Origin of the sequence: Paraburkholderia sp. GAS448 (genome assembly GCF_050435685.1) — a bacterium.
GTDB lineage: Bacteria > Pseudomonadota > Gammaproteobacteria > Burkholderiales > Burkholderiaceae > Paraburkholderia.
The window spans coordinates 1-56,694 of sequence record NZ_JBNDKT010000031.1 but is presented as its reverse complement, the minus strand read 5'-3'; the positions used below and the strand labels follow the sequence as shown (position 1 = coordinate 56,694).

The window sequence follows — 56,694 nt, the reverse complement described above, 5'->3', positions numbered from 1 at the left end:
TTCGATTCGTCGTTGTTCCGTTTCTTCCGCTTCGAGTCGCTGGACGGCAAGCCGGTCCGGCCGACGGCGAAGGTGCTCAGACGCGAGCTCGTCAAACCGAACGAGACGATTCGCTCGAAGTTGCAGATGAAGGCCAGCGAGAAGGCGATTCACCTGTCCCGAGTCCGGCTGATCGACGGTGAACCGGTTTTGTCGGAAGAAATATGGCTGCCTCGCGGCCGCTTTGACGCGCTGGCGACCTTACCGCTAGGTGACTTCGAACACTTGTTGTATCCGCTTTACGAGCGCCTGTGCCGGCAAATCGTGGCGTCGGCCACTGAGATTCTGAATGTCGAACAGGCGACTGAGAAGGATGCGGCGCTGTTGCGCATCGATATCGGTAGCCCGGTAATCCTTGTGCAGCGCGTGGCCGTCGATTTCGCGGGAATGCCCATCGAATGGCGCAGCACGCGAGGTTCCGCCACCGCGTTCCAGTATCAGGTCGAAATTCGCTGACGGCGCCCCGTCCGGTGCCGTCGCCGACACCGGCTACCCGATCGGCATCCGGCGCGCGACCTGCGCGCGGTTGCCCTGTGAACCGCCTTGCGCGCCAACCATCTGCACTCTCCCGATCTGAACCGCCTCGCGTTCGGTACGTCTTTCACCCAACGCATGCCCGCATTTTGGGTCCGGGTTATACCCCATGGCATTTCACCTCTAAACATATAATCATATATATGAATACATCAATTTAATTGCCTGCCCGCGCTCACTGGCGTTTTAACGAAACGACGGGTCGAACGGCAGCCGGCAGCGACTCTGGAGCAAAGATGTCTACGTCCGTCACACCTGAGCAGCAGGTCATGAAGAAAGTGGCATGGCGGCTGATGCCCCTGTTGATCGTCATGTTCCTCATCTCTTTCATCGACCGCCAGAATGTCGGCTTCGCGAAACTGGAGATGGTGCATGCGCTCGGTATGACCGAGGCGGCGTATGGCCTTGGAGCATCGCTTTTCTTCATTGGCTACCTGCTGTTCGAAGTGCCCAGCACGCTTGCGCTGCATCGTTTCGGCGCCCGCACGTGGCTCGCCCGCATCATGATTACGTGGGGCATCGTGACGGTGCTGATGGCGTTCACAAGGTCGCTGCCGGTTTTCTATTCTTTCCGCTTTGCACTTGGTGTGGCCGAAGCGGGGTTTTATCCCGGCGTTATCTACTACCTGACACAGTGGTTTCCGCAAAGCTATCGGACGCGCGTGCTCGGCTTCTTTACGCTGGGCAGTTCGCTCGCGAACATGCTTGGCTCGCTGGTAGGCGGGCTCCTGCTTTCGCTGGGCGGGACACTGGGGCTGGCGGGGTGGCAATGGGTCTTCATTGCCACTGGCATTCCGGCAATTCTGATCGCGTTCGTCGCACTCAAGTATCTGCCAGACTCGGTCAGGGCGGCGGCGTTCCTCTCGCCGGACGAAAAACATCTCGTGCTGGCAGCGCTCGGGCGCGAGGCTTCCGTTCAGGCGAAAGCGTCCCGGCCGTGGGCTGCGCTGGTCGATCCGAAAGTACTTCTGTTTGCAGCGACCTACATGCTGATGTCGACGTCGCTATACGGTGTCACCTACTGGATGCCTACGCTGGTCAAGAGTTACGGTGTTTCGTCGAGCGTCAACGGCTTGCTCAACATGATTCCGTGGGCACTTGCGACGCTGCTTCTGCTCTGGCTTCCCGGCAAGCTCAAGCGCGAGCGGGTGGTGTTGAGGGCGATGACTGTGGTCGCAGGCATTGGCGTCGTGTGCTTTGCCTCGAGCCTCGTGCTGCCGACGATTTCGCTGCGCTTCATCGCGCTATGTCTGGGCGGGGCCTGTATCCCGCTACTGTATCCGTGCTTCTGGTCGCTTCCGCCGCGCTTTTTCTCCGGCGCCCGAGCCGCGGCGAGTGTCGCCGCCATCAACTCGATCGGCAACCTCGGCGGGTTCTTTGGGCAGAACCTGATGCCCTATGTCGGTAAAGCGGCCAACAGCCATGTCGCGCCGATGCTTGTGCCGACCGCATGCCTGTTAGTTCTTGCAATCGGGACCGCGGTTGCGTGGTCGGTCGGGGCACGTCGCCGGGCGACGCTTGCGTCTGCAACGCTGTCGCCTTGAGATGGCAGGGCAACGACGCCTGAACTTGCATGTCTTCGCGCGTGGGCTTTTCATGCACATCGCGTTCGGCCAGTTCGCATGTCAGCTCCGTCAGTTTCCAATTCGCACACCCCGCGCATAGGGCCCGCTCGCGGTAGCGCATCCGGCGCGCGTTGCGCTTAGAATCAGGCAACGGTCAACACACCCTGCCGGGGTATCCACATGCGAATTCTGGTAATCGAAGACGAGCCGAAGACAGCGGCTTACCTGAAAAAGGGGCTGGAGGAATCCGGTTATCTCGTCGACGTGGCGAATGACGGCGCCGAAGGGCTCATCCTCGCGCAGGAAGAGAACTACGACGTCATCGTCCTCGACGTGATGCTGCCGACGATGGACGGCTGGGCCGTGGTGAAGAAGTTGCGTGCCACCCGCACGACGCCCGTGCTGTTCCTGACCGCGCGCGACGACGTCAGCGACCGGGTGCACGGTCTCGAACTGGGCGGCGACGACTACCTTGTGAAGCCTTTCGCGTTCGTCGAGTTGCTGGCGCGGGTGCGCACGCTCGCGCGTCGCGGGCCGCCGCGCGAAAGCGAACTGCTCAAGGCCGGTGACCTCGAAATCGACGTCAACCGGCGACGTGTGCGCCGTGGCGCCACGCGCATCGACCTCACGCCGCGCGAATTCGCTTTGTTGCAACTGCTCGTGCGCCGTCAGGGCGAAGTGCTGAGCCGGACGCAAATCGCGTCCTATGTGTGGGACATGAATTTCGACAGCGATACGAACGTGGTCGAGGTGGCGATCCGCCGGTTGCGGGCAAAAATCGACGACGACTATCCGGTCAAGCTGATCCAGACGGTACGCGGTGTCGGCTATGTGATCGAGGCGGCCGCCGACAAAGAGGCGGACTGATGGCCGGCCGCTCACTGACCGCCACACTCGCACTTGCTTTCGCCGGAACCACGCTGGCTGTTTTCGCAGTCGTTGGCAGCGTCGTGTATTTTGCGCTGGATCGCCAGGTCAAAAAGCAGGACGACCTCGACATCGTCCTGATCGCGCGCCATACGCGGCGTCTCGCCGAAGAGCTCGATACGCTGGCCGACCTGCGCAGCCACGTCGACCGCCTCACGAGCCAGGTGCTGGGTAATGGGGCGCTTGCGATGGAGGTGCGCGACCCGGCGCAGAACGTTCTCGTCCAGCACAACACGGAGAGCGTGGTCGACCCGGGCACTCCGGCACCGGCACTTTTGCGAAGACTCGGCGCATCGCAACGGATTACCGAAGACGCGATTTCCGAGTGGCACACGGCTCGCGGTGTTCCGGTACGCGGTCTCGCGGCCGATGCCGTCCTGCGCGACGGTACGATGGTCACGATGATCATCGAACGCAACATGACAGACCGCTGGCTGCTGCTCGATCGCTACCGCGAGCGCCTGTACGTCGTGGGTATCTGCGGCATGCTGCTCGCCTTTCTGATGAGCTGGATGCTGGTGCGGGAGTCGCTGCGGCCGCTGCGGGAAATCGCGCGAAGTGCCGCGACGGTCACCGTCGACCGGCTGAGCACCCATATCGAAGTCGACAACGTCCCCAGCGAACTGGCAGCGCTCGTCGCATCGCTCAACGCGATGCTGGACCGGCTGCATGGCGGATTTCAGCGCCTCTCGCAGTACACGGCCGATCTCGCGCATGACATGCGTACCCCGCTCGGCAATCTGCGGGGCTCGACGGAAGTGGCGCTCGCGCGGCCGCGTTCGAATGAAGAATACCAGGCCCTGCTCGAGTCGAACCTCGAGGAATGCGAGCGGATCTCGCGCATGATCGAGAGCGTGCTCTTTCTCGCGCGCGCGGAACATCCGCAGTTCGTCACCACGCTGCGCGATCTGGATGCGGCTCACGAACTCGCGCGGATTGCCGAATACTTCGAAGGCGTTGCCGAAGAAGCCGGTGTCCGTTTGCACGTAACCGGCGGCGGACGTCTGCGGGCCGACGCGGAACTGTTCCGGCGCGCCATCGGCAACCTGCTCGCCAATGCACTGCGCTATACGCCGCGCGGCGGCGACATCACGCTGGAAGCCGCGGAAACGCCGGACAAGGTACGTGTCACCGTTTCCAATCAGGGCAAGCCGATCGATCCTTCCCTGCTCGAACGCATTTTCGACCGCTTTTACCGCATCGATCCCTCACGCAGGAGCGACCCGAAATCGGCGGGTTCGACCGGACTCGGACTCGCGATCGTGCGCACCATCATGGATCTGCATGGCGGCACGGCGCATGCCGAAAGCGACGCGACCAGCACGCGCTTCATCCTGACGTTCGCGCGCGCGTAAGCTGCGCGGTCCCGGCAGCGCATGCCAGCCCCTTTGCAATCGGGCGCCAGGATATTTCCCGCCCTTCATCCTGAAGCCTGCGCCGAATCGAGCGACGCGCTGTTCCAGCCGCCGCCCAACGCCTTCAGCAACAACACGCTCGCATCGACGCGACGGGCCTGGATCTGGTCGGCGGTACGCTCGTTGGTGAGTGCGATCGTCTGGGCGGTCACCACGTCGAGGTAGTTGACCGCGCCGGCCTGGTAGCGGTTCGTCGTCAGCTTCAGCGAAAGCTCCGCCGCCGATGTCGCGCGTTGTTGGCTGTCGGCTTCGCCAGCGAGCGTATGCAGCGCGGACAGGTTGTCTTCCACCTGCTGGAAGGCGACCAGCACAGTCTGACGATAGTCGGCGACGGCGCCGTCATACTGGGCCGTCGCGCCCTTGAGTGTCGCGTCGCGGCGGCCGCCATCGAAGAGCGTTCCCGCGAGCTGGGCGCCGATGGACCAGAAGAGGCTCGGTGCAGTCAGCCAGGGCGCGAAGAAGGTGCTTTCGAGCCCGGCGGTTGCAGACAGGGTGAGATCCGGATAGAACGCTGCACGCGCTTCGCCGATCTGCGCATTGGCCGCGGCGACGCGTCGTTCGGCCGCGGCGATGTCGGGACGTCGTTCGAGCAGTTGCGAAGGCAGGCCAGCCGGAATCGACGGCACGCCGACCGGGTCCAGCTTCGCGGGCAAGGTGAACGACGAGGCCGGCACGCCGACGAGCGTCGCTATCGCATGCTGCAGTTGAGCGCGTTGCACGTCGATGTCGGTGTCCTGCGTACGCGTGCTCTCCAGCTGCGTTTCAGCCTGCGCGACGGCGGAGGCGTCGATTGCGCCGTCCTTCATCTGCTGCTTCAGGATGTCGAGCGCCGCGGTGTAGGCGGTGACCGTGTCGTCGAGCAGTTTTTTCTGGATGTCGAGCGAGCGTAGGTCGAAGTAGTCGATCGCGAGATCGCTCGCCATCGACAGACGTACCGATTGCAGATCCGCTTCGCTCGCCTGCGCGTTGTCGCGTGCGTTCAACGTGGCATTGCTGACGCGGCCGAACAGGTCCGGTTCCCAGCTTGCAGCAATGCCCGCAGAGTAGTCGGGCACGGTCTGACCGGCCAGCGAATGTCCCAGCACATTCTGCGACAGGCGCGTGCGCGATTGCGCCGCGCCGGCGGTCACCGTCGGGAAGAAGCCCGCGCGCTGGTAGTTGACCATCGCGCGTGCTTCCTGCAATTGCGCAACCGCTTTCTTCACGGTCTGGTTCGATACGTCGATGCGGGCTTCGAGGCCGTTCAGGTCCGGATCGTTGAACAGGGTCCACCACGGCCCGCGCGACAATCCATCGGCGGGCGCCGCGACCGCCCATCCGGGCGCGGCCTGCGGCGCGCCGGCAAAGTGGTCGGGGACGGCGACATCGGGCTTCGTGTAGGGCGGAAGCGTCGAGCAGGCGGTCAGCACGCAGGCGACGGCGATCGCGGCAGTCTTGCGGATAAAGGGAATGGGCAGCGTAAGCATGGTCGGCCTCTGTTGATCCGGCTTTAGCCGTGGGCGGCCGAAGGGGCGGACGTGGCCGCCGGCGCGGCGATTCGCACGGGCTCGCCGGCGCTGATCGAATCGCCCGGGTTGTTGATGACGCGGTCGGTCGCGGCGATGCCCGTGGCGATTTCGACATAGGTGCCGAAATCGCGGCCGATGGTCACGTTCTTCAACTGGACCTTGTTGTCGTTGCTGACCAACGCGACCGTTACGCCGTCCGGGCGAAACAGCAGCGCGCTGACAGGCAGATCGAGCGCGGGCCGCGACGTGAGCAGTGCGAGATGCACCTGGGCATACGCGCCGGGCATCAATGCCCCGTCGTGGTTGTCGACGTCGATCTCGACGCGCAGCGTGCGGCTCACAGGATCGATCGCGTCGGCGCTGCGCGTGACCTTTGCCGGGAATTGCCGGCCAGGATACTGCTGCGTCGTCAGATAGACCTGGGTGCCGGGCGTCACGTAGCTCGCGTCGTCCTGCGGCACATTCACGAAGATGCGCAAGGTGGCCGTCTGCTCGACGTGAAAGAGTTCGCCTGGCATCGCCGCGAGACCGGGCGAGCCGCCCGCCGTCACCAGTGCGCCGACATCGACGTTGCGGCTCGTAATCACGCCATCGAACGGGGCAGTCACTTTCTCGTACGACACCATCTCCGAGAGGCGCGCAACATTGGCTTGCGCCGATTCGAGCATTGCGCGTTTCGCCTGCATGTCGCTGGTTTTCGTATCGGCGTCCTGCTGCGACACCGATTGGGTCTGCAACATCTGCTGCCAGCGCTGTGCGGTGCTGTTCGCGTAGTTGTAGTTCGCCTGGGCACTCGCTTCGTCTGCGCGGGCCTGTTTGAGTTGCGCATCGAGTTCCGGCGTTTCGATGACGGCCAGCGTCTGGCCGGCTGTTACCTTTGCGCCGATGTCGGTGTACCAGTGCTGGATATAGCCGCTCGTGCGGGCGTAGATGGACGCGTCGGCGTAGGGCATCACCGATCCCGGCAGAAGCAGTTCCTGCGAAGCGGGCGCATGGCTTGGCGTAACGACTGCCACGTTCAGCGCGCTTTGAGCCGCGACCTGTTCGGTGAGCGCGGTGCTTGCGTAGAGCCGCGGCACGATGCCGACGACGAGCAGGGCAGCGGCCACTGCCACGAGGGCGACGGGCACGACGTACCGGCGCGGGCGGGTTTTCGTGCCGCCGCGAGCTTCATCGCGGTTCTCCCGAATCACATGAACAGGTTCGGTATGCGGCGCGGCGTCACGACCGGATGGAACATTGGGCGCATTCATGACGGTTCCTTTTCTATCGGTTTATTGAGCGTATCTGGGGGACGAGGCATCGGCGGCGCGTTGCGCGCGGCGGTTCGCGAGCCACGTGTGCACCATTCCGAACACCACCGGGACGAATAACAGCGTGGAGACCGTACCGATTCCGAGGCCGCCGATCACGGCGCGCCCGAGCGGGGCATTCTGTTCGCCGCCATCGCCGAGGCCGAGCGCCATCGGCAGCATGCCGATCAGCATCGCGAGCGCCGTCATCAGCACCGGACGGAAGCGGCTGAAGCCTGCGTCGAGCGCGGCGACGAGCGGTTCAGCCCCGTTCTGCAACATTTCGCGGGCGGTGTTGATGACGAGAATGCTGTTGGCCGTGGCGATGCCGATACAGAGGATGGTGCCGGTGAGCGCCGGCACGCTCAGCGTGGTGTGCGTGGAGAACAGCATCCAGGCAATGCCGGCGAGCGAGCCAGGCAGGCCGCTGACGATGATGAGCGGATCGAGCCATGACTGGAAGTTCACGACCATCAGCAGATAGACGAGCGCAATGGCGAACACGAGGCCCGTGCCCAGTCCCACGAAAGACTGGTTCATCGACTGCACCTGACCGCGAATCACGATCGACGAGCCGGGCGGCAACTGCGCGCGGGCCGCATCGACGAGGCGCGCCACGTCCGAGGCGACGCCGCCCAGGTCGCGACCCTGGGTCGAGGCGAAGATGTCGAGCACCGGCTGCACGTTGTAGTGCGATACGACGGCCTGCTGCGTGCCGCGCGATGTCGTGCCGAGCGTGCCTAACTGGTTTTGCGGATTGACCGTGCCCTGGTCCGTCGTCACAGGAATGTTCGCGAGCGTTTGCAGCGAATGAATATCGTATTGCGGCACTTCGGCCATCAGCGGATAGCTCACGCCGTTCTTCGGATCGAGCCAGAAATTCGGCGTGGTTTGCGAACTGCCCGACAACGCGATCAGCAGGTTCTGCGCGACGTCGCGCTGCGTGAGGCCAGCCTGGATCGCTTTCGTCCGGTCGACGTCGACGTTGATTGCCGGTGCGTCGCCCGGCTGCTGGATGCGCGCATCGACCAGTCCGCGAACGCCTCGCAGTTGGGCAAGCAGGCGATCGGCGACCACGCGGTTCTCCGCGAGCCTGTTGCCGACGATCTGCACATCGATCGGCGCCGGCAGGCCAAAATTCAGAATCTGGCTGACGATGTCGGCGGGCAGGAACGCGAACGTGACGCCGGGAAAGGCTGCGTTCAGCGTATTGCGCAGTTGCGCGACGTACTCTGCCGTCGGACGATGGCCGGGTTTCAGCGTGATCATGATGTCAGCGTCTTCCGGGCCGATCGGGTCGGACGAGTCGTACGTGAGATTGATGCCGCTCACCGGCACGCCGATGTTATCGAGCACCGCGGCCTGCGCGGACTGGGGGATCACAGTGCGGATCTTTGCTTCGACTTCATCCGTGAGGCGCGCCGTCTGCTCGATCCGGGTGCCGGTGGGCGCGCGCAGATGCAGGCGGATCTCGCCGGTGTCGACGGCAGGAAAGAAGTCGCGGCCGGCAAACGGGAGCAGCGCGAGCGATCCGAGACACAGCAGCAGGAACACGACGACGAAGCGGCGACGATTTTCGATCGCCCGTCCCAGCACGGCCCGATAGCGATTTCTCAGACCCTCGAAGCGGCGCTCGAATCCCGCCTGAAAGCGCACGATCGCGCCGAAGCGTCCCTGCGCCGCCGCGCCGTCCTTTGACGGTGCGCGCATCAGATACATCGCGAGGGTCGGGACCAGCGTGCGTGAGAAGAAATACGACGCGCACATGGCGAACACCACGGCTTCGGCCATCGGCACGAACAGATAGCGCGCAACGCCCGACAGCAGGAACATCGGCACGAACACGATACAGATCGACAGCGTCGAGACGAAGGTCGGCACCGCGATTTCGCCCGAGCCGTTCAGAATCGCGTCGTGCAACGCCTCGCCGTTCTCAAGGTGGTGCGAGATGTTTTCGATGGCGACGGTTGCGTCGTCGACGAGAATGCCGACTGCCAACGCCAAACCGCCGAGCGTCATGATGTTGATCGTTTGCCCGAGCGCGGATAACGCGATCAGCGAGCTCAGCACGGCAAGCGGAATCGACACGGCGATGATCAGCGTCGCGCGCCAGCTGCCGAGGAACAGCAGGATCATCGCGGCCGTCAGGCACGCGGCGATGAGCGCTTCCCGTACGACACCCGAGATCGCCGACTTCACGAACACCGACTGATCGGAAAGCGGGATGATGTGGAGCGCCTTCGGCAGGCCGGCGGCGATCTTCGGCAGCATGTCCTTGACCTGCTGGATGATCGTCAGCGTCGACGCGCTGCCGGTCTTTTCCACCTGCAGGAGGGCTGCGCGCTTGCCGTCGCTGCGTACGATGTTGGTTTGCGGCGCATAGCCGTCGATCACGTGGGCGACGTCGCGCACGTAGACGACGCCACCCTTGACGGTCTTGATCGGCAGGTTATTGAGCGCCGCGACGGTCTGCGTGCTGCCGTTCATCTCGACGTTGTACTCGCGCGAGCCGATCTTCGCGGTGCCACCTGGCAGGATCAGGTTCTGTGCGTTGACCGCATTGACCACGTCGATCGGCGCGAGGCCCTTGGCCTGCAACGCCCTGGGATCGAGCTCGACCATGATCTGGCGGATCTTGCCGCCATACGGCAGCGGAACCGCTGCGCCCTGGACCGTCGCGAGCTGTGTGCGGATAAAGCTGTTGCCCAGATCGTAGAGCGTCTGTTCAGGCAGCGTGTCGCTCGACAGGCCGAGTTGCAGAACCGGCACGGTCGACGCGTTGTACGTGATGATGTTCGGCGGCAGCGTGCCAGGCGGCAGGATACGCAAGATCGACGCGGAGTTCGAAGCCGCTTCGGCGATCGCGCGGTTGATGTCGGCGCCGGGGTGAAAGAAGATCTTCACCACTGACACGCCGTTCAGCGACTGCGATTCGATGTGCTCGATGTCGTCGACGTCGCTCGTCAACGCACGCTCGTAGTTCGACGTGATACGTTTGGCCATGTCTTCGGCCGAGAAGCCGTTGTACGACCATACGATGCTGACCACCGGAATATCGATGTTGGGAAAGATATCCGTGGGGGTACGCATGATCGCTAGCGGCCCAAGAATGAACAGAAGAACGGCCAGTACGATGAAGGTGTACGGACGGCGCAGGGCCAGTTTGACGATCCACATGGCGGTTTCCTCGGGCGTTTGGCTGTGGGCTGTCGGAGCAGGCTGGCTGCGGGATCTTGCGGGCAGGCTCCGTGATGGCGAAGTGTGCCGGCAGCCCACTTACCCGCCAGTGACTGGAAAATTACAAGTCCGTTATCTGGCGGCGGGCGCGAGCACGTTCGCTGCACGTGCCTAATGTGGCCTTGCATGAAGAAGCCTTCGCTTCGGTGTAACGCGCCGTGCGAGCAGGGGCTGCGGCTGGTGTGCGAGGGCGCCCTGAGCGCGACCGGACGGGAACTGTCGTGCCCGATGCGCGAGCGGCGCAGAAGATGACGGTCTTGTAATGCCCGTGACAGCGTGAGGTCATCCTTCATTGCGCAGAATGAAGTCGACTCTTCATCGAAGCAGGTGGGGAGCCTGAGGGCCCCGTTCATCGTGAATGAGGCCGCTACTCCTTCAAAGGTGAACCATCATGAAAGCAATTTTTCGGACCGTACTGATCTCATGTGCCCTGGCTGCGCCTGCATTGGCATTTGCTCAAAGCAACAATGAACCTGTGACCCGTGCCGAGGTGCGCGCCGATCTCGTTCGTGTCGAACAGGCGGGTTATAACCCGAGCGGCCACGATCCCCACTACCCCGCAGCCATTCAGGCAGCCGAGGCGAAAATCGCCGCGGACCAGCCGTCGCCCGCAACGACTTCCGTTGGCGGCGTGGCGCTGACCGGTACCTCCCAGTCGGGCTCGCCGGCCACGCTGACCGACACCCGGTCGATCTACTTTGGGCACTGAATTGACCAGTGAATTGACCAGTGAATTGACCACTACGGGCTGCGCCGTGCGCGCAGCCGCGATCCGCGACCTGATGCCCGGAGACGGTTCTTCACGGAACTTCATTCCACGACCGTCTTCCGGCAGTTCGTCGTCGAGGCGCAGGGCGCGTCAGGAAGGCTGCAGCAACAGACGCTCACGTCCAGTACTTCGAATCGTCGATCGATCGCTCGTAGCCCGGCGCGCGAAGCATCGAATCAGGCGCCCGAGTCCCGGCGCGCCCATCTTCTCTCCACGTTCGTGCGCTTGCCTTCGATGGTTGAGCGACTGGCGCCTGCTGCGTCGGCGTCCGCGACACCACGGTGACGTCCGTCGTATCGCCGCTGTCGATCGCTATGCGTTCGAGCGGCAACTGCGCATCGTTTCCAACCTCGGAGACGACGTCGAGGAAACCCCGCGCGTTCAGCGCGCACGAAGCGCCAATGGCCAGGCAGACGGCAGTCAGCAGACAGCCGGTTCGGAACCGTTTGAATCTGCTTGCGTTCATGATGTGTTCTCCGAGGGCACTCCCTCGAGGGAGCGCATCTAAAGGCGATCGGGCATTGAGTCAGTATCGTTGGGTTAGCGGGTACGTTCTGGCGCACCTGTCTGATGGTGTGGCAGCGCCATACCAAAGTGTGATGCGGGGAGGCCGCTCAATGGGCGCAGGATGGACCGGCCGTGGAAGCATCCCGGGGCAGCGAGTCATCCTCACCGCCCCCGCGGTTGTTGATCAAACGCTCGAAGAGCCGGCGCCCGCATCGGTCATTGGCCGGAATCAACAGCGTTCCCCGTCATCCCGGACCGAGGCGTACCAGCCTGCGACGTGCCATTCGTCGACGCGCCGCCAACCGCTTCATTGGTCGTGTGGTCGCCGTTTTGCGCCGCAATTTTCGCTTCGGCTGCCTGAATGTCGGACGGGTAGTTGGCATCGTCGCTTTCGCCAGGGTTGTAACCGGCTTGTTCGACGCGGACGAGATCCTCGTAGACCTGCGCGCGGGTTAGAGGGGCGGCGGACTGTGCAAATGAAAGGGCGGGGATGGCGAGCGCGCTGACAGCCAGCGTAAGGCGGATAAGCGTTTTCACGGTCAATCTCCTTCGTTCATTGAGGGTCGGCACCTGACAGATAGATGGAGCCGGAAACGACTTCCCATCAATCGACAAGACGTATGAAGATGATAGATAGCGATGACTGACGAGAACCGGTCGTGAACATGACATTGTTGTCATCTCCGGGCGACCGTCGGTTCCGGCATTGGGGGCCGTATTGGTAAGCGCCCGCAGACGCCACCGAAGCTGCGCCTCCTACCGCTGCGACCCATGCCCGGTCATGCTGGAGAGAACACCATCACGCCGGATAAGACCATGGAACAAGGCGGCCGCGATATGCATCAACACAATGACGAAGAGCGAGGCCGCCAGCCATGTATGCAAGGCACGCAGCAGCGCATAGAGCCGTTCGTCGTGCGGCATGACAGGCGGCAGGTGTACCGGACCGTAAAGTGTGACAGGATAGCCGGCAGCAGACAACATTGCCCACCCGATTAAAGGCATCGCAGCCATCAGCACATAGAGCATCAGGTGCGACAGCCTGGCGACGAGACGCTGCGCAGGCGGAATATCGTCAGGCAGGGCTGGACTGCCGCGCCTGATCCGCACTCCGGCCCGAATCAGCACCAGCACCAGCAGGGCTACGCCCAGTGGCCTGTGGATGGCAACGAGCGTGTCGTGAGCGTGGGACACTGTCGCAACCATCCCGACTCCGATAAACAACATCGCGAGTATCAGTGGCGCCATCGTCCAGTGGAGCAGCCTCGCGAGCGGACTGAAATGTGCGTGCGCTGGCGTCATGAGCGGTCTCCTTTCGGCGGTTGTTGATGAACGTCCGGATGCAGCGCTTCTTCGCGCGTGCGACGGTTGTAGGAAACGGAATAGGCGGCTGAGCGCGCAGCGAGCAAGGGATCATCCGATGGGCGAATGCCATCCGGCAGAACCGTCGGATCGAAATTGACGTCGCGGCATGCGCCGTCTTCCTGCGATGTCGCGCGTTCGATCACCAGCGTGCCGGCATCGATATGCCGACGGTTGTCCGGCCATTGGACCGTGGCGTCGTTCGTGATGTCGCCGGGCGCGGCGACGGTCACGATCAGATGCCAGCGCAGACTGCCGGCCTGCAGTCGTCGCGCCAGATCCGCTTGCAGAAAGTTCTTCCCGTTCTTCTCAGCGTCGGTGAGCGGGGCGTAGGGCGTCTCGGGAACCATCGCCCAGCGCACGGCCTGGCTCTTGCCCGAGCTGTCGACGAAGCGGAACGCGTTGATGCTGTAGTACGCAGCGTTCGCCAGACTCGACGATGGCGGATGCGCTTTCACCCAGTCCTGAAATGGACGCGTCTCGGGATTGGCAGCGTAAAACGCTTTCAGTCTGGCCGGGTCGGGTTTGCCGGTGGCGGGGTCGGGCTGCGCCGCGACAAGCTGCTGATAGAACTGTTGCGGCGTGTGCACCACGAAGAGCGGCGTCGAATTCATGCCGGTGCGCCATTGCTCGCCGTCGCGCAACCTGAACAGCAGAGCCATGCTGCGAACTGGAACGCTGACATCGGGTGCGGACGGATTGCCACCCGGAATGGCGAAGCGGCCGATCACCGGCGTGCGCCCCGGTGCGAACACTTCCGCGCGCGACAATGGCGCTGCGCCGCCGTTGCTGTCGAAGTAACCGGCCACGCAGATGCCCTTCGCGTGGTTGCGGCGATATCCTGGATGAGGCCCGGCATTAGCCTCGAAAGCGTTGACGATGCGAGGCGCGGTCAGGCGTGCCGGGGTGAGCCAGCCGCCTACATACGCGAGGCCGACCGAGAGGCTCAGGACGATGGCACCGATCGCAGTGAGCCGGCATGGCACGCATAGATGGTCGGGTGCCGGGGATGAGGGCTTGGTCACAGGCGCTCCTTTGCGTTTGTTCAGGTTCACAACCACAGGTGAGCAAACACACGGGAAACGCGTCTATTCCACGGGAAGTGTAAATTGCTGGTCGATCGTGCCTGGCGGCACGTGCAGGTGCCGAGACGGGAACTCAGGCGTGTGGTCCCTCGTATCCGGCCCGATTCGCCCGGCTTCAGTCCTTCGGGCGAGTATGAAGAATGTCCGCTGCGAGGTCGCCCGGAGACACCTGGGCGGTCGCGCGGAACGCACGGCCGCGCCGCTCAGGGAAGGCGCCCCGAGCGGCGGCATGCCGCATGGACTCATTCTCCGCCGTATTCCGCGTTCAGTTTTTCCAGCGTACCGTCTTTCTGTGCCCGCAGATATTCCTCGCGGACCTCGGCACGCGTCTTGCCGACCGGCGCACCGCCGGCGCTGGTGCCTCCGGACGGGGCACCGACTGATTCCGACGCCATTGCGGCGTTACTATGGGACGCGGCATTCGATGTGCCCGCGTCGTCGCCCGCATAGGCCTGCGTGACGCACAGTGCGAATGCGGCAATAGGGATCAAGGTCAAAGTCTTCATCGTGTTCTCCATCATCTTGCGTGGTCATGTCCGAAGCACATCGATCCGGCAGGATATGCGTCGGGCGTTTCGCGTCGCTTCAAGAGAGGGAACCGTGGCCGGTGTGAGGAAGCGGAGCGCGCTCCCCAGCAAACCACATTTGCGCTTCTTTTATTCCCGACAAACCCGTTTTTCTCGCGGCACGGGAGAACGGACGGAGTCAGGTTGTCGCGCGAGCCAGCTGGAGAACGTGTAGCGACCATCGGACCTGATTCATCGATCCGTCGCCACTTTCCGATGCTTTATGGTCGGCGTATCCGGAACTCCCAGCCTCCCTCGTTCCAGGGAGGCTGCCGGTAGCGTGAATGCGGCTAGTGTCGCCAGCCGTGGCCATAATAACCGCCGAATCCTACGCCCACGCTGACAGCCGGTACCGCGTAATAGCCCGGCGCGTAGCCGTATGCGGGGGCGGGCGCGTAAGCATACGGGGGAGCAACGATACATCCGCTGAGTCCCGCTGTAAGCGCTAAGACACTCAAAAGTCTGATCATGATTACTCTCTTGTGTTGCATCGCAGGAAACGTTGCGGGCACTGTCAGCAATGACGTGTTCAGGAACATCGGCGCGTGCGTCAAAGAGGCGGCGGCATTCCGGTCGCGGCAGATCGCGGCGAACGCTTCGTGCGTCTGTTAGACCGCGCAACCTATGTTCGGGTTTCACACGGACCGCGTGACTGGCGAGTGCGCCAGCCGCTTCACACCTTCGCGCGCTCATCGAGCACGTCGGTGGTCTAGTAACGTTCCAGCCGGTTGCCGTCGATGCGCACGTGGTCGCCCTGACGGAGATCGCCAAGGTTTGCTACGTCGAACGAGCGTGAAGAGCCGTCGCTGACCTGCACAACGATCCGGTAGCCACTCGGTGGCGCGCTGCTGTACTGTTGGCCGATCTGATTCCCTGCCACCGCGCCGCCAAGCGCCCCGACGACAGTCGCGACGTCACGGCCGCGTCCACCGCCAAACTGATTGCCGACCACACCGCCGACGACCGCACCCACCACCGTGCCCATTACGCCACCGGTGCTCAACGCGTTGGCAGCGGCAAGCGGCTGAATCGTCGAAACGACGCCATACTGCAGACCATAGCCTGAGCCTGCGGGAGCCGGACTTCGATAAGCGTCCGTGCTATCGACGGGCTGTGACCAGGCAGGCTGCGCGTAGGCCGGCTGGGCGTATGACGGTTGCACGTAGGCTGGCTGCGTCGGCATCGAGGCGTAGGGTGCGCTCCCTCCGGGAACCACACATCCGCTCAAAGACAGGGCCGTGCACAGTGCGATATAAAACGTGGGCTTAACAGATTGAGTGTTGTGCATGATGTTCGCGACATCCTCGCGCCGTATGTCAGTTTGTCAGTTTGTCAGTTGGCCTGGTTTCAGGTTCGGCGAGGAGTATAAGGATGCGTTATTCGATATGTTTGCCGCGGCGCGTAACAGTGTGTAAGTTGTTTCGCCGCAGGCGTTACACGTGCAGGCGTGGCCGGCGTCCGATAGCGAGTCGTCGTGGTCACCAGGGTCCGTCATGGATGGACAGTCACTACACGAAGACGCCAGAATGACTCATCGCTGGCTTGTGAGGAGGGCAGCATGAAACACTGGATTGCGGGACTCTCGCCAGGCGCCATGGCGGGTCCGTTGCTGCTGGCGGCTGTCACCTGCCTGAGCGTTGCGCATGCCCAGCCCGTCGAAACAGGACCCATGAGCATCGGGGGCTCGCTCCTTGTCGAGGGGCCGGTGACAGTGCACGGCCCGCTCAGCGTCGCAGGCGATATTTGGGTTCATGGTCCACTCACGACCGCGTGGGTTGCGCAGCTTTCCCCGAATGATCCCGCGATCCGCAGGGGGTGGGGCGGAAAGACGTTTCACGGACCGCTCACCGTGCATGGTCCGCTGACCGTGCACGGCGATCTCGAAGTACGCGGGCCGCTCACTGTGGACGGACCTGCGGGTGCCGTCGGGAGCGTCGATGCAGAAGGCCCGATCGTCGAGCGTCGTTGAGCAGCATGAGTAGCCGGACGCGTTGCAGGCTACGCTGGTGCCATCGCGCGCCCGTATAGACCCGCCTTCCACACCTCAATCGACACGCTTGATCCTGACGAGTCGAAAGACCTGCCGCAGTTCGAACCCAAGACGTTCATACAACCCGATAGCGGCTTGATTGTCACTGAAGACATGCAGGAATGGCGTGTCTCCGCGCCGCTCGATCTCCCCACACAAGACGTTCACCAGTCGCCCGGCAAGTCCCCTTCCACGATGTGCGTCATGCACGCAAACCGCGCTAATCTCAACGTACCCGTCGATGTGCATGCGCTCACCCGCCATCGCGATGAGTTGCTCCCGTTCGCGGTATCCGATGTAGTGACCCGTCTCGTGTGTGCGTGTGCTGAAGGGACCGGGTTTTGTCATGCTCGCAAGCTCCAGCATGTCGGGTGCGTCGAGGTGGCTCAGATGGACCATCTCCGGGTCATCCACGCTGTCAGGCGCACGGCCCGTGGCCACCATTTGGACCATGCCAAGCTGCTCTGCGCGCAGGCCCTCGACCGGTTCCATGGTGTCGGGCGCCAGCAACGCCACCTGCTCGCCGGGCTGCAGCAGCCCATGGAGTTCCTGCCAGGCCGCTGCAGTATTCGACACCACCGCCGCGAACGGTGCGATGTCCGGTTGGTAACGACGGGCCAACAGGCCGCCAGCCCCGAGATGCGCATGGCGGGTGGCGAGAGCCGCCCAGACGGGATTGTCGAGGCTATGCCCGGTAGACAGATTCATGCTGGCTCCTTTCGCTCGTTCATGGCTGTTCAGCATGCCGTCAGGCCGCCTTCAGCAGTGCGCCGAGCGGAAGAAGAGGACCGATCGGCATCAGGTCGAACGTCAGGAGGTTGTCGCGGCCGAGCGGCAATGCCTTCAGCAGCGAATCGGCCTCTTCGACCGAGTCCACATTCATCAGGAAAATCACGCCTTTCATTCCGTCACGCAGCCAGAACTGCTCCATCTTTCCATCGAGATAGAGTTGCAGCGTTGCCGGCACCTCATTCGGCATATACGTTTGCTGCTGTTCGGCTGTCAGGGGCTTAAGTGATCCAATGGCCATCACTTTCATGATTCTCTCCACACGTTGGGTTACTTCATCGGCAAAAGACACGTCCGGAAAACGGTGTCGACAGTGGCGGGCAGGGCAGGCAAAGTCTGTCTGGCTTCAGTGCCGCGTCTCGCGTCGAACCGGCTTCGTCGATGAGTAATGTAGGCGTCTCGCCGCTGCAGTACCATTGCCGTAAATGACAACTTTGATATCGTTTGCGCCATGAAGCTAAGCGTACTCGCCCTCGATAATGTGTTCGATACCGGCCTTGCTGCCGTACTCGACGCCTTCACCACCGCGAACGAACTGGCGGCGATGCAGAACACTGGCGCGCGTCCCTTCGACGTGTGTGTGGTGGGCATGAAGCGTCAGGTGCGCACGGCACTGGGGATGCGCATGTCGGTGGAGGCGACGGGCGCGGCCGACGGGTCCGACTGGATCGTCGTGCCGGCTCTGAGCACGAAGACGCCGGAGCAGCTGGTGCCGGCGCTTGGCCGACGCGATGTCGTCGACGCGATGGCGCAACTGCGAGACTGGCATGCCGGTGGCTCGCGAATGGCGGCGGCCTGCATCGGCACGTTCGTGCTGGCGGAATCCGGGCTGCTGCGAGACCACGACGCGACGACGACATGGTGGCTCAGTCCGCTGTTCCGGCAACGCTATCCGGACGTACGTCTCGACGAATCGCGGATGCTTGTGCCGTCGGGCGATGTCGTGACGGCGGGGGCCGCGATGGGGCATCTCGATCTCGCGCTATGGTTGATACGCCAGTCAAGTCCCGAGCTTGCCGCGGTTGTCGCACGTTATCTGCTGGTGGACGGACGCCCATCGCAGGCGCCGTACATGATTCCCGAACATCTGGCGCGCGGGGATCCGCTTGTCGAGCGGTTCGAGCGCTGGGCCCGTTCGCGTCTGGCGCAGGGATTTTCGCTGGAGTCGGCGGCGGACGCCCTCGCGACGAGCAAACGAACCTTGCAACGTCGCATCGAGGCGGTGCTCGGAAAATCACCCCTCTCGTACTTTCAGGATTTGCGTGTCGAGCGCGCGCTTCACCTGATACAGACGAGCCACCTCGATATCGAGGCAATTGCCGCCGAGGTCGGCTATGCGGATGGCGTTACGCTGCGGACCTTGCTTCGCCGGCGCCTCGGACGGGGCGTGCGTGAATTGCGAGGCGATTCGCGTTGATCCCGCAGACGAAGTCTGCCCTCAGGCAGCGACGGTTTCGCGATAGTTCGCGAACTTCGATGTCTGGCCGATCCCCGGGTTGAAGCAGTTGCACGGATCGAGTTGCTGATAGAACGCGGCGAGCGCGGGCTTCGCATGGTACAGATGACCGACGTTGTGTTCGGCGGGATATTCGGCGCCGCGTCGATCGAGCAGCTGCCACATTTTGTGTTCGACCTCGAGGCAGTCGTTCCCCTTTCTGACGATGTAGTCCTGGTGGAACACGTGGCACAGGAAGTGGCCGTAGTACAGCTTGATCGCGATCGTCTCTTCGATATCCGGCGGCAGCGTTTCGATCCAGTCGCGGTCATTGCGACGCAGGGCAATATCGAGCGCTACGATGTTCTCGACTTCCTTCGTATGCACGGCGCGATAGCGGACCGCGGCGCCGGCCGCGGCGAAGCGGTGCAGGAACGCTTTCCTGCCTTCGTCGTCGGTGCATTCGAAATAACCGCCTGTGGCCTTCGCGAAGTAGCCGGCGAGGAACACGCGCGTTTCATCCACGCTTTCTGCTGCCACTTTCAGCATCAGGTGATGCTCGTACCTGTTGCGGTATTCCTTCATGCGCACCGGCAGATGACTCAGGAATAGACGGCTCGCCGTCTGCATCACGCGGTCGGTGAAATGCGCGGGGAAGAAGCCGAGGCGATCGAACAGTGCGTCAAAGCGGCTTTTCAGACCGAACAGCGCAGGCAGGCGCGAGGTGCCGAGCCAGTTGATGGCGAGGAACGTGTCCTTGCCGTACTTCTCCGCAATATCGAATGCATCACGATGCAGGTATTCGCCCGAGATCGGCAGATGTTTGAACGCGTGCAGCGCATGGCGACGGATGTCGGTGAGTTCGTCGGGCTGGTTCGTGCCGATATAGAACACCTTCGCGTTCTGCTCGATCGGGAACGTATCGAGCCGCACCGCGAACACCATCACCTTGCCGGCCGAGCCCGACGCCTCATGGAGGCGTTGCGGATCGGCGTTGAAGCGCGCGGGCGTCCCGGCGTCGATCTCGCGCACGTGGCTCGCATAGTGGTGATCCGAGCCGGCGCCTGCATCGTGACGGACATCGGCGTCCAGGAACGCGCCGCGATCCAGCCGGCCGAGGATGTCGTCGGGTGCGCGGCCGAGCTGGATGCCCAGATGGTTGATGAGGTTCAGCTTGCCCGCTGCATCGACCCGCGCGAATACCGCCATTTCCGTGTATGCCGGGCCGCGCTGCACCAGCGCGCCGCCCGAGTTGTTGCAGACGCCGCCGAACACCGACGCGCCGATGCAGCTGGACCCGATCACCGAATGAGGCTCGCGGCCAAACGGCTTCAGCGTCTTTTCCAGCTGGTCCAGCGTCGCGCCGGGCAGGCAGACGACCTGTTTGCCGTCGTCGATCACGTAGACCTTTTTCATCCGCGTGGTGCTGACGATGACGATGTCGCGATCGTAGCCGTTGCCGTCAGGTGTCGAGCCGCCCGTAAGACCCGTGTTCGACGCCTGCGCGATCACGATCACGTTCGCCGCGATGCATGCCTGCAGCACGTTCCATTGCTCGACAAGGGTGCCGGGCCGCACGACCGCGAGCGCCTTGCCTGCGCCGAAGCGAAAGCCGGTGCGGTAGCGGCGGGTCGCGCTCTCGTCGGTCAGCACGTGCTGCTTGCCCACGATGTTGCGCAGGCCTGAAATCAATGCATGGTCGGCGTTGGCCGGGTGGCCTGCCTGTGCTGCACGGTCTGCGGACATCGGATTCTCCTCATGAACATTGCGCGCGACACGCACCGGCTTTCCGTCGGAAATTCGCGGCTGGAGCCCGCGACGCGTCGAATTGAGGAGGAGGTTAGAATCTTGCCGGCTATTAGTCCAATATCTTGAAACTGCATTTTGGAGACGAAAAAGATATGGAATTTCGTCAGTTGCGCTACTTCCTCGCTGTCGCCGAGCACCTGCATTTCACGGATGCCGCGGCGCATCTGGGCATCGCCCAGCCGCCGTTGAGCCAGCAGATCCTGAAGCTCGAGCGGGAAATCGGCACCCAGCTGTTCATCCGGCACCCGCGCCGCGTCGAACTGACCGAAGCGGGAAGGCTGCTACGCGAGAGCGCGCGGCGCATCGTCGAGGATGCCCAGCAGGCGCTCGTTGAAGCACAGAACGCAGGGCGCGGCGAGACTGGACACCTGTCGCTCGGCTTTGCGGGCTCGACGGTTTTTCATCCGGCGGTCGCGACGACGATGCAGAAGTATCGGCATGCGTACGAGCGCGTCGCGATCAGTTGCGAGGAAAGCAATAGCACGCTGCTGCTCGACAAGGTCGGCGAGCGGCACATCGATGCCGCCCTGGTGCGCATGCCGCTCGATTGCCGCGATCTGGTCGTCGAACCGCTTGTCGACGAAAACATGATTGCGGTGCTGCCCGCAAACCACCGCTTGAACCGGCAGCGGCGAGTCGATCTGGCGGACCTCGCGGGCGATCCGTTCATCCTCTTTCCGCGGCCGATCGGTCCGGATCTGTACGATTCGATCATCGGCGCCTGCCGCGAGGCCGGCTTTGCGCCTTCGATCAGCATGGAGTCGCCACAGATCTCGTCGGCGGCGAATCTGGTCGCGGCGGGCTTCGGCGTGGCGGTGGTGCCTGCGTCGATGCGGCAGGTCCAGGTGAAGGGCGTGACGTATCACGAACTGCAGGGCAAGCCGCTTTCTTCGGGCATCGCGTTGATACACCGGCCGCGCGAGAAGTCGCCAACCGTACTGAACTTCGTCAGGATTTTGCGGCAGCAGAGGGCGGCCGCGCGACGATCCTGATCGCGCTATCCGACTTCCGCAACGAACCACTGATTGACTGAAGCGAAGCGGACAGCGCGCGAAAATGCGCGACCGTCAGCAGCGGGCAATCTGGTATCGTAGGCTTCACACCATGCAGGGGGGCCTGACGAGAGAGGGCCAACGATGCCGAGGCACAACCCAGCGCTTCAACGTAGCCAGAAACCCCCCATGACACCGGGGCGCAGGCGGTTTCTCGTCGTCTGCGTAGTCGTGCTGCTGGCCGCGCTAGGCTGGTCGCTGGCGGCAGCGCTCAAACCTGCCATCCAGCGCACCATCGTCATCACTAGCGGAGCGGACGGTGGTATTTACCGTGGCTTTGCGGATCGCTATGCACCCCTCCTGAAGCGCGAAGGCATCACGCTCGATATCCGTGGCTCGTCGGGTTCGGTCGAAAATTATCAGCGGCTCGTGAACCCAGACAGCGAATATGAAGTGGGTTTTATCCAGTCGGGCACCACCAGTCCGAAAGAAACAGACAACCTGCAGACCATCGCCGCCGTTTCGTTCGAACCGATCTGGGTGTTCTATCGCGGCGACGCTACCGTCGACCGGCTGGTGCAACTGCGCGGCAAGCGGATTTCCATAGGCGTTCCGGGCAGCGGGCTGCTTAACGTCTCCCAGGTACTGCTGGGCTATAGCGGCATCACCGCCGGGAACACCACACTGCTGCAAATGGATGCGCCCAAGGCATACCAGGGGCTCGAAAATGGCCAGCTCGATGCGGCTTTCTTCATCGGCAGGCCTGACGCCGCGATGCAGAAAACGCTGCTGAACAGCGATCTAAAGCTGATGAGCTTCGCCCAGGCCGATGCCCTGGCGCAAAAATTCCCGTCTCTCACCAAGGTTATTTTTCCGCGCGCCTCGACCAGCGTCGTCAACGATCTTCCGCATGCTGATGTCACGCTGCTCGCCGCCACGGCTTTGCTTGTGTCCAAAGACACGCTGCACCCGGCGCTCGTCTACCTGCTGCTGGATGCGGCCAAAACGGTCCACGGCGGCGAAGATTACTTCACGCCGCTCGGCACGTTTCCCAACCTGAACACCGAGGAATTTCCCGTTTCCGACGAAAGCACGCGCTTCTTCAAATCCGGTCGTCCGTTCCTGCAGCGCTACCTTCCATTCTGGCTGGCCAGTCTTATCGAAAGGCGGCTCTTGATCCTGCTTCCTTTCGTGGCGCTGATACTCGGTTTGCTGCAGGCGCTGCCGCGCATGATCGAGGCGCGGATAAAAAGGCGGTTCGTGGTCTGGTACCGTGAAATCAAGGCGCTCGAAGACGAAGTGTGGAAAAGCAGCCAGCCGACTCTTCACCAGATCGCACAATGGCGCGATGAAATCGAGAGCATCGATGCGAATGCCAGCCAGATACGGATTCCGTATCGCTATTTTCAGGATGTTTACGCCCTCAAGCAGGCGATCGGCATCGTGCGGGACCGGATTTCGCAGGTGGCCGAGAAGATGAGGGAATAGTTGGGCGGCCACAAGCCAGTCGCCCGCTGTTCACGCTGACGCCCGTCTACGGAATCAGGAAAAGACGGAGTGACGCAGCAGGCGGGCCGATGCTTGAATGCAGGATCCAACGTTTGATCCACCGACCAGGACTGATCATGGACTTCACACTTTCCCCAGAGTTGATCGAACTGCAGGGCCGCGTACGCACGTTCATCAAGGATGCCGTCATTCCGTTCGAGAACGATCCACGGTGTACTGCGCACGGACCGGACGAGGCGCTTCGCGCGGAACTGATCGGCATGGCGCGCGCAGCCGGATTGTTGTCCAGCCATGTTTCGAGAGAATTTGGCGGATTGGGTCTCGGGCACGTTGCGAAAGCGATTTTCTTCGAGGAAGCGGGCTATTCGCCGTTGGGCCCTGTCGCGCTGAACATCGCGGCGCCCGACGAAGGGAATATGCATCTTCTCGAAGCAGTGGCGTCACCAGATCAGAAAGAGCGTTGGCTGCGCCCGCTGGCTGCCGGGCAGATACGCTCCTGCTTTTGCATGACCGAACCCGCGCCGGGATCGGGTTCCGATCCCGGCATGCTTCAGACCGTGGCGACGAAAGAGGGCGACGAGTATGTGATCACGGGCGGCAAGTGGTTCATCACGGGCGCCGAAGGCGCGTCGTTGGCCATCATCATGGCGAAGCTCGCCGATGGACCCGCCACCATGTTTCTCGCGGATATGAAGAGCGCCGGTATCGTGATCGAACGATCGATGGGGTCGCTCGATACGTGCTTTCCCGGCGGCCACGGTGTGGTGCGTTTCGACGGGCTGCGCGTTCCGGCGTCGGACGTGCTCGGTGCGCCCGGCGAAGGCTTCAGGTATGCGCAGGTGCGTCTGTCCCCGGCGCGGCTGACGCATTGCATGCGCTGGTTAGGCGCCGCACGGCGCGCGCACGATGTTGCGTCGGCATACGCGCGTGAGCGGGAGGCTTTCGGTAAAAAGCTCGGCGAACATGAGGGCGTAGGCTTCATGCTCGCCGACAACGAGATGGATCTGCACATCACCCGTCTCGCCATCTGGCACTGCGCGTGGGTTCTGGACCAGGGCGCGCTGGGCAAACACGAGTCGAGCGTGGCAAAGGTCGTGTCGTCCGAGGCGTTGTGGCGAACGGTTGATCGATCGGTTCAGGTGCTGGGCGGGCAAGGTGTGACGCACGAAACGGTAGTCGCGAGAATTTTTGCCGATATGCGCGCGTTTCGAATCTACGACGGCCCTTCGGAAGTGCATCGGTGGAGCATCGCGCGCCGGATACTGCGGGGCGCCGCCTGAGCATTGAACCTGATAGCGTCTGGCGTCGTCCGTTCAACAGGGGCGCGGCGCGAACCGCGCTCAACGATTCAGACGAGTTCCGCAAGGCAGGCGTCGAAGGTGGCGATCAGACGGTCGACGTCCGCTTCCGACGTTTCCGGGCACACCAGCATCATGTTGTGAAACGGCGTGATCAGCACGCCCCGATTGAGCATATACAGGTGAACGATGTGCTCGAGTTCGCCATCCAGTTGCCGGCCGGCGGCTGTGCCGTTACGCGGTGGCGTCGAGGCGAACTGGAATTCGGTGCGCGCGCCGATGCGCGTGACACACCACGGCAGTCCGTGACGGACGATTGCCTCTTCGAGGCCTGTCGCGAGTCGCGCCGCGAGTGCGAACATGTGCTCATAGGCCGCATCGGTCATGACCTCCTCGAGTGTCGCGCGGATCGCGCGCATCGCCAGCATGTTCGCGGTCAACGTCGTGCCGACACCGGAGTGCCCGGGCGGCGCCTGAAGCTTCGCTCTCTCGGCGGCTTGGGCGAGCGCCGCGCTAAAGCCGTACACCGCACACGGCACGCCGCCGCCGACCGGCTTGCCGAGCACGAACAGGTCGGGCTCGATGCCGTGCGCGACCGAGTAGCCACCCGGACCGCTACTGATGGTATGTGTTTCGTCAATGGCCAGCAGGGTGCCGTGGCGACGTATCAGTGCGGCCGCCTCGCGCCAGTAGCTGGGGTCGGGCAGCACCATGCCGATGTTCGTCATGGCCGGTTCCGCCAGCACGCACGCGACTTCGCCATCCTTCAGCGCGTCCTCCAGCGCGGCGAGATCGTTGAACTCGACGACGCGCGTGTATTCGAGCAGATCGTGCACCTGCCCGATCAGACTGTCGCGTTGCGCGGAGCGTCCGTTCACGAGATCGACGAACACGTCGTCCACCGTGCCGTGATAGCAGCCGTTGAACACGACAATCTGCTTGCGGCCGGTTGCCGCCCGCGCCCAGCGGAGTGCAAAGCGGTTCGCATCGCTCGCGGTCATGGCGAACTGCCAGAAGGGAAGCCGGAAACGGCGCGCGAGTTCTTCGCTGACCCACACGGCATCCTCGCCCGGAAGCATCGTCGTGAAGCCACGCTCTGCCTGGGCGGCGAGCGCACGCGCGACGGGGGCCGGCGAATGGCCGAACATGGCGCCGGTATCGCCGAGGCAGAAGTCCGCATATTCATGGCCGTCGACATCGGTAAAGCGTGCGCCGTGCGCGCTCGCGACAAACAGCGAGAAGGGCGTCGACCAGTCGTTCATCCAGTGCAGGGGGACGCCGAACAGCAGATGGCGTTTCGCCTGAGCCGAGAGGGCGCGTGATTCTGGCATTGCATTCGCAAAAGCGATGCGTTCGCGTTCGAGCAGCGCCTGCGCACGCTGCCAGTTCACACCATGGCGGAGAGTCAATTGGGGTTCCTTTGACGATGGTTCAGGAAGCGCGTCGCTCGTGCGCCGCCGCCCTTCCTGCCGGGATGGTGAATGTTTCGGTTACGCCTGTCATGTCATGCGGGCGAAGGCCTGTTCACAGGAACCAGCGGTACTCGCGCGTACTGATTTCGTTCATGAAGTCCTGCTGCTCCTGACGCTTGTTTTCACAGTAGACCATGACGAACTCGTCACCCATTCCTTCACGTACGACCGGATCGTTCTGCATCGCGGCGACGGCGGCGAGCATGTCTTTCGGGAAGTCGATGCCACTCCCGCGATCTTCGTTGAGCGGCGCGATGGGTTCGAGCGCCGCGTCCAGACCGTGTTCCATGCCGGTGAGGATCGCGGCGAGGACGAGATAAGGGTTGGCGTCGGCGCTCGCCAGCCGATGCTCGATGCGCAGGTTGCGGGCATCCGACTCTGGGATGCGGATACACGCGTCGCGGTCTTCGAAACCCCAGCTGGCGCGGCTGGCCGCATTCACCATCGTGCCGTAGCGCCGGAAGGCGTTATGGTTGGGTGCGAAGACAGGCATGCAATGCGGCAGCAGCGCAAGGCACCCGGCCACGGCCTGACGCAGCGGACGTTGATTGTCGGCCGCCAGCAGATTGTTGCCGGCCTCGTCGTACAGGCTCACGTGCACATGCATGCCGCTGCCCGGCGCGTGCAGATACGGCTTGCCCATGAAGCTGGCCCGATAGCCTTGTTGCAGCGCCACGCCACGCGTGCTGCGGCAGAAGAGAGCAGACCAGTCGGCGGCGCGCAAGGCGTCGTTGTTGTGGGCGAAGTTGATCTCGAACTGTCCGGGCCCCAACTCCGCTGTGATCACCGTGGCATCCACGCCCTGCTCGCGGGCCGCTTCGACCATCTCGTGCAGCACGCTGGAAAAGCGTGACAGACGTTCGATGTGCATATTGGGCTGATCGTCCGGGTCGTCGCAGAGCCGGTCGCGCGGGTACTGCGGCAGGCCGTCTGCAAGCCGCGCCGCGAACAGGTAGAACTCCAGTTCGAACGCCACGACCGGACGGATGCCGCGCCGTTCCAGGCGTTTCAGCACACGGGCCAGCACTTCACGCGGTTCGAATTCGATAGGCGCGTCAGTGCCGTCCGAACTGATCAGCATCTGCCCCAATGGCTGGCTTTCCCATCGCACCGGCTTGAGCGTGCCGGGGATCAGGCGGCGTGTCGCGTCGGGATCGCCGTCCTTGAAGCAGTAGTCGCCGATCGTGTACAGCCCGCCTTGCGTGCCCAGCAGCACGCAGTTTTGTGGCAGCTTGAGCAGGGTGCCGGCCGCGACCTTCTCGAGGGCATCGACGGGATATCGCTTGCCATAGAAGTGGCCAGGAATATCCAGGCAGATGAGATCGACGTAGCGGACCTCGGGGTGAGCCGTACGGAACGTACGCACTTCGTTGATCAGGTCCGGGGTAGGGGAAGCCATGTTCTCGTCCTTCTCGTGCGACAAATGCTGAAAATAAGTAGACCAGATTTCCGTCAACGCAACGTCGGCCCGCTCGGCGAATTGCGACTGAGTCCCCGATCTCAGGTGAATACCCAGATTACCCGCGTGAGCTGGTCGGAAAGATTGGCGTAGCGAAACCGGGTATGCGCGGGCAGCTGGAAGGCGTCGTTGGGGCCGAGGGTGACTGGCTCTTCGTTCTCCGCCAGCCAGACGGTGAGTTCGCCTTCGAGGACGAAGCCGCCCTGTTCGTCGCTATCGTTCACGGGCCTGTCGCCGCTGCTGGCGCCGGGGGCGAGATGGCTTTCGAGAATGGAAAAGCGTGCGGACATGTTCGGCGACACCAGCACGTCGGTAATTCCAGCGGCGTAGTACACCGTGCGGCGTTCGCCGGGACGTGTGACCCAGGGCAGCGTGCGCGGCTTGCTCAGGCTGTAGAAATAGGTGGTGGGCGTGCCCAGAGCCTCGCCGATGGCGGTCAGGTCGGCCACGGTGGGACGCGAAAGACCGCGCTCGACCTGGGAGAGGAAACCCACCGAGCGACCGATCCTGTCCGCCAGGTCGCGCAAGGTGACTTTCTTGTGCTTGCGCAGATCGCGGATCAGGATCGCCAGACCTTCAATCTCTTCCTGCTCATTCATTGCAGCGTCCCCACTCAGACTGTGTCACGCAGACGGTACCAGGCCTTGCCGATGGCCTCCAGCGGCGCCGCCAGGAGTTCGCCGCCGGGAAAGCCTGCATTGCGGATGCGCTGGTATAGAGCCAGCAGGCGGTCGTCACCCAGGATGGCGTCAGCGACGGCACGCGCACCCGCCAGTGTCGGCAGCACGCCATGACCTGAAAAGCCCTGCAACCAGTAGCGCTGATTTTTGCGACCGATATCGGGCGTGCGCCGGATACTGATGTCGATATGCCCACCCCAGGCAAATTCGAGCTTCACGCCGCGAAGCTGCGGGAACGCCCGTTCGAGGTGGGGCCGGGTGGCTGCCGCGATGTCCTTTGGAATGCCGCCCAGGTATGTGCAGCCACCGCCGAACAGCAGCCGGTGGTCCGGGCTCAGGCGGAAGTAGTCGGGCACAAACTGATTGTCGATGACGCAACTATTGCGAGGCAACAACGAGCGGGCCAGGTCCGGTTCCAGTGGCGCCGTCGCGACCTGATAGGTGCCGACCGGCAGCAGGCGCTTCGACAGTTCGCGGTCGAGCCGGTCGATATAGGAATTGCAGGCAAGGACGAGGACATCCGCGCGCACCTCGCCGCGGTCGGTGCGCGCCACGTAGCCGGCGGGTGTTTCGCGGTATTCCAGTACGCGGCTTTGCTCGAAGATGCGCCCGCCGGCCTGCTCGATGGCGGCTGCCAGCCCTTGAGCCAGCTTCAATGGATTGAGATGCCCCGCTTCAGGATCGTACAGCGCCGCGCAGTAGCGCTCGCTCGCAATCCACTCCGGCATCTCCGCACGGGGGATGAAGCGCAACCGGTCATAGCCCCATTTCTCTGTCGCTTCCTCGAGGGCTTGCTGCAACAGGCCGACGCGGCGTGGCTTGACGGCGGTCCATAGACTGCCGGCGCGGTAGTCGATATCGAAGCCGTGCCGTTCCGGCAGTTCACGTATCTCACGGGCGGCCCAGCGCATGCTGTCCCATAGCTGGTGCGCCCCCGCAAGGCCCAGCGCGTTCTCCAGCGGTTGCATGTCGCAGGACCAGCCAGGCAACGCCTGCCCGCCGTTGCGGCCAGATGCCGCCCAGGCGACACGGCTGGCTTCGAGCACGGTAACGCGCCTGCCGGCCGACGCCAGCCGCAGCGCGGTTTGCAAGCCGCTGAAGCCGGCGCCGATGATCAGCACGTCGGTGTCGAGGCGCTCTTCCAGCGTTGGGCGAAGCGGAATGGGGGCCGCATAGGTGCCGGCGTAGTAGCTCGCGACGTGTTGAGCCGACTGATGGAACATGGTGTACCCGGGTGAAAAAATCAGTCGAAAAGTTCATGAAAAATTATCACGAAAATTTCATGCCGGCAAGCAGGGCGAATAAGAGGTATGTCTGCAACCGGAGGACGCCGTCATTCAGCGCGGAACGAATCAGGCATGGAGCAACCGTTCAACGAAGACCGCGCGGATCATTTTTATTCTGGTCGATGGCGTGTCTTCGGCCGGTCTCGATTCGCGTCGTAAGACGCGAGGCAACTAGCACTTACGATGCGTCGCCGAACACGTCAGGAGGAAGCCACGAGCCGCGCACCTAGCCACGTACGCAGCGCGTCGATCTCATCCTCGCACACCGAGTGCGGCATCGGATACGCGCTCCATTCAACCTTGCAACCCTGGGCGATTGCAAAGTCGCGCGCGGCTTCCCCCAACTGGATCGGCAATACGTCGTCGAATCTGCCGTGTGCGGCAAAGACCGGCGCCTGTCGGTTCGCCGCACTCAACTGGCTCTCGATAAAGCGCTGCGACGGCACATAACCGGACATCACGATCAGCCCGGCAAGCGCATCGGGGTGCGTCAGCCCCGCTGAATAGGTCAACGCCGCGCCTTGCGAGAAACCCGCGAGAAAGATGTTCGAAGTGGGAATGCCGCGCTGATTCTGCGCTTCGATCAAGCGGCGCACGGTCACGCAGGATGCTGCAATACCCGCCTCGTCGACCTCGCGGTTGATGCCCTGGAACGACCGGATGTCGTACCACGCGCGCATCACGTAGCCGTTGTTCGCGGTAACGGCAATCTCCGGCGCATTGGGAAACACGAAGCGTACGGCGGGTGCATCGGATAAATGCAGTTCGGGGACGAGCGGCACGAAGTCGTTGGCGTCGGCGCCGAGGCCATGCATGAGGATAACGGCGAACTTTGGGGCCGGCGCAGTTTCGATTTCGATGGTCGTCGACAGGTCGGTCATGATTTGCCACTCCTCAGCGTCAGGAAAAGTTCAGATGATCGGGATCAGTACAAGCAGGATACCGCCAAGCGACACGAGCCAGACCAGCGAGCGGATATACGAAACGCCCGCGGCATAGAGCGGCACATAAACGACACGCGCGATCAGATAGAGCCACGCGCCCCAATGCGTCAGCGCACCTTCGCGGTCTGCCACGTGGGCGATCAGGATCGCGGCGGCGAAAACCGGCAGGGTTTCGAAGAGGTTGCTTTGCGCGCGCATGAGCCGTCCCGTGACTTTTCCCACCGGTGCCCCTGGTTCGTCGCGTGGACTCGCGTTATAGGCGAGGCCACACTCGCGATTGCGAAGCATGGCTGGAACAAGCACCTGAACGAGGACAAGAACCAGGGTCCAGGCGAGGATGGTCAGCTCGATTGTCATTGTGTCTCCAGTCGTCAAGGTCGGGTGCGAAGACTCTATTGCGGTGCTATTGAACCTATGCAGCGTGACCGATTCTGTTCAGCATGGCCGCCACGAACTTCTCTGTCACGGGAGGCAGGGTGCGTCCACGCTTTTTGATCAGCGCGATCGGCCGGACAAAGGCTGCATCGTCGATTGGCCGGGCAACCAGCCCCGGCTCCGCCAGAACCTCGCGCGCCGTGTCCGGAAGAATGGTCACGCCCAGGCCCCCGCGCACCATCGCCACGGCAGTCATCATGTAGGTCGGCTCGCAGGTGATCTCGGGCATGTAACTTGCGCTCGCGAGCGCGGCGTCGACCACAGCCCTGACGCTCGTTCCCTGCGCCGTCAGCACCAGCGGCATGCTGACCAGATCCTTCAATCTGACACGCCGCCGTCGCGCAAGGGGGTGTTCCTTCGGGCACACCACAACGAGACGATCCACGCCGGAATGCAGGATTTCAAACGCAGCGTCCGACAGGTCGCCCCCTGTCAGCCCGATATCGACATCTTCGTTGCGCACCAGCGTATTCACCATGCTCGCCACCACGTCGCGGATATAGAAGCCAGCGTGCGGGACGTCCTTCTTCAGATCGAGAATCAGGTCGGGCAGCACGCTGGCAGCGAACGTCGGCAGACAGGCGATTCTCACCATGCCGCTCGAACCCTCGCCGAGCGCCCGCGCGTCGATCAACACGTGCTCCATGTCGTGCAGCGACTTCTGCAGGACCGGCAGCAGTTCCCGGCCGGCGGGCGTCAACGCGACGTTGCGGCTATTGCGGTCGAAGAGCCGCACGCCGACCGTCTCCTCCAGCCGGCGAATCTGCACGGTCAACGCGGGCTGGGACAGGTGCAGGCGCGTTGCCGCTCGCGTGAAGTTGCCCGTCTGCGCCACGGCGATGAAGGCACGAATATCGCGAAGATTGAGATCCATTACGTTTTTTGATTATTGCAATCAAATCATTTCAATTGCTTTATCGAATGACTGAAATTACGCTGGATCACACTAAAAGACAAGTCTGGAGACAAGCATATGCTGCCGTTACTCGGGCTAGCCACCATCACCGTCCTGCTCGGGGCGATCCTTTCGAAACGTATGTCGCCGCTGGTCGCGCTCATCATCGTGCCGATCGCGGCTTCGCTGATCGGCGGCTTCGGGCTGCAGACAAGCAGGTTCGTGATCGACGGTCTGAAGAGTCTCGCGCCGGTCGTCGGCATGTTCGTGTTCGCGATCCTGTACTTCGGGACGATTGCCGACGCGGGCACACTGGATCCGATCATCGACCGGATACTGCGGGCAGTCGGTACAAAGCCGACGCGCATCGTGATGGGAACGACGCTGCTCGCGCTGCTGATTCATCTGGACGGCTCGGGCGCCGTGTGTTTTCTGGTGACGATCCCCGCCATGCTGCCGCTCTATGACCGTCTGAAAATGGATCGACGCGTTCTCGCCGCCGCGGTATCGATGGCGGCGGGGATCAACTTCCTGCCGTGGACCGGGCCGATGATCCGCGCGTCGGCGTCGCTTCATCTGCCGATCTCGGCGCTCTTCAATCCGCTGATTCCAGTGCAGATCGTGGGCCTCGTCTTCGTATTCGGCATGGCGTTCTGGCTCGGCCGCCGCGAAGAGAAGCGTCTCGGATACTCCGGGGCGGACGGTTCGGTGCCGATGCCGAAACGCGAACTCACACCTGAAGAACAGGCGCTGCGCCGCCCGAAGAACTTCTGGTTCAACATCGTCCTGACGTTGATCGTGCTTGGCACGATGGTCGTGATGGGCGAGAAGATTCCACCGGCAATCATGTTCATGGTGGGTTTGTGCGTCGCGTTGATGGTGAACTACCCGAACGTGGATATGCAGCGCAAGCGGATCGACGCGCATGCACGCGCCGCACTGATGATGGCCGGCATCCTTCTCGCAGCGGGCGTCTTCACGGGCGTCATGCAGGGCAGCGGCATGCTCAAGGCGATGGCGCATGCGGCCGTCGGCTTCGTGCCGCCCGCCATGGCCAGCCATATTCCGGTCGCGCTCGGCCTCATTTCGATGCCGCTCAGCATGCTGTTCGATCCCGACTCGTTTTACTTCGGCGTGCTGCCAGTCGTCGCGGAAGTGGCTGGGCAACTCGGCGTGCCGGCGGTGCATGTCGGCCAGGCCGCGCTGCTGGGCCAGATGACCACGGGCTTTCCGGTGAGTCCGCTCACGCCGGCGACTTTTCTCGTGGTCGGGCTGTGCGGCATCGAGCTTGCCGACCACCAGAAATTCACGTTTCCGCTCCTGTTCGGCGCATCGATCGTGATGACGATCGCGTGCGTCGTGCTGGGCGTTTTCGCTGTATGAATCCTGTTCGATGGGCGGTATCCGTATGACTGCAACTCAAGACGAACGCCGTGTGCGCATTGGCGCCGGCGCGGGATATTCCGGCGACCGGATCGAGCCGGCGGTGGAACTGGCGGAGCACGGCGCGCTCGACTATCTCGTGTTCGAATGTCTCGCCGAGCGGACGATCGCGATGGCGCAGCAGGCGCGACGCAAGCATCCTGAACTCGGCTACGACCCGCTGCTCGAAGCGCGCATGAGGGCGGTGCTGCCCATTGCCGTGCGCAATGACGTGCGCATCATCTCGAACATGGGCGCGGCGAATCCCCGCGCGGCCGCGCGCAAGACCGCGGAGATCGCGCTTGCGTCAGGACTCGATGGCCTGAAGATCGCCGCCGTCACGGGCGACGACGTTCTCGACGTCGTGCGGCGGGGTAATTTCCACTTCGAAGAATCGGGCGAAAGCGTCGCGTCGTTTGACGACCGCATCGTCTCGGCAAACGCTTACCTGGGCGCGGCACCGATTGTCGACGCGCTTGCCGCCGGCGCCGACATCGTATTGACTGGCCGGGTGGCGGACCCGTCGCTTTTCACGGCGCCGCTGATCCATGAATTCGGCTGGGACATGAGCGACTGGAACACGCTCGGCCAGGCGACCGTGGTCGGACATCTGCTCGAGTGCGCGGGGCAGGTGTCGGGTGGTTATTTCGCCGACCCAGGCTTCAAGGATGTCCCGAACCTCGCCCGCCTCGGCTTTCCAGTGGGAGAGGTTGGCGCGGATGGTTCGGTCGTCGTGACGAAAGTGCCGGATGCGGGCGGGCGTGTCACCGAGGCGACGTGCAAGGAGCAGCTGATCTATGAGATTCATGATCCGGCTCGATATCTGCAACCCGATGTCGTCGCCGATTTCACCCAGGTCCGCGTGCAGGAGGACGCACCCGACCGGGTCCGCGTGACGGGAGGCCGCGGCACGCCGCGCACGGAAACGCTGAAGGTTTCGGTGGCGTATGTCGATGGGTACATCGGCGAGGGGCAAATCTCTTATGGTGGCCCTGGGGCGCTCGCTCGCGCGCGACTTGCGCTCGATGTCGTGCGGGAGAGACTCCAGTTCACGGGCGTCAGGACGAGCGAACTGCGCTTCGATCTGATCGGCGTGAATGCGCTGTATGGCGAAACGGCCGGAAGGCGCGGCGGTGAGCCTTATGAGGTTCGCGCGCGCGTGGTTGGCCGCACTGCGTCGGTGGAGCAGGCCATGCTGATCGGTAACGAGGTCGAGACGCTCTACACCAACGGACCCGCTGGTGGTGGCGGCGTGACGAAATCGACCCGCGAAGTGCTCGCCGTCCAGTCAGTCCTGCTGCCACGGACGGACGTCAAACCTGCATTCGAGTTTGTGGAGGCGTGAAATGAAACTACGGGAACTCGCTCACTCGCGAACCGGTGACAAGGGCAACACACTGAACGTATCGGTCATCTGCCGCGACGCGGGTCATTACGAGCATCTGCGCCAGGAACTGACTGCAGAGCGTGTGAAAGCCCATTTGAGCGACGTCGTGCGCGGCGACGTCGTGCGCTATGAGTTGCCCAATCTCGCAGCATTCAATTTTGTACTTGGGCAGGCGCTGGGTGGTGGCGTCACGCGTTCACTTGCCCTCGACGCGCACGGCAAATCGTTGAGTTCCGCGTTGTTGGATCTGGACGTCGCGGACATTCGTTAGGCCCACGTGAGTCGATCGCAGCGTTACCGCTTATCGGGCGATTGCAGACGGCATCGCAAAGCTTCACCTCCACGCCGTGCAAAATGCTGAGGTCTGCGAGCAAGATTCATTGAGTTCTATAGACGATCGGTCTAATATCGATCGTATGGAAACGCCAACAGCCAAACCTCGCCGCGGCCGCCCGCCAGGTCCATCTCGCGACTATGGGGACGCGCGCGGCGCGCTCATCCGGTCCGGCATGGAACTGCTGACCGAACAGGGCTTCACGGCCACAGGCCTCGACGCAATGCTCAAGCGGGTGAACGTGCCAAAGGGCTCGTTCTACCACTACTTCGAAAACAAGGACGCATTCGGCCGCGAAGTGATATGCGCGTACGACGCGTATTTCTGCGCGAAGCTGGATCGTTGGTTGCTCGACGATAGCTGCGCCGCACTCGAGCGCCTGCGGGCCTTCGTCGAAGACGCCAAGGCGGGCATGGCGCGGCACGCGTTCGCCCGCGGCTGCCTGGTCGGCAATCTTGGGCAGGAGATTGGCGCACTCCCGGCCGGATACCGCGAACAGCTCGCCGGCATCCTGCAGGGCTGGCAGGATCGGGTGGCTGACTGTCTGCGCGCGGCGCAGCGTCACGGCGAACTAGCCGGGCGAGCAGACTGCGACGCCCTTGCGGCGTTCTTCTGGATCGGCTGGGAGGGTGCGGTGCTGCGCGCACGTCTGGTCAGGAACGCTGTGCCGCTGGAGATCTTTTTTGAAGGCTTCATCGCGGGTCTGCCGCGCTGATCTTGTCAGTGGCCGATCCGCAAAGCTGCCCTTCCTCTCAAACCTGTCGAAATGGGATCCATCATGTTCAATGCCATTTTTGTCGAAAAGGACAACGACGCTTATAGCGCCAGAATCGCCGCACTCAGCGAGTCGCAACTGCCGCCCGGCGAGGTACTCGTGAGCGTCGCGTACAGCACGCTCAACTACAAGGACGGTCTCGCCATTACCGGCAAGGGGCCGGTGGTCCGTAGTTTTCCGATGGTGCCCGGCATCGATTTCGCCGGCACCGTCGAAGCGAGCACGCACCCCGGCTTCGCAGCGGGAGATCCGGTTGTACTGAACGGCTGGGGCGTCGGCGAACAGCATTGGGGCGGCCTCGCCCAGAAGGCGCGGGTTCGGGGCGACTGGCTCATCCCGTTGCCCGACGGTCTCTCGCTGAAGCAGACGATGGCCATCGGCACGGCCGGCTATACCGCCATGCTGAGCATCCTTGCGCTGGAGCGTCACGGCCTCAAGCCGGAACATGGCGACGTGCTCGTCACCGGCGCCAACGGCGGTGTGGGCAGCTTTGCCATTGCATTGCTTGCCGCGCTTGGCTATCGGGTCGTCGCGTCGACGGGACGACCGCAGGAGGCGGACTATCTGAAGCGCCTGGGCGCGGCTGACATCATCGATCGCAGCACGCTTGCCGAACCTGGCCGTCCGCTGCAAAAGGAGCGGTGGGCCGCCGCGATCGATTCCGTAGGCAGCCACACACTGGCGAATGTCTGCGCAGGCATTCGCGCCGACGGTGCAGTCGCGGCTTGCGGCCTTGCGCAAGGCATGGACCTTCCGGCAACCGTCGCGCCGTTTATCCTGCGCGGCGTCAGTCTGCTGGGCATCAACAGCGTCACGCGTCCCATTGCGGAGCGCAAGGAAGCCTGGCGACGCCTGGCGAAAGATCTCGACACGCGACGCCTCGATGAGATGACGCGAGAAATCGGGCTTGCCGACGCGATATCCGCGGCAAGCGATCTGCTCAAGGGTGCTGTCAGGGGGCGGCTCGTCGTCGATGTGAACCGCTGAGTGCAGCACGTTAGCGAAGCTGGAAGAGCGAGGCCGCCCCGCGAATCCAGCCGTCACTCGCCGCCGGCCGATCCCTGCACGATGTTGCGTCAGGACCTGTCTTTGAAGGGTAAGTCGCAAAAGCGATCACGGCATGGAAAGGTTTCATTATGCGTTGGAACGCGGACGACTATATAGTCGATGCGATCCGAACAAAGGAGACACCTTGCCATGACGCAAAAAGTCTATCGCGGCGTATTTCCCGTCGCGCCCACCATCTTCGACGACCAGGGCCGTCTCGATCTGGAAGGCCAGAAGCGCGCGATCGATTTCATGATCGACGCGGGTTCCGACGGCATCTGCATTCTCGCGAATTTCTCCGAGCAGTTCGCGCTCACCGACGACGAGCGCACCGCAGTGCAAAAGACCGTCCTCGATCATGTCGCCGGCCGCGTGCCGGTGATTGTCACGACGACGCACTTCAGCACGCATATCTGCGCCGAACGAAGCCGCGCCGCGCAGGACGCGGGGGCCGCGATGGTGATGATCATGCCGCCTTATCACGGCGCCACCATTCGCGTGTCGGAGCGCGGCATCCGCGAGTTCTACAGCCGGGTGTCGGACGCCATCGACATCCCGATCATGATTCAGGATGCGCCGGTTGCAGGCACGCCGCTATCCGCACCGTTCCTCGCGCAACTGGCGAAGGACGTGAAGAACGTGTCGTACTTCAAGATCGAGACGGCGCAGGCCGCATCGAAGCTGCGCGAACTGATCGAACTCGGCGGCGAGGCGATCGTTGGCCCGTGGGACGGTGAAGAGGCCATTACGTTGATCCCGGATTTCGACGCTGGCGCCACCGGCGCGATGACGGGCGGCGGATATCCCGACGGCATCCGCAAGATCGTCGACGCCTACGCGGGCGGCGACACGGAGCAGGCCGCCGCACTGTATCAGCAATGGCTGCCGCTCATCAACTACGAAAACCGTCAGTGCGGTCTTGCAGCGTGCAAGGTGCTGATGAAAGAGGGCGGTGTCATCGCGTCGGATACTGTGCGCCATCCGCTCGCACCGATGCATCCGGCCGTCCGCGAAGGCCTGCTCAAGGTCGCGCGCCGACTTGATCCGCTCGCGCTGCGCTGGGGGAAGTAAGCGCAGTCACGCTGCACGCGATCAGCCACGGAGGTCTTGCGCGGTTCGAACGGCACGATCCGGGCAACCAACGCGGCCACAGGCGCGGCCATCGAGCGAACGTTCGGCGGTGCCAGGGCGGCGGATCTCGACGCGGCGTTCGCGCTCGCGGGGGCAGCGTTCGATACCTATCGCGAGACCTCGCTCGAAGCCAGGGCGCTGAACATCCCTGATCTCGACGACGAGCACGTCACCGCCCTCGATATATTCCGGATCCGGGCGAAACCAAGACGCTAGCCAACAATGCGCCAGGCGCTCACAAGCGCTTTACAACCCGGCCACCACGCGATCCAGTTCACCAAGGAATTTCTGCCAGCCATAGCGGGCGCCCTGATAGTTCTGCTCGTTGTCGGACCTGAAACCAGACTGCTCCATTCGAAGATGCGTACCGCCGTTCGTGGATGTCAGCGTGAAGGTAACGACGGTGGTCAATCGACCGGCCTCTTCGCCTGACGAGTTCCAGCTGTACGAGAGAAGTCTTCCGGGTTCGATAGCGAGGACTTCGCAATCGGTTACGCCGTTCCAGTGCGGCATCGGGTCGGCGCGAAGATTGAACTTGTGGCCGACGACAGGCTGAAAATTGTTCGGCATCAACCAGTCTTCGATCAGGTGGCTCTGAGTCAGGGCACGCCAGACTTTTTCAGGTGAGTGGGATATCTGACGTTCAACGACAAGCGAGCGCGTGTCGGCAGGATTCGCGGTCATGGGTCAACTTAACGTAAGGGAGGTTAAAGATATCTGCTTTCGATTTCGTCGAAAAACGCTTGGGAGAGTTGGGTGAAATCGTCCGCACCCAGACCGACCGTGTCGCCGACCTTATAGTTCAGGACGGACTTCGCCGGGTCGTACCGTTCACATATTTTTTGTCGTAGCCATTCACGCTCAGCATGGGCGAACTCCTTTCAGCAGGATACCTATTGATCCATTCGGTTCAGGAGGGATTCGAGTTGATCGAAGCGCTTGTTCCAGAAGGCGCCGTACAGTCCCATCCAGTCGACCAGCGGCGCCAGACCTTTCGGCTCCGCGCTGTAGTGGGTCTCGCGGCCGGCACGCCGGTGGCGCACCAGGCCCGCCTGTTTCAGGATGCCGAGGTGCTTCGAAACGGCAGGTTGCGAAATGCCGGCTCGATCCGTCAACGCCCACACCGTCTGTTCGCCATCGCGCGCCAACTGTTCGAAAATCCCGCGGCGGGTCGGATCGGAGAGCGCGGTGAACAGGTTATCGAACCCGGTTTGCATGACAAATCCATAACCAATGAGCTATTGATTGAATCATAGCTCGCCGGTTATGAGTCGTCAAGTGACCTGCTGGTCCGGCCGCATTCACGCCATCTCGCCGGGCTACAGCGTTTTTGAAGGCAACGTCCTGGCGAAAAAGTCCAGGACTCGTTCGATCGACTGTGTATGGACCGCGTCGCGGTCGACGCCGGGATTGTCCTTGCAGAGGTTCGCGAGGTGATCCACCGCGGCCGGCAGGCAAGTATCGAGGAACGTGTCGTGGGCCGCTCCCGGCACCAGGGCCACGTTTGCCTTGGGCAGGAACCCGCCTATGCGCCGGATGTTCGTTTCAACCGGCGCGATCACATCGGCTGCGCCGGCAACCAGCGACACTGGGATGTTCACTTCGGTGAAAGAGGTGTTGTCGAATGCTTCGCCCAGAGCCGGAGCGATAGCGAAGACGGCCTTTATGCGTGCATCGCGATACGAAGCACCGGCACGCGCGACGGACGCCGTCGCTTCCGGCGAGAGCGCGCCCGGCGCATCTGACTTGTCCTTGAGACGGTCCATTTCGGGCGGACGGCAGATAGCGTCGGCAGCGGGCGAGCGGCAGAAGTTTTCGAAGGCCGGGAAATTGGTTCGCGCACCGGCCAGTTCCAGAACCGTATAGCCGCCAAGCGAGAAACCCACGGCTCCCACCCGGTCCGTATCGATACGGGGACCCAGCGTCGGATCGGCGAGGAGGGCGTCGAGCACTTCGCTGACGTCTGTGGCGCGTTCCCACCAAAGGATGAAGCCTTCGCGCGTCAACGGTTCCAGCGCGTTATTGCCAGGATGGTTGACGCCTGCCACGACATAGCCCTGTGCGGCTAGTGCGGACGCCAGCCAGTCGAGGCTGTCCGCGCTGCCGCCGGTACCGTGCGACAGCAGGAGCAGCGGATATTTTTGATGTACGGGTGACAGCGGCGCTTTATTGACGTAGGGATGTCCGCGGAAAATCGGGGCGCCGGGCGCACCGATATCATGCGGCGCCTCGGGCAGATCGGCATCGACTGGATACCAGATTGTTGTCAGGAGCCCCTCCGTCTGAGCGCCGCGCCAGTTGCGGGCGACGTTGGGGTGAAACAGACGTACGGTCTCCCCGACGTGATACGGGGGCGCAATGTCCGCTGCGACTGCGGGCGCGGCAGCACAAGTCGAAAACGCCGCAATGAACGCGACGACGGCAACGCAACGACGAAGCATGGTCATTCCGTCCGGATGGGAATCATGAGATCTGTCACGCACCTGTGTCGTAGACCGGACCGCGGCGGGTTCCGATAGAACTCCAGGGCGGGGCGGTCGTCTGGCTCGTAGCCGCTCTGAGGCAACCAGCCTCCGAACAGGGCTTGAAAGGTTGGCGCGATGAGCGCATACGGGCCGACGAGTCGGTGGGTGGCATAGAGACCCCCCTCGACTCGCACAGGCTCGATTGAGCCAAACGGTTCAGTCGGCGTTGCCGGCACGATTCCGGCGAGGTAAGAGAAACTGCCGCTCTCCTCGGGATCGCCCGAGCAGATGCCGATCATCCGTTGATCCTTCGCGGAAGCGCCGTCGCAGCGCAGTATTTGTAGAAGTGTCCGGAACGTCTGCCCGATGGTGCTGTTCGGCCCATGGTGGCGAAGACAAAGAACATCGATGGACGGCAGATCGGTCAGTTCGACGACCGGCAAACCTGTGCCGGCCGTCTTCTCATCGCGCGTCGTCGATTTTTCTGCCTGGGTGTGTGAGGCGGCCAGATTTCGTTGCCGCGTCTGGAAGGCGCTCGGGCTGACACCGGCGAAGCCGCGAAAGGCTCTCGCGAAGGCTTGTGGACTTTCGTAACCGACGTGATGGGCAATCGTGGTTACCGTGTCGGTTGCTTCGGTCAGACGATGTGCGGCCTGTGCCAGCCGCAGGCGCTGAACGGTTTCAACGACGCTTTCGCCAGTCAGGGCGCGATAGATGCGATGAAAATGGTACGGCGACAGATGCGCAATCGAAGCGAGGCTATCCAGCGTGTGCGGCGCAGCTGGATCGGTGAGAATCGCCTCGATAACAAGGGCGATCCGTCGACGATAATCGCGTTCGGTGCTGGATTTCATGACACCGGTAGCATAGCCTCTTCGCCGCGGACATACGGTGCAGACCTTGCTGAATTTTCGCCGCGTCGGCGTCTGGAACGCAAACGCATCCAGCAGGCGGCATGGCGCATCAAGCCAGCGCAGCGAACCCTTCATGGATGGCGCCGACGTTCGACGGCCGTACCACCCTTGCGACTTCGCTGCCGTCGCGCAGGAAGATCAGCGTGGGCCACAGCTTGACCTTGAATGAACGGCCAAGGAGCCGTCCGGGCCCGTCTTCGATCTTGAGGTGACGAACCTCGGGATGCTGCCCGAAGGCCTGTCCAATCAATGCCTGGGCACCCTGACAATAGCCGCACCAGTCGGTGCCGAATTCGAGGACTGTTGCGCCGGCAAGCGCGGCGACTTGCGCGCGGCTCGGCGCGGATGGTGAGTAGGGAGTATGCGTTGCCATAGGGTTCCGGGTTGCGGTCGCGGCGGCACGAGCCGCCTTTGTGATTAATGTACCGGAAAACTCGTTGTTCAGATCTGCGACGCGGTCTCTCATGCAAGCGAGTCCCCCTCTCATGGATCGCGCGGAAGATGCAAAACATAAATGTTGAGTCGATATAAACATATACAAATAGAATAATTCTCAGGTGTGCGCTTCGTCGCTACGCTTGCGTTCATATCGCAAGCGAGGACATATGGCTTCATCTGCTCCAACTTCATTTCTGGCAAGACGACGCGCGCTCGGTCTCTTTGCGGCAGCACCTGTTGCCGCTGCGCTAGGCGCACTGCATATACCAGAGGCTTATGCGGACGATCTCGGCTCGGTTACGCTCGTGCTCGGCGATCAGGCCGGTGGCACGCGCGCCCTGGCCGAGGCCGCGAAGGTGCTCGACGGGGCGCCATATGCGTTTCGCTGGGCCAACTTCCAGGGGGCTGCACCGCTGTTCGAAGCGCAACGCGCAGGAGCCGTCGATCTGGCACCGGCCGGCGATCTGCCTGTTCTCGCTGCGGCGGCAGGCGACCCGTCGCTGAGAATCGTTGCGACGCGAGTCGGGTCGGGTGCGCAGCTCGGCATCCTCGTCGGGCCGAACTCGACCATCCGCAGCGTCGCCGGGTTGAAGGGGCGCACCGTGTTCGTATCGTCCGCACGCGGAAGCATTTCGCAGTTTCAGCTTTACGGCGCGCTCGCGGAAGCGGGGTTGTCGAAGGACGACGTCACGGTCCGCTTCATCCTTCCGGTAGACGCTTTCGCCGCGTTTGCATCAGGCTCCATAGAAGTATGGGCCACCTTCGATCCGTACTATGGCATCGCGATACAGCGCGGGGCACGCATTCTGCGCGACGGTACCGGCATCAACAGCGGGCTGGGATTCATCACTGCATCCGGCGCGGCGGTGGCAGACGGGAACAAGCGCCTCGCCATTGCCGACGTCCTGTTGCGGCTGCAACGTGCTGGCGACTGGGCGCTCGCGAATCCCGACGCGTACGCACACATCTACGCAACTCTCACGCGGGCGCCAATCGATGCCGCGAAGCAGATCACGAGGCGTTCGGCGCTGAAGCAGCGTTTCGTCGCCGATGCGGATATCGTCGCCCTTCAAAAGGTCGCCGACAGCGCGTTTCATGACGCAATCCTGCCGCGCCGCATCGATGTTCGCGCGATCTCCGACACCCGCATCGCTGGCGCGTGATCGCATCACCCAAAGGCACATCGATATGTCCTCTCAAACGCAAACACTCGAACTCGCCGACCTCGAAAACGCGGCTGGCCAGCCACACGAGCGAAGCGGCCAGACCGTCGTTGCGACCCTCGCCGCGCTGGCGTGGCTGGGTGGTGCGGCAATCACCCAATGGTGGCCGAGTCTCGACGATTGGCCCTACACGCGTGAGCTGGTGATCCTTAAATTCGCGCTTGCCGCTGCGTCTGCGCTCCTTGGCGTATTCGGATGGCGCGCTGGATCATTGACACGAGACGACGAGTCGCGCGCGCTGGCATGGCTGGCCACCGCGCCGTGGTTGCTTGCGCTCGCGCTTGGCGTCAGCGCGTGGGAAATCGTGACGGCGAAGCTCGAATGGCTGCCTCGTCCTTTCTTTGCGCCGCCGCAGGTGCTGATCGGCGTTTATTTCGACGATTTTCCACGGCTGTCCACAAGCGTCGTCCATTCTCTTGGGCTGCTCCTGTACGGCTACGCGATCGGTGCGCTGACCGGCTTCATCGTGGGCGTGAGCATCGGCTGGTCGCGTGCGGTCGGCTACTGGCTGCATCCGGTGTTGCGTTTGATCGGGCCCTTGCCCGCCACCGCATGGCTGCCGCTCGCCTTTTTCTTCTTTCCGTCGAGTTTCAGCGCAAGCGTTTTTCTGATCGCCCTGGCGACTGCGTTTCCCGTAGCCGTATTGACCTGGTCTGGTGTCGCGAGCGTCAATTCCGCCTACTACGACGTCGCCCGCACGCTGGGCGCGCGGCCGTCGTTCCTGATTCTGAAGGTCGCGATTCCGGCTGCGCTGCCATCGGTGTTCGTCGGCCTTTTTATGGGGCTTGGCGCGTCGTTCTCGGTGCTGATCGTCGCCGAAATGATGGGCGTGAAGGCGGGGCTCGGCTGGTATCTGCAGTGGGCGCAGGGCTGGGCCGCGTACTCCAACATGTATGCGGCGCTGCTTGTGATGGCGCTGATGTGTTCCGGTCTGATCACGCTTCTGTTTCGCGTACGTGATCGTCTGCTGGCCTGGCAAAAGGGAATGCTCAAATGGTAGCTACGTCCGAAGTTTTCATCTCGTCCGGCGCGCTTGGGTCGGGTCACGTCCGCGAGGGCGCTCGTATCGAAATACGCCACGTCAGCCATCGCTTCGCTCTGCGAGGTGAAGCGCTGCCGGTTCTCGACGACGTGAGTCTGTCCGTCGAACCGGGCGAATGTGTCGCGCTGCTCGGCCCAAGCGGCTGCGGAAAGTCGACGTTGCTTCGCCTCGTGGCGGGTCTGGAAAAGCCCGTGGCGGGAAGCTTGCTTACGAACGGCGTACCTGTCGATGGACCTGATCCGTCGCGCGTGGTCGTGTTCCAGGACCCGACGCTCTTTCCGTGGCGCACGGTGCGCGACAACGTCGGATTGGGCCCGCAAGCGCAGCGCTCGGGCCGCATTGCCCCCAAGAATCCGGATGCGCGCAGTGTCGACGATCGCATCGATGCCGCGCTCGAACTGGTCGGCCTTTCGGAATTTGCCGATGCGTTTCCGCATCAGCTTTCGGGCGGCATGGCGCAGCGCGCCGCGCTGGCGCGCGCGCTCGTGAACGATCCGGCGCTGCTCGTGCTTGACGAGCCGTTCGGCAAGCTCGATTCGCTCACGCGCATCCGCATGCAGGGCGAACTGGTGCGCCTGTGGCAGGCGGCGCGCTTTTCTGTACTGCTTGTCACGCACGACGTCGAAGAGGCGCTGTACGTCGCGAATCGCGTCATCGTTCTCAGCGAGCGTCCTGCGCGGGTCGTGGCGGAAGTGCGAAACGACGCGCCTTATCCGCGTCACCGCGATGATCCGAAGCTCGTTGCGCTGCGCCGCGAAGTACTGGCTCAACTCGGACTCGATGCGTGAGCGCCAGGCCACGCCTTCACTGACCACAACACCATGCAATGGGGAATGCAAGCGATGAACTTCAATGACGACTCCGCGCCGGCGAATCGTGCGCGTCGCGCATGGCTGCGCAAGACGGCCTGGACCGCGGGTGCGGCGGCGCTGGGCGGTGTATCGCTCGGCCTTTCAGGACAGCGCGCTCTGGCGGACGACAACCTCAAACCGTTGAAGCTGTCATGGAATGCTGGCGCGATCTGCACGGCGCCCGTGCCTGTCGCGGTCAAACAGGGTTTCTTCCAGAAGCATGGGCTTCAGGTCGAACTCGTCAATTTCGCGGGCTCGACGGACCAGTTGCTGGAGGCGATCGCAACGGGCAAGTCGGACGCCGGCGTCGGCATGGCGCTGCGCTGGATCAAGCCGCTGGAGCAGGGCTTCGACGTGAAGCTGACGGCAGGCATTCACGGCGGCTGCATGCGGCTGCTGGCGACGAAGGCGTCCGGCATCGTCGACTTGCCGGGTCTTAAGGGACGCACAGTCGGTGTGAGCGACATGGCGAGCCCCGCAAAGAATTTCTTCGCGATCACATTAAAGAAGCTCGGCATCGATCCGGACAATGACGTTCGCTGGCGGCAGTATCCCGCGACCCTGCTCGGAGAAGCGCTCAGGAAGGGGGAAGTGCAGGCCATTGCCGACGGCGATCCGACCATCTGGACGCTGCGCGAGTCGGACCACTTGCAGGAGGTGTCGAACAACCTTTGCGGCGAATACCAGAACCGGGTGTGCTGCGTGCTGGGCGTTCGCGGTTCGCTGATTCGCAAAGACCGTGCAACGGCGCAGGCTCTGACTCAGGCATTGCTGGACGCAACTGAGTGGACAGCCAGCCACCCCGCCGACGCAGCCGCCATCTTCTCGGCTTACACGCCAGGCGCGGATGTCGGTCAGCTCACGGCGATGCTGAAGAGCCATACCGACCGTCATCATCCGGTAGGCGATGCGTTCAGAAAAGAGATCGCGCTATACGCGGACGACCTGAAGTCGGTCGGCGTGATCAATACGGGCACGAATTCTGACCACTTCGCGACGCGTGTGTTTTCCGACGTGCTGGCTTAGGGCGGGTGAACTGTTGACGACGTATGGCAACCGGGCTTTGGGCGAATGAGGCATCGCGCGCGTAGAACGTGCGCGGTGCCTGTAGCGCGCTTCGAGCAAGGTTGTCCCGTGCAGCGGACGCGCACGCTGCAGTTCGGGCGACGGCGCGTTGCACGATGCCCCCAACGCGACCGCGTTCGACACGCCACGATTTGCCGAACGCGGTCACTATTGCATGCGTCAGACCTCGGCGGTTTCGCCGCTTGCCACGCGCTGACCCGCAACAGCCGCCCTCACAAGTGGCAACAGGTCGCGTCCATAGGCGAGTGCATCTTCCAGCGGATCGAAACCGCGAATAAGAAACGTTGAGATACCCAGCTCGTGATATTCAAGCAGCGCATCCGCGACCTGCTGCGGCGTGCCGACGAGCGAGGTCGAATTGCCTGCCGCCCGCGTCAATGCGGTGATGCCGGTCCAAAGCCGCTTGTCGACGACATTGCCCCTGTCCGCTTCGGCAAGCAGGCGCCGCGAGCCGACGTTCTTTGGGTCTTTAGGCCGGCGCGTGAAATTGGGCGAGGCAGCGACGACGTCTTTCGCACGCGCAAGAATGGATTCGGCACGCGCCCACGCTGCGTCTTCTGTCGCAGCGATGATCGGGCGCAGCGAGAGGCTGAAGCGTATCTGCGCGGCGCGCCCATACGGTGCAGCGGCCGCCCGCACGCGCTCGATGGTTTCCCTTGCCGCTGCGAGAGATTCGCCCCACAGCGCAAACACGTCGGCATGCTTGCCTGCGACCGCAATCGCCGCGTCCGACGAGCCGCCGAAGTAGACGGGCAGATGCGGCTTCTGAAGCGGATGAATCTGCGATTTGTGGCCGGTGACACGGTAATACGCGCCTTCGTGATCGAATGGCACGTCGCTTGTCCATGCCCGCTTGACGATGTCGAGGTATTCATCGGTGCGCCGATAGCGCTCATCGTGCGCGAGGTAGTCACCATCGCGCTGCTGCTCTGTGTCGTCGCCTCCGGAGATGATGTGCACGGCGGCGCGGCCTGCACTGAAATGGTCGAGCGTCGCGAGCTGGCGGGCGGCAAGCGTCGGGGCGACGAAGCCGGGACGATGCGCGAGCAGGATGCCAAGGCGCCTTGTCTGCTGCGCAACGAACGACGCGATCTGAAAGCCATCCGGCGACGCGCTCGAATGGGCGATCAACACGCGATCGAAGCCGCCGTACTCGTGCGCCTGCGCCACCGCCGCAATATACGGCGGATTGACCGCAGGCCCCTGTGGCAAATGGATTTCGCTCGATTCCTGATGACTCACGTAGCCGATGAATTCGACGCTCATTGCGTGTTCTCCTGGTCCGATGTAGTGCCGCAGTGGGATGGAAGGGGTTCAGCGCGCGGCGAACGCGGCGCGCCCGAGATTGCCAAGCACGGTGTCGTTTTGCGGCGTGTGGATGCGCGCGCACAGCACGTCGCGATAGTGACGCTCGAGGGCGTTGTTGCGGCTGAGCCCCGGATTGCTGCTCTCTTCGAGCGCGTGCTCGACTGCGTCGATGGCGTTCCTGCTGACGAGATACTTGATCGTGGGCGCTTCGGCGGCGGTGATGTTGCCGGCCGCGCCAGAGTCGAGCAATGCACGGTTGTTGAAAAGCAATGCATCGATGCGTCCGACTGTCTGCTGAAAACTGTCGAGACTGGACAAGGGCGCGTTCAGACCCGATGGCACGCGCTCGGCGGCCCACTGCACGAACCAGTCGCGTGCCGCGCGCGCCACGCCGTCGTAGATCGCGGGAAGCAGGACGTTCATCCAGACGATCGTGACCGGGTCCATGCCGTTTGCCGGCCCCGGCTGTTGCAGGTCGACGGCGTAACCGGCCGGGACGTGCACGTTTTCGAAGATCACTTCGTGGCTGCCCGTCGCGCGCATGCCCAGATGATTCCACGGCTCGCCGAAGCGGATACCCGGTGTGTCGCGATGGACGAGCCACGTGCCGACGCGCGGCGTTGCGTCATCCGTGCGACCCCATACGGCAAACCAGGTGAGCCCCGGGCTGCCGGTCGAATAGAGCTTGCGGCCATTCAGCACCCAGTGGTCGCCGTCGAGCCTGCCGACCGTGGCCGGCAAGCCGCCACGCGACGGCGATCCCAGTTCAGGCTCCACGCGCAACGAGTTGATCAATGCGCCACGTTCGACCGCGTCTCTGGCGACTCGCTCTTTCAATGCGGCTGGCCAGTCTGGATTGACCTGCAGACGGAGGTGATACAGATACTGCATCACGAGAATCAGGGCCGTCGACGGTTCACCGCGCGCGACGGCGCGTATCACTTTCAACGCCTGAGCGAGCGTCGCTTCCTGGCCGCCCAGCGCGCGAGGCACGGTGAGCGACAGCAGGCCGGCATGCCGTAAGCGCGACAGATTGTGGTGCGGAAAGTGCGGTCCGCGGTCGAGCTCGGCGGCGCCTGCTGCAAATTCTGCAGTTAGCGCTGTGAGCCATTTGTCGGCGCGGCTGCTGTCGAGGTCTCGAAGCGCGTCGAGTGCTTCGGCATCGCGTTCGATGTCCAGAAGCGCGGTGTCGGGGTGTCGGCTGGTCATGAATTGATTCCGGTTGCGTGCTTGACGACGCGCTCGGGCATCGGCGAAGTCAGGGTGCGGCGAGCGGGAACTGTCTGTCGAAACTGCGTGTGACGTCGAGTGGTGTCTTGATGACATCCGCCCGGTGATAGAGATCGGCGGTCTTTTGCTGTTCGGCGATCAGGCTGTCGTCGATGGCAACGGGATGCAGTTGCGCGCGTTGATAGACGGTTTTCAGCACCTCGGGCGGAAGACCCGTGACGCGCGACTGCATGGCCGCTACTTCTTCGGGATGCGAGAGCGCCCATCGTTGACCTGCCGCGACCCGTCGCAGGAAATCGGCGATTTCGGCGCGCCTCGCCTTGATGGAGTCGTCGGTCGCGGCCTGGAAGCTCAACCCCGATGAAACATTGACCCCGTTCGCGATGCTGCGGTCATGATCGCGCTGTTCTGCAAGCGCGACGTAGGGGTCCCACGTCGACCACGCGTCGACGTTACCCGATGCCAGTGCGGCCTTCGCATCGGCGGGCTGCATGAAGCGCAGCGAGACATCGTCGAGCTTGATGTGGGCGCGCTCGAGCGTCGCGATTGCGAGGTAATGGCCGATCGATCCGCGCGTCGTCGCGATCCGCTTGCCTTTCAGGTCCGCGGCATTCCTGATCGGCGAGTTCTCAGGGACGATGATCGCGAGGTCAACGGGCTGCGATCGCGTGGCCGCGACTGCGCGGACTTTGGCACCGGCTGCGTAGGCAAAGATCAACGGCGCGTCGCCTAGTCCACCGACATCGATTGCGCCTGCATTCAGTGCTTCCCCGAGCGGTTGGGCGGCCGGAAAATTGAACCATTCGATCTTGTACGGCACGTCCTTCAATTGACCCGACGCTTCGAGAATGCCGCGAGTCTGGAACTGCTGGTCGCCGACTTTCAAGGTGGTTTCCGCAAGCGTAGCGAGCGGAGCAGTTGCCAGAGTGACGACGAGCAAGAGGGCAAGCAGGCGGCGCATGGGCAATATCGCAATGACGATGGAAAGATCACGATACGCACGCCCATGTTCCAAGGCAAACGCCTTGTTCTTCTTAGCTAATATGCGAGACGGAAATGCGTGACGCAGGCATCGGTGCGCGCCGCGTAAACGGATACCGTCCTCAAACCGCGCGGCCGGTTCAAGTTCAGATGACGAAGAAGCCATGCGTGCCGTCGCGTTCGAGTTGTGCGACGAGCCCGTATTCCCATTCGAGATACGCGTTCATTGCCTCGTGCGCGTTATCTGTGCCTTCATACGGCCGCTGGTAGCGATCGATACGCGGCGAGACCAGTTGCGCGTCGCCTGTTTCGATGGGCAAGCCGGCGCGGCTCCATGCGGACGTCCCGCCTTCGAGCACATGCACCGGTTTGCCTGTCAGCGCTGCCACTTCAGGCGCGGCGAACGGGGCGAGGGCGCTCGTCGCGCACGTGACGACGTAGCGTTTTGCGTCAGGCAGGGTGCGCAGATCGTCGAACGTGCCCGTCAAGCGTGAGCGCAACAACCAGCGTGCGCCCGGAATATGGCCTTTTACGTGGTTCGCGCTCGACGTGAAGTCGAGCACCACGGTCTGGCTGGCGGGATCGGCCAGCAGCGTCGCGAGTTCGTCGGGCGAAACCGTGGGCGTCGAAACGACTGGCGCTGGCCTTGAGCTCTTCCATGCACCGGTTTCGGTCAGGTCAGCCGGCGACGCACCGTCGACGACATAGACGTCGATGTTCATCTGCGCGAGCCATGATGCAGTCATGTTTGCGCGCACGCCGTCGTCATCGAACAGCACGACGCGCGAGCCGTGCACCGGTGCGAACATGTCCGTTTCCTGCACGAGCTGACCACCCGGGGCGCCCTGAAAGCCAGGCACATGTGCGCGTTCGTATTCGGCCGGCGTGCGCACGTCGAAGCGATACGTCGTGCGCGAGCGGTCTTCGGCCCAGCGTGCCGTCTCGGAGAGCGTCGTCCGCTGCACGCCCGCCCGTTCAGCGAGCGCCAGCGCCGCATGCCGGGATTGTCCGAGGTCGTGTTCGTTGCGGCCTGCCTGTGGATCGAACTGTCTGCTGCTGCCGTGTTCCAGCATCTGTCCGGCCAGCGTCCAGCCGATTGTGCCGTTGCGAAGTGCGGCGACAGGGTTCGGCAAGCCGGCATTCACCAGCGACTGTGTGCCGATGATGCTGCGCGTTCGTCCCGCGCAATTGACGATCACGCGCGTTGCCGGATCGGGCGCAAGCGAGCGCGCACGCAACACAAGTTCAGCACCGGGTACGCTGACGCTGCCGGGGATGTTCATCGTCTGGTACTCGTCGAAACGGCGTGCGTCGAGCACCACGACGTCTTCACCGTTCTGCAGCAATGCATCGACGGCCTCCGCCGACAGCGAAGGGGTATGCCGCTGTGCTTCGACGAACTCGCCGAACGCCTTGCCTGGCACGTTCACGTCGCGAAACACTTCGCCACCTGCGCGAATCCAGCCGTCGAGGCCGCCGGCAAGCAGGGTGACATTCGCGTAACCGAGCCGCGCCAGCCGCTCGGCAGCGCGTTCGGCGAATCCTTCGCCGGCATCGAGCAGCACGATGGGAACGTCGCGACGTGGCAGGCGCGTCCAGGCTTCCAGTTCGATTTTCGACAGTGAAAAGTTGGCCGCAAAGAGCGGATGACGTTGCGCATGCGGATCTTCCTCGCGCACATCGAGGAGCGCGATCTCGCGTTTTGCCAGCAGTGCCTCGCGCACGTCTTCGTAGGTGCGCACGGGAAATGACTTCATGAATGTTGAGCTTCCTTGCTGAGATCCCAGATATTTGGCAGGGCTTCGTTCGAATAGCCCGAGACGAACGATCGGGGTGGGCCGTCCAGCGGATACGTCGAACGATGAACCGCACCGATGTTCGCGCCATAGACGTGAATGCTGACCGATACGCGATCGTCGTAGGCGTTCCGCACACGGTGGATGTCGCCGATGGTCGGCGAGACGGCTTCGACCGCGCCGCGTTCCAGCCGTATCTCATCGCCGGTTTGTTGCAGGGTACCGTTGTCGTCGCGCTCGTATGGCGCAGCCAGTTCTGCGCCACGCAGCACGCCTATCAGGCCCCACACCCTGTGGTCGTGAATCGGGGTGCTCTGTCCCGGCCCCCAGACGAAGCTGACCACCGAGAAGCGCTGGCGCGCATCGGCGTAAAGCAGGAACTGCTGATAGCGATCGGGCGAGGCCTGCGCGTAGGCGTCGGGCAACCAGTCGTCAACCTGAATGAGTTCGCGCAGCGCATTCGATCCCCGCTGGATCAGGTCGGCTTCGCGGGTGTTCGTTTCGACCAGTTCTGCGATCTGGCCCACAAACTGGCGCAGTTTTCGAATCGCCATCAGTCGAGCAACCCCGGTTCGGCTTCGAGCAGGCCTTCATACAGGCTCTCGAAAGCATGTTGCGCACCCCCCGGCCGTCCGACCTGGGCATGCGTGAGGGCGGCGACCTCGTGCGGAATCGGTTGTGGCGTGCCGGCTGCTTCGGCCAGCAGCTGCGTGTGGCAGGCGTTCTCCAGCGCGATGTACCACCATGCCGCGGCCTCGATCGTCGGCCCCGCGGTCAGGATGCCGTGGTTTTTCAGAACGACCGCCTTGTAGTGGCCAAGCGCTGCCGCGATGCGCGCGCCTTCGGTCGTATCCAGCACGACACCTTGAAAGTCGTCGAATAGCGCGTGATCCTCGTAGAACGAGCACGAATCCTGCGTGAGCGGGTCGAGCTTGCGGCCGAGTGTCGACCACGCCTTGCCATGGAGCGAATGCGTGTGCGCGGCTGCGACGATGTCTGGCCTCGCTTCATGAATCGCAGCATGAATGGCGAAGGCGGCCTGATTCACCGGACCCTCGCCGATCACGATCTCGCCCTCGCTGTTGACGAGCAGCAGGTCCGATACGCGTATCCGCGCAAAGTGCCGGCCAAGGGGATTGACCCAGAAATGATCGGTCCATTCGGGGTCGCGCGCGGTAATGTGGCCAGCGAGGCCCTGTGCAAAGCCATGGCGGGCAAAGAGGCGAAACGCGCCGGCCAGCCGTTCCTGACGATGACGGCGTTCTTCTGCCAGCGTCCTGACCGGGAAGGCGTCATCGAACCAGAACTTGCGCGCGGGCGCCTCGCGAAAGGCGAGGGCGGGTGCATCGGTGAGAGCGGTGCTCATGGTCGTCGGTCCCGGGTTCAGGCGGCGTGGCGAGCGCGGGACGTCAGCTCACGCGTCGCTGGAATCAACTCGCGGCCATAGTCGATCGCGTCTTCCAGCGGATCGAAGCCACGGATCAGGAACGTGGTGACGCCCAGTTCGTAATACTCGGCAAGCGTCTGTGCCACCTGGGCCGGTGTGCCGACGAGTGCAGTCGAGTTCGAGCGGCCGCCGATTTCCTTCGCGACAGCTGTCCACAGACGCTCGTCCGCACGCTCGCCGTCGCCTGCGGCGGCAAGCAGGCGGCGCGCGCCTTCGCTTTCCTGCGGACCGCCGCGGGAGAAACCCTGCTCGACACGCAGACGGCGCGTTTCGGCGAGGATGTGTTCGGCGCGCTCCCACGCGGCTTTTTCGGTCGACGCGAGAATCGGTCGGAACGACACCGAGAAGCGCACCTTGCGGCCGTGTTTCGCCGCTTCGGCGCGCACGCGCGTGATCTGCTCCAGGACCTGTTGTTTGGACTCGCCCCACAGCGCGTACACGTCGGCGTGCTTGCCCGCGACTTCGAGCGCGGGCGCCGACGCTCCGCCGAAGTAAATCGGCACGTGCGGCAACTGCTTTGGCTTGACGTCGGAGTACGCCTGTTCGAAGCGGTAGAAGCGGCCGTCGTGATTGAAGGGTTTGTCTTCAGTCCACACGCGCCGAAGGATCTGCAGATACTCGTCGGTGCGTGCGTAGCGCTCGTCGTGGCTCAGATAGTCGCCGTCGCGACGCTGGTCCGCATCGCTGCCGCCGGAAATGAAGTGGACGGCGAGACGCCCACCCGACAATTGATCGAGCGTCGCAATCTGGCGCGCAGCTAGTGTGGGCGCCACAAAACCGGGGCGGTGCGCCAGCATGAAGTGAATGTGCGAGGTGACGGTCGCGGCATAGGCGATCGTCAGCGTCGCATCCGGGCTGGTGGAACCATGGGGAACGAGAATCCTGTTGAACCCCGCGTTTTCATGCGCCTGCGCAAATGACTTCAAATAGTCGATGTCGATGACAGCGCCTTTTGGCAGATGTGTTTCCGATACCTTGTGTTGCTGGATCATGCCGATGAATTCGACGCTCACGTTGGCTCCTTGCCGGGTATGAGATCCCGGCGCGCATGTTGCGGTCCGAGAAGTAGTGCGCGTCAGGGATGAGCGCGCCTGCCGATCGAAAACAGGCTATCACCGGGGTATGCAGGATTTAAATAGTAAATTCAGATAAAGATATGGGATGTGCATGTTATGGCGAAGGCGGCTGTGCTCACTGGAGGCACGCGTGAATAGACGTACCCGCAACTATCCCTGGCCGCTTTGCTAAAGAATATTCACTGGCGGCCGAAAACAGCTGGTATGGATAAACCGAAAATTACGGTCGCCGATGTGATCAACTCCGTTGGTGAAACCCTGCGCACTATTTGCAATGCACGAGGCATTGAACTCAGGGATGTCGACGACGAGCTTATCGACAGGCTTTTGTCGAACGCGTTCGAGGAATACCTGGCCGATGAAACGAAGGCAGGCGACTCGTTGAACGTCCCGCGCAAGTAGACCAGCACGCATTCACCTCGGACAAAGGGAAGCCAGCAACGTCGGCTGTTGATCGTTGATGGTTCCCGCGGTTGTCCAATTCGATTTGAGATGAACACGGATTCTGCGCCCCGTGTCCTGGCGACTGGATTGGCTGCCTTGCCTGCCGGATACCTTTCCGGGCGCCGATCCGGTGCACAACAGGCCGAGATTGCGAAAACCGGCTTCTACGTCGAAGTCGCTGTCATTGCGTTGCACGCGTGAGTGAGCGCAAAAGCCGTCCTGCATAAAACCCCGCTGTCTTTCTCGAGCGATCTGTCTATACATGTAGACCGGTCGCAGGCATCGCTCACTTGCGGTTGAAATCCGGATTGAAGACTGGATTGCCGCGAAATTACAGGGAATCAGCCGTGGAGCGACACCCTTTCAGTTAACTCCATCCAGGGTAAACGAGGTGATTTGTTAACTTGTCTATACATATCCGATCACATAAAGTCGCCCTTGGATCGTGAGGTGCTGTCTTTGGCCGTTCGCGATTGGGGGCCGCCGTACGTGAAAGCAGGCGGCCAGATTTCGTAGCCGGCGACGGGCGCAAGCCGCGTCGCCGTCAGTCTTGAGGCTCTCAATGTCTGCATCAAAGGCCGGCACGCAGCGGCGTGTCATCGCTGAGCGTCGCACCATCGACTACATCCCCGACGCCGAACGACACGGCGGTCTTGCCAGCCAGTTCACGCTATGGCTCGCGGCGAACCTGCAGATCACCGCGATTGTCACGGGGGCGCTTGCGGTCGTTTTGGGTGGGGACGTGTTCTGGTCGCTGATCGGCCTCATGATCGGACAGGTGCTGGGCGGCTCAGTCATGGCGTTGCACGGCGCACAAGGCCCGCAACTCGGCCTGCCGCAGATGATTTCGAGCCGGGTGCAATTCGGCGTCTACGGCGCGGTCATTCCGATCGTGCTGGTGTGCCTGATGTATGTCGGTTTCTCGGCGAGCGGTTCTGTGCTGGCTGGCCAGGCGGTCGCGCAACTGCTGCACGTGGACGACGCGATCGGCATCGTCGTGTTTACGGTGGTGATCGTCGGCTTCACGACGTTCGGCTATCGCGTGATTCATGCGGTTGGCCGTGTAGCAAGCGTGATCGGCGTGATCGCGTTCGTCTATATGTTCACCCGATTGCTGATGGGTCACGATATCAGCGCACTGCTCGCGAACCGCCACTTCACGCTCAGCAGTTTCCTGCTGGCGATGTCGCTGTCGGCATCGTGGCAGATCGCATTTGGTCCTTACGTGGCCGACTATTCACGCTATCTGCCTTCGTCGACCTCTCCGCGCAAAACGTTCTGGACGATCGGACTCGGTTCGGTGATCGGCGCGCAGGTGTCGATGGTGTTTGGCGTTTTTGCTGCCGCGCTTGCCGGCAAGCAGTTCTCGCATCACGAGGTGTCGTTCGTCGTCAGCCTTGGCGCGAGCGGCGCGATTGCCGCGCTGCTGTATTTTACGATCGCCTTTGGCAAGATCACGATCACGACGCTCAATGCGTATGGCAGCGTGATGTCGATCGCGACGGTGGTCAGCGGCATTCGCGGCGAAGAGCGTCTGTCGGCGCGTCACCGGATCGTCTACATCCTTGCCATGGTCGGCATCGCGATGTTGCTTGCGCTCGCCGGGCGTCACGCTTTCCTTAAGGAGTTTTCGTCGTTCATCCTGTTCCTGTTAGCCTTCTTTACGCCGTGGAGCGCGATCAACCTCGTCGACTATTACTTCATCACGAAGGACCGCTATGACGTTCCTGCGCTATACGACCCGAGCGGTCGCTATGGCCGCTGGAACATGACCGGTATCGTCGTGTACGTGGTGGGCGTGCTGGTGCAGTTGCCGTTCATCTCGAGCGCTTTCTATACAGGCCCGCTGGTGGACCGGCTCGACGGCACCGACATTTCATGGATCGTCGGCCTGATCGTGCCGGCCGTTATCTACTTCTTCGCGGCGCGCCGCAACGCGCACCGCGCGCCTGAGCGGCTGATTCTCCCGACGGCTCCGGTGCACGCGCCCCACGTCGCGCCCAGATAGCGCGGCACGCGCGTCGCCTTTCGGCGCATGACTCATCCTTCCGTTTTTCCGCATTGCACGGCAGCCTTTAAGGCGGCTTGCGCTTCGTGGTGCGAGTGACCTGTTCTACGTGAGGTGTGTGAATACGTTCCGCTTGCGGCATTCTTTGCCGGGCCATGAATGAAACACCGCACGATGACCGATCACTCGATGCTCACCTGCGAGTCATCCACGGCTCCGCAATGCCGATGTGTCTTTTCGTGCGATGAAATAATAATCTCAAAAAAGGGTTGACGGCCCCTGAGTCGCATCGCATAATTCGCCTCCCTTCTGATGAGGGGCGCGAAAAAAGCAGCTGCAAGGCAGCTGCTTGCCAAGCGGATCGATCTTTAAAAATTAACAGCCGATAAGTGTGGGCGCTTGATGGCGGCGCGCTGGCGGGCTCTTCGGGGCCGGTCAGGACAGGCGAAGG

General features: G+C 62.8%; 55 protein-coding genes (1 of these 55 only partly in view). 23 read left to right on the top strand and 32 right to left on the bottom strand.

Features of this window, described 5'->3' with window-relative positions:
* From P3T23_RS36245 to P3T23_RS36230, 4 genes are all read left to right on the top strand, one after another.
* Positions 1-495 carry the 3' portion of a GntR family transcriptional regulator gene (locus P3T23_RS36245; RefSeq protein WP_429320875.1) on the top strand. Its footprint begins 243 nt before the window's first position, so the window shows 495 of its 738 coding nt (coding positions 244-738); its start codon lies beyond the left edge, outside the window; the stop codon is at positions 493-495.
* A 314-nt stretch (positions 496-809) separates the two neighbouring features.
* A complete protein-coding gene (locus P3T23_RS36240; RefSeq protein WP_429320874.1) occupies positions 810-2,117 on the top strand; it encodes an MFS transporter in 1,308 nt (435 codons plus the stop codon).
* Between the two features lie 201 nt (positions 2,118-2,318).
* A complete protein-coding gene (locus P3T23_RS36235) occupies positions 2,319-3,005 on the top strand; it encodes a heavy metal response regulator transcription factor (protein WP_429320873.1) in 687 nt (228 codons plus the stop codon).
* Complete coding sequence (locus tag P3T23_RS36230) at positions 3,005-4,420, top strand: heavy metal sensor histidine kinase (protein ID WP_429320872.1); 1,416 nt, start codon at positions 3,005-3,007, stop codon at positions 4,418-4,420. The genes P3T23_RS36235 and P3T23_RS36230 overlap by 1 nt, the downstream gene beginning before the upstream one ends.
* Positions 4,421-4,485: 65 nt before the next feature.
* Here P3T23_RS36230 and P3T23_RS36225 read toward each other — a convergent pair whose 3' ends face one another.
* From P3T23_RS36225 to P3T23_RS36215, 3 genes are read right to left on the bottom strand one after another with little or no spacing between them, the layout of a single operon-like run.
* Positions 4,486-5,946 carry an efflux transporter outer membrane subunit gene (locus P3T23_RS36225; RefSeq protein ID WP_429320871.1) on the bottom strand — a complete coding sequence of 487 codons (1,461 nt, stop codon included), beginning with the start codon at positions 5,944-5,946 and terminating at the stop codon, positions 4,486-4,488.
* Positions 5,947-5,969: 23 nt separating this feature from the next.
* Positions 5,970-7,241 (bottom strand): efflux RND transporter periplasmic adaptor subunit, encoded by a 1,272-nt coding sequence (locus P3T23_RS36220; RefSeq protein ID WP_429320870.1) that lies wholly within the window; start codon positions 7,239-7,241, stop codon positions 5,970-5,972.
* 21 nt (positions 7,242-7,262) lie between these two features.
* Complete coding sequence (locus P3T23_RS36215) at positions 7,263-10,457, bottom strand: efflux RND transporter permease subunit (RefSeq protein ID WP_429320869.1); 3,195 nt, start codon at positions 10,455-10,457, stop codon at positions 7,263-7,265.
* A gap of 451 nt (positions 10,458-10,908) precedes the next feature.
* On the opposite strand from P3T23_RS36215, the gene P3T23_RS36210 reads away from it, so the two are divergent.
* Positions 10,909-11,226, top strand: a complete 318-nt coding sequence (locus tag P3T23_RS36210) for a DUF4148 domain-containing protein (protein WP_429320868.1) — start codon at positions 10,909-10,911, stop codon at positions 11,224-11,226.
* A 175-nt stretch (positions 11,227-11,401) separates the two neighbouring features.
* On the opposite strand, the gene P3T23_RS36205 is transcribed toward P3T23_RS36210, so the two are convergent.
* The 7 genes from P3T23_RS36205 to P3T23_RS36175 all read right to left on the bottom strand — a co-directional run bounded on the left by P3T23_RS36205 (position 11,402) and on the right by P3T23_RS36175 (position 16,094).
* On the bottom strand, positions 11,402-11,752 hold the full coding sequence (locus P3T23_RS36205; RefSeq protein ID WP_429320867.1) for a hypothetical protein: 351 nt from the start codon (positions 11,750-11,752) through the stop codon (positions 11,402-11,404).
* A gap of 257 nt (positions 11,753-12,009) precedes the next feature.
* Entirely contained in the window at positions 12,010-12,330 is a 321-nt protein-coding gene (locus P3T23_RS36200) for a DUF4148 domain-containing protein (RefSeq protein WP_429320866.1), read from the bottom strand.
* A 219-nt stretch (positions 12,331-12,549) separates the two neighbouring features.
* Complete coding sequence (locus P3T23_RS36195) at positions 12,550-13,095, bottom strand: cytochrome b (RefSeq protein WP_429320865.1); 546 nt, start codon at positions 13,093-13,095, stop codon at positions 12,550-12,552.
* Positions 13,092-14,180 carry a catalase family peroxidase gene (locus P3T23_RS36190; RefSeq protein ID WP_429320864.1) on the bottom strand — a complete coding sequence of 363 codons (1,089 nt, stop codon included), beginning with the start codon at positions 14,178-14,180 and terminating at the stop codon, positions 13,092-13,094. Before P3T23_RS36190 ends, P3T23_RS36195 begins: the two co-directional genes overlap by 4 nt.
* 302 nt (positions 14,181-14,482) lie before the next feature.
* Positions 14,483-14,746: a DUF4148 domain-containing protein gene (locus P3T23_RS36185; RefSeq protein ID WP_429320863.1), complete on the bottom strand. Its 264-nt coding sequence runs from the start codon at positions 14,744-14,746 to the stop codon at positions 14,483-14,485.
* A 350-nt stretch (positions 14,747-15,096) separates the two neighbouring features.
* Entirely contained in the window at positions 15,097-15,276 is a 180-nt protein-coding gene (locus P3T23_RS36180) for a hypothetical protein (protein WP_429320862.1), read from the bottom strand.
* Between the two features lie 239 nt (positions 15,277-15,515).
* A complete protein-coding gene (locus tag P3T23_RS36175; protein WP_429320861.1) occupies positions 15,516-16,094 on the bottom strand; it encodes a glycine zipper 2TM domain-containing protein in 579 nt (192 codons plus the stop codon).
* A 270-nt stretch (positions 16,095-16,364) separates the two neighbouring features.
* Here P3T23_RS36175 and P3T23_RS36170 point away from each other — a divergent pair, with 270 nt between their 5' ends.
* Positions 16,365-16,775, top strand: a complete 411-nt coding sequence (locus tag P3T23_RS36170; protein ID WP_429320860.1) for a hypothetical protein — start codon at positions 16,365-16,367, stop codon at positions 16,773-16,775.
* Between the two features lie 75 nt (positions 16,776-16,850).
* Here the strand turns inward: P3T23_RS36170 and P3T23_RS36165 are convergent, their stop codons facing one another.
* The gene (locus P3T23_RS36165) at positions 16,851-17,543 is read right to left on the bottom strand and encodes a GNAT family N-acetyltransferase (RefSeq protein WP_429320859.1); all 693 of its coding nucleotides are present in this window, start codon (positions 17,541-17,543) and stop codon (positions 16,851-16,853) included.
* Positions 17,544-17,583: 40 nt separating this feature from the next.
* Positions 17,584-17,874 carry a hypothetical protein gene (locus tag P3T23_RS36160; protein WP_429320858.1) on the bottom strand — a complete coding sequence of 97 codons (291 nt, stop codon included), beginning with the start codon at positions 17,872-17,874 and terminating at the stop codon, positions 17,584-17,586.
* A 201-nt stretch (positions 17,875-18,075) separates the two neighbouring features.
* Here P3T23_RS36160 and P3T23_RS36155 point away from each other — a divergent pair, with 201 nt between their 5' ends.
* Positions 18,076-19,041 carry a GlxA family transcriptional regulator gene (locus P3T23_RS36155; RefSeq protein WP_429320857.1) on the top strand — a complete coding sequence of 322 codons (966 nt, stop codon included), beginning with the start codon at positions 18,076-18,078 and terminating at the stop codon, positions 19,039-19,041.
* 21 nt (positions 19,042-19,062) lie between these two features.
* Here the strand turns inward: P3T23_RS36155 and dld are convergent, their stop codons facing one another.
* On the bottom strand, positions 19,063-20,805 hold the full coding sequence (dld, locus tag P3T23_RS36150; RefSeq protein ID WP_429320856.1) for a D-lactate dehydrogenase: 1,743 nt from the start codon (positions 20,803-20,805) through the stop codon (positions 19,063-19,065).
* Between the two features lie 155 nt (positions 20,806-20,960).
* Here dld and P3T23_RS36145 point away from each other — a divergent pair, with 155 nt between their 5' ends.
* The 3 genes from P3T23_RS36145 to P3T23_RS36135 all read left to right on the top strand — a co-directional run bounded on the left by P3T23_RS36145 (position 20,961) and on the right by P3T23_RS36135 (position 24,649).
* On the top strand, positions 20,961-21,860 hold the full coding sequence (locus P3T23_RS36145) for a LysR family transcriptional regulator (protein ID WP_429320855.1): 900 nt from the start codon (positions 20,961-20,963) through the stop codon (positions 21,858-21,860).
* Between the two features lie 189 nt (positions 21,861-22,049).
* Positions 22,050-23,348, top strand: coding sequence for a TAXI family TRAP transporter solute-binding subunit (locus P3T23_RS36140; RefSeq protein ID WP_429320854.1), 1,299 nt, complete (start codon positions 22,050-22,052; stop codon positions 23,346-23,348).
* Positions 23,349-23,485: 137 nt separating this feature from the next.
* Positions 23,486-24,649 carry an acyl-CoA dehydrogenase family protein gene (locus P3T23_RS36135; protein ID WP_429320853.1) on the top strand — a complete coding sequence of 388 codons (1,164 nt, stop codon included), beginning with the start codon at positions 23,486-23,488 and terminating at the stop codon, positions 24,647-24,649.
* Between the two features lie 68 nt (positions 24,650-24,717).
* On the opposite strand, the gene P3T23_RS36130 is transcribed toward P3T23_RS36135, so the two are convergent.
* The 7 genes from P3T23_RS36130 to P3T23_RS36100 form a co-directional block, all read right to left on the bottom strand.
* On the bottom strand, positions 24,718-26,076 hold the full coding sequence (locus tag P3T23_RS36130; RefSeq protein WP_429320852.1) for an aspartate aminotransferase family protein: 1,359 nt from the start codon (positions 26,074-26,076) through the stop codon (positions 24,718-24,720).
* Between the two features lie 115 nt (positions 26,077-26,191).
* Positions 26,192-27,538: a glutamine synthetase family protein gene (locus tag P3T23_RS36125; RefSeq protein ID WP_429320851.1), complete on the bottom strand. Its 1,347-nt coding sequence runs from the start codon at positions 27,536-27,538 to the stop codon at positions 26,192-26,194.
* Between the two features lie 101 nt (positions 27,539-27,639).
* Positions 27,640-28,197 (bottom strand): helix-turn-helix domain-containing protein, encoded by a 558-nt coding sequence (locus P3T23_RS36120; RefSeq protein WP_429320850.1) that lies wholly within the window; start codon positions 28,195-28,197, stop codon positions 27,640-27,642.
* A 14-nt stretch (positions 28,198-28,211) separates the two neighbouring features.
* Positions 28,212-29,501 carry an NAD(P)/FAD-dependent oxidoreductase gene (locus P3T23_RS36115; RefSeq protein WP_429320849.1) on the bottom strand — a complete coding sequence of 430 codons (1,290 nt, stop codon included), beginning with the start codon at positions 29,499-29,501 and terminating at the stop codon, positions 28,212-28,214.
* Positions 29,502-29,764: 263 nt separating this feature from the next.
* The gene (locus tag P3T23_RS36110; RefSeq protein WP_429320848.1) at positions 29,765-30,445 is read right to left on the bottom strand and encodes an alpha/beta hydrolase; all 681 of its coding nucleotides are present in this window, start codon (positions 30,443-30,445) and stop codon (positions 29,765-29,767) included.
* 30 nt (positions 30,446-30,475) lie between these two features.
* The gene (locus P3T23_RS36105; RefSeq protein ID WP_429320847.1) at positions 30,476-30,865 is read right to left on the bottom strand and encodes an MAPEG family protein; all 390 of its coding nucleotides are present in this window, start codon (positions 30,863-30,865) and stop codon (positions 30,476-30,478) included.
* A 55-nt stretch (positions 30,866-30,920) separates the two neighbouring features.
* Positions 30,921-31,817 (bottom strand): LysR family transcriptional regulator, encoded by an 897-nt coding sequence (locus P3T23_RS36100; protein WP_429320846.1) that lies wholly within the window; start codon positions 31,815-31,817, stop codon positions 30,921-30,923.
* A gap of 99 nt (positions 31,818-31,916) precedes the next feature.
* On the opposite strand from P3T23_RS36100, the gene P3T23_RS36095 reads away from it, so the two are divergent.
* The 7 genes from P3T23_RS36095 to P3T23_RS36065 all read left to right on the top strand — a co-directional run bounded on the left by P3T23_RS36095 (position 31,917) and on the right by P3T23_RS36065 (position 38,150).
* Complete coding sequence (locus tag P3T23_RS36095; protein WP_429320845.1) at positions 31,917-33,221, top strand: CitMHS family transporter; 1,305 nt, start codon at positions 31,917-31,919, stop codon at positions 33,219-33,221.
* 25 nt (positions 33,222-33,246) lie between these two features.
* Positions 33,247-34,605, top strand: a complete 1,359-nt coding sequence (locus tag P3T23_RS36090) for an acyclic terpene utilization AtuA family protein (RefSeq protein WP_429320844.1) — start codon at positions 33,247-33,249, stop codon at positions 34,603-34,605.
* A gap of 1 nt (position 34,606) precedes the next feature.
* Positions 34,607-34,918 (top strand): AtuA-related protein, encoded by a 312-nt coding sequence (locus P3T23_RS36085; protein WP_429320843.1) that lies wholly within the window; start codon positions 34,607-34,609, stop codon positions 34,916-34,918.
* Between the two features lie 145 nt (positions 34,919-35,063).
* Positions 35,064-35,696, top strand: coding sequence for a TetR/AcrR family transcriptional regulator (locus P3T23_RS36080; RefSeq protein ID WP_429320842.1), 633 nt, complete (start codon positions 35,064-35,066; stop codon positions 35,694-35,696).
* Between the two features lie 63 nt (positions 35,697-35,759).
* Complete coding sequence (locus P3T23_RS36075; RefSeq protein ID WP_429320841.1) at positions 35,760-36,743, top strand: MDR family oxidoreductase; 984 nt, start codon at positions 35,760-35,762, stop codon at positions 36,741-36,743.
* A gap of 210 nt (positions 36,744-36,953) precedes the next feature.
* Complete coding sequence (locus P3T23_RS36070; protein ID WP_429320840.1) at positions 36,954-37,874, top strand: dihydrodipicolinate synthase family protein; 921 nt, start codon at positions 36,954-36,956, stop codon at positions 37,872-37,874.
* A 36-nt stretch (positions 37,875-37,910) separates the two neighbouring features.
* Complete coding sequence (locus tag P3T23_RS36065; protein ID WP_429320839.1) at positions 37,911-38,150, top strand: hypothetical protein; 240 nt, start codon at positions 37,911-37,913, stop codon at positions 38,148-38,150.
* Between the two features lie 30 nt (positions 38,151-38,180).
* Here P3T23_RS36065 and P3T23_RS36060 read toward each other — a convergent pair whose 3' ends face one another.
* The 5 genes from P3T23_RS36060 to P3T23_RS36040 all read right to left on the bottom strand — a co-directional run bounded on the left by P3T23_RS36060 (position 38,181) and on the right by P3T23_RS36040 (position 41,686).
* Positions 38,181-38,618, bottom strand: coding sequence for an SRPBCC family protein (locus P3T23_RS36060; RefSeq protein ID WP_429320838.1), 438 nt, complete (start codon positions 38,616-38,618; stop codon positions 38,181-38,183).
* Between the two features lie 209 nt (positions 38,619-38,827).
* Positions 38,828-39,151, bottom strand: coding sequence for an ArsR/SmtB family transcription factor (locus P3T23_RS36055; RefSeq protein ID WP_429320837.1), 324 nt, complete (start codon positions 39,149-39,151; stop codon positions 38,828-38,830).
* Between the two features lie 102 nt (positions 39,152-39,253).
* The gene (locus tag P3T23_RS36050) at positions 39,254-40,375 is read right to left on the bottom strand and encodes an alpha/beta hydrolase family protein (RefSeq protein ID WP_429320836.1); all 1,122 of its coding nucleotides are present in this window, start codon (positions 40,373-40,375) and stop codon (positions 39,254-39,256) included.
* Positions 40,376-40,377: 2 nt separating this feature from the next.
* Positions 40,378-41,253 carry an AraC family transcriptional regulator gene (locus P3T23_RS36045; RefSeq protein WP_429320912.1) on the bottom strand — a complete coding sequence of 292 codons (876 nt, stop codon included), beginning with the start codon at positions 41,251-41,253 and terminating at the stop codon, positions 40,378-40,380.
* Between the two features lie 109 nt (positions 41,254-41,362).
* Positions 41,363-41,686, bottom strand: a complete 324-nt coding sequence (locus P3T23_RS36040) for a thioredoxin family protein (protein WP_429320835.1) — start codon at positions 41,684-41,686, stop codon at positions 41,363-41,365.
* Positions 41,687-41,918: 232 nt separating this feature from the next.
* On the opposite strand from P3T23_RS36040, the gene P3T23_RS36035 reads away from it, so the two are divergent.
* From P3T23_RS36035 to P3T23_RS36020, 4 genes are read left to right on the top strand one after another with little or no spacing between them, the layout of a single operon-like run.
* Positions 41,919-42,914, top strand: coding sequence for an ABC transporter substrate-binding protein (locus P3T23_RS36035; RefSeq protein WP_429320834.1), 996 nt, complete (start codon positions 41,919-41,921; stop codon positions 42,912-42,914).
* 25 nt (positions 42,915-42,939) lie between these two features.
* Positions 42,940-43,974 (top strand): ABC transporter permease, encoded by a 1,035-nt coding sequence (locus tag P3T23_RS36030; protein WP_429320833.1) that lies wholly within the window; start codon positions 42,940-42,942, stop codon positions 43,972-43,974.
* A complete protein-coding gene (locus P3T23_RS36025; protein ID WP_429320832.1) occupies positions 43,968-44,804 on the top strand; it encodes an ABC transporter ATP-binding protein in 837 nt (278 codons plus the stop codon). The genes P3T23_RS36030 and P3T23_RS36025 overlap by 7 nt, the downstream gene beginning before the upstream one ends.
* Positions 44,805-44,858: 54 nt before the next feature.
* A complete protein-coding gene (locus tag P3T23_RS36020; RefSeq protein ID WP_429320831.1) occupies positions 44,859-45,893 on the top strand; it encodes an ABC transporter substrate-binding protein in 1,035 nt (344 codons plus the stop codon).
* A 219-nt stretch (positions 45,894-46,112) separates the two neighbouring features.
* Here the strand turns inward: P3T23_RS36020 and P3T23_RS36015 are convergent, their stop codons facing one another.
* The 7 genes from P3T23_RS36015 to P3T23_RS35985 all read right to left on the bottom strand — a co-directional run bounded on the left by P3T23_RS36015 (position 46,113) and on the right by P3T23_RS35985 (position 53,728).
* Entirely contained in the window at positions 46,113-47,219 is a 1,107-nt protein-coding gene (locus P3T23_RS36015) for an LLM class flavin-dependent oxidoreductase (RefSeq protein WP_429320830.1), read from the bottom strand.
* A 48-nt stretch (positions 47,220-47,267) separates the two neighbouring features.
* Complete coding sequence (locus tag P3T23_RS36010) at positions 47,268-48,470, bottom strand: acyl-CoA dehydrogenase family protein (protein WP_429320829.1); 1,203 nt, start codon at positions 48,468-48,470, stop codon at positions 47,268-47,270.
* 49 nt (positions 48,471-48,519) lie between these two features.
* Entirely contained in the window at positions 48,520-49,452 is a 933-nt protein-coding gene (locus P3T23_RS36005; protein ID WP_429320911.1) for an ABC transporter substrate-binding protein, read from the bottom strand.
* A gap of 166 nt (positions 49,453-49,618) precedes the next feature.
* Positions 49,619-51,229 (bottom strand): rhodanese-related sulfurtransferase, encoded by a 1,611-nt coding sequence (locus P3T23_RS36000; protein WP_429320828.1) that lies wholly within the window; start codon positions 51,227-51,229, stop codon positions 49,619-49,621.
* Complete coding sequence (locus P3T23_RS35995; protein WP_429320827.1) at positions 51,226-51,822, bottom strand: cysteine dioxygenase; 597 nt, start codon at positions 51,820-51,822, stop codon at positions 51,226-51,228. The genes P3T23_RS36000 and P3T23_RS35995 overlap by 4 nt, the downstream gene beginning before the upstream one ends.
* Positions 51,822-52,634, bottom strand: a complete 813-nt coding sequence (locus tag P3T23_RS35990; RefSeq protein WP_429320826.1) for a class II aldolase/adducin family protein — start codon at positions 52,632-52,634, stop codon at positions 51,822-51,824. Before P3T23_RS35990 ends, P3T23_RS35995 begins: the two co-directional genes overlap by 1 nt.
* A gap of 17 nt (positions 52,635-52,651) precedes the next feature.
* On the bottom strand, positions 52,652-53,728 hold the full coding sequence (locus P3T23_RS35985; protein WP_429320825.1) for an LLM class flavin-dependent oxidoreductase: 1,077 nt from the start codon (positions 53,726-53,728) through the stop codon (positions 52,652-52,654).
* A 267-nt stretch (positions 53,729-53,995) separates the two neighbouring features.
* Here P3T23_RS35985 and P3T23_RS35980 point away from each other — a divergent pair, with 267 nt between their 5' ends.
* Complete coding sequence (locus P3T23_RS35980) at positions 53,996-54,193, top strand: hypothetical protein (protein WP_429320824.1); 198 nt, start codon at positions 53,996-53,998, stop codon at positions 54,191-54,193.
* Between the two features lie 604 nt (positions 54,194-54,797).
* The gene (locus tag P3T23_RS35975; protein ID WP_429320823.1) at positions 54,798-56,243 is read left to right on the top strand and encodes a purine-cytosine permease family protein; all 1,446 of its coding nucleotides are present in this window, start codon (positions 54,798-54,800) and stop codon (positions 56,241-56,243) included.
* Positions 56,244-56,694 lie beyond the last annotated feature (451 nt).

Coding starts and splice junctions, on each gene's coding strand:
- P3T23_RS36060 (WP_429320838.1), bottom strand. CDS start 38,618: ATGACCGCGAATCCTGCCGACACGCGCTCGCTTGTCGTTGAACGTCAG.
- P3T23_RS36240 (WP_429320874.1), top strand. CDS start 810: ATGTCTACGTCCGTCACACCTGAGCAGCAGGTCATGAAGAAAGTGGCA.
- P3T23_RS36205 (WP_429320867.1), bottom strand. CDS start 11,752: ATGAACGCAAGCAGATTCAAACGGTTCCGAACCGGCTGTCTGCTGACT.
- P3T23_RS36175 (WP_429320861.1), bottom strand. CDS start 16,094: ATGCACAACACTCAATCTGTTAAGCCCACGTTTTATATCGCACTGTGC.
- P3T23_RS36160 (WP_429320858.1), bottom strand. CDS start 17,874: ATGAAAGTGATGGCCATTGGATCACTTAAGCCCCTGACAGCCGAACAG.
- P3T23_RS36085 (WP_429320843.1), top strand. CDS start 34,607: ATGAAACTACGGGAACTCGCTCACTCGCGAACCGGTGACAAGGGCAAC.
- P3T23_RS35975 (WP_429320823.1), top strand. CDS start 54,798: ATGTCTGCATCAAAGGCCGGCACGCAGCGGCGTGTCATCGCTGAGCGT.
- P3T23_RS36195 (WP_429320865.1), bottom strand. CDS start 13,095: ATGACGCCAGCGCACGCACATTTCAGTCCGCTCGCGAGGCTGCTCCAC.
- P3T23_RS36015 (WP_429320830.1), bottom strand. CDS start 47,219: ATGAGCGTCGAATTCATCGGCTACGTGAGTCATCAGGAATCGAGCGAA.
- P3T23_RS36050 (WP_429320836.1), bottom strand. CDS start 40,375: ATGCTTCGTCGTTGCGTTGCCGTCGTCGCGTTCATTGCGGCGTTTTCG.
- P3T23_RS36230 (WP_429320872.1), top strand. CDS start 3,005: ATGGCCGGCCGCTCACTGACCGCCACACTCGCACTTGCTTTCGCCGGA.
- P3T23_RS36125 (WP_429320851.1), bottom strand. CDS start 27,538: ATGGCTTCCCCTACCCCGGACCTGATCAACGAAGTGCGTACGTTCCGT.
- P3T23_RS36105 (WP_429320847.1), bottom strand. CDS start 30,865: ATGACAATCGAGCTGACCATCCTCGCCTGGACCCTGGTTCTTGTCCTC.
- P3T23_RS36035 (WP_429320834.1), top strand. CDS start 41,919: ATGGCTTCATCTGCTCCAACTTCATTTCTGGCAAGACGACGCGCGCTC.
- P3T23_RS36090 (WP_429320844.1), top strand. CDS start 33,247: ATGACTGCAACTCAAGACGAACGCCGTGTGCGCATTGGCGCCGGCGCG.
- P3T23_RS36140 (WP_429320854.1), top strand. CDS start 22,050: ATGACACCGGGGCGCAGGCGGTTTCTCGTCGTCTGCGTAGTCGTGCTG.
- P3T23_RS36220 (WP_429320870.1), bottom strand. CDS start 7,241: ATGAATGCGCCCAATGTTCCATCCGGTCGTGACGCCGCGCCGCATACC.
- P3T23_RS36055 (WP_429320837.1), bottom strand. CDS start 39,151: ATGCAAACCGGGTTCGATAACCTGTTCACCGCGCTCTCCGATCCGACC.
- P3T23_RS36185 (WP_429320863.1), bottom strand. CDS start 14,746: ATGAAGACTTTGACCTTGATCCCTATTGCCGCATTCGCACTGTGCGTC.
- P3T23_RS36100 (WP_429320846.1), bottom strand. CDS start 31,817: ATGGATCTCAATCTTCGCGATATTCGTGCCTTCATCGCCGTGGCGCAG.
- P3T23_RS36075 (WP_429320841.1), top strand. CDS start 35,760: ATGTTCAATGCCATTTTTGTCGAAAAGGACAACGACGCTTATAGCGCC.
- P3T23_RS36225 (WP_429320871.1), bottom strand. CDS start 5,946: ATGCTTACGCTGCCCATTCCCTTTATCCGCAAGACTGCCGCGATCGCC.
- P3T23_RS36180 (WP_429320862.1), bottom strand. CDS start 15,276: ATGATCAGACTTTTGAGTGTCTTAGCGCTTACAGCGGGACTCAGCGGA.
- P3T23_RS36010 (WP_429320829.1), bottom strand. CDS start 48,470: ATGACCAGCCGACACCCCGACACCGCGCTTCTGGACATCGAACGCGAT.
- P3T23_RS36030 (WP_429320833.1), top strand. CDS start 42,940: ATGTCCTCTCAAACGCAAACACTCGAACTCGCCGACCTCGAAAACGCG.
- P3T23_RS35980 (WP_429320824.1), top strand. CDS start 53,996: ATGGATAAACCGAAAATTACGGTCGCCGATGTGATCAACTCCGTTGGT.
- P3T23_RS36135 (WP_429320853.1), top strand. CDS start 23,486: ATGGACTTCACACTTTCCCCAGAGTTGATCGAACTGCAGGGCCGCGTA.
- P3T23_RS36025 (WP_429320832.1), top strand. CDS start 43,968: ATGGTAGCTACGTCCGAAGTTTTCATCTCGTCCGGCGCGCTTGGGTCG.
- P3T23_RS36170 (WP_429320860.1), top strand. CDS start 16,365: ATGAAACACTGGATTGCGGGACTCTCGCCAGGCGCCATGGCGGGTCCG.
- P3T23_RS36110 (WP_429320848.1), bottom strand. CDS start 30,445: ATGACCGACCTGTCGACGACCATCGAAATCGAAACTGCGCCGGCCCCA.
- P3T23_RS36155 (WP_429320857.1), top strand. CDS start 18,076: ATGAAGCTAAGCGTACTCGCCCTCGATAATGTGTTCGATACCGGCCTT.
- P3T23_RS35990 (WP_429320826.1), bottom strand. CDS start 52,634: ATGAGCACCGCTCTCACCGATGCACCCGCCCTCGCCTTTCGCGAGGCG.
- P3T23_RS36145 (WP_429320855.1), top strand. CDS start 20,961: ATGGAATTTCGTCAGTTGCGCTACTTCCTCGCTGTCGCCGAGCACCTG.
- P3T23_RS36120 (WP_429320850.1), bottom strand. CDS start 28,197: ATGAATGAGCAGGAAGAGATTGAAGGTCTGGCGATCCTGATCCGCGAT.
- P3T23_RS36020 (WP_429320831.1), top strand. CDS start 44,859: ATGAACTTCAATGACGACTCCGCGCCGGCGAATCGTGCGCGTCGCGCA.
- P3T23_RS36215 (WP_429320869.1), bottom strand. CDS start 10,457: ATGTGGATCGTCAAACTGGCCCTGCGCCGTCCGTACACCTTCATCGTA.
- P3T23_RS36040 (WP_429320835.1), bottom strand. CDS start 41,686: ATGGCAACGCATACTCCCTACTCACCATCCGCGCCGAGCCGCGCGCAA.
- P3T23_RS36115 (WP_429320849.1), bottom strand. CDS start 29,501: ATGTTCCATCAGTCGGCTCAACACGTCGCGAGCTACTACGCCGGCACC.
- P3T23_RS36235 (WP_429320873.1), top strand. CDS start 2,319: ATGCGAATTCTGGTAATCGAAGACGAGCCGAAGACAGCGGCTTACCTG.
- dld (WP_429320856.1), bottom strand. CDS start 20,805: ATGTCCGCAGACCGTGCAGCACAGGCAGGCCACCCGGCCAACGCCGAC.
- P3T23_RS36005 (WP_429320911.1), bottom strand. CDS start 49,452: ATGCGCCGCCTGCTTGCCCTCTTGCTCGTCGTCACTCTGGCAACTGCT.
- P3T23_RS36210 (WP_429320868.1), top strand. CDS start 10,909: ATGAAAGCAATTTTTCGGACCGTACTGATCTCATGTGCCCTGGCTGCG.
- P3T23_RS36045 (WP_429320912.1), bottom strand. CDS start 41,253: ATGAAATCCAGCACCGAACGCGATTATCGTCGACGGATCGCCCTTGTT.
- P3T23_RS35995 (WP_429320827.1), bottom strand. CDS start 51,822: ATGGCGATTCGAAAACTGCGCCAGTTTGTGGGCCAGATCGCAGAACTG.
- P3T23_RS36070 (WP_429320840.1), top strand. CDS start 36,954: ATGACGCAAAAAGTCTATCGCGGCGTATTTCCCGTCGCGCCCACCATC.
- P3T23_RS36000 (WP_429320828.1), bottom strand. CDS start 51,229: ATGAAGTCATTTCCCGTGCGCACCTACGAAGACGTGCGCGAGGCACTG.
- P3T23_RS36080 (WP_429320842.1), top strand. CDS start 35,064: ATGGAAACGCCAACAGCCAAACCTCGCCGCGGCCGCCCGCCAGGTCCA.
- P3T23_RS36165 (WP_429320859.1), bottom strand. CDS start 17,543: ATGAATCTGTCTACCGGGCATAGCCTCGACAATCCCGTCTGGGCGGCT.
- P3T23_RS36095 (WP_429320845.1), top strand. CDS start 31,917: ATGCTGCCGTTACTCGGGCTAGCCACCATCACCGTCCTGCTCGGGGCG.